Origin of the sequence: Solibacillus sp. FSL W7-1464 (genome assembly GCF_038004425.1) — a bacterium.
Lineage (GTDB): Bacteria > Bacillota > Bacilli > Bacillales_A > Planococcaceae > Solibacillus.
Map to the genome: position 1 here is coordinate 1,090,070 of NZ_JBBORC010000001.1, position 57,671 is coordinate 1,147,740.

At 38.4% G+C, this 57,671-nt stretch carries 47 protein-coding genes (1 of these 47 cut by a window edge); 46 read left to right on the forward strand and 1 reads right to left on the reverse strand.

All coding sequences use genetic code 11. From position 1 onward, the window contains the following. The 46 genes from MKZ25_RS05185 to MKZ25_RS05410 form a co-directional block, all read left to right on the forward strand. Positions 1–155, forward strand: the 3' end of a protein-coding gene (locus MKZ25_RS05185; RefSeq protein WP_340800517.1) for a dipicolinate synthase subunit B. Its footprint begins 436 nt before the window's first position; the window shows 155 of its 591 coding nt (coding positions 437–591); its start codon lies beyond the left edge, outside the window; its stop codon occupies positions 153–155. Between the two features lie 84 nt (positions 156–239). Continuing rightward, complete coding sequence (locus MKZ25_RS05190) at positions 240–1,280, forward strand: aspartate-semialdehyde dehydrogenase (RefSeq protein WP_340800519.1); 1,041 nt, start codon at positions 240–242, stop codon at positions 1,278–1,280. Between the two features lie 17 nt (positions 1,281–1,297). Beyond that, entirely contained in the window at positions 1,298–2,209 is a 912-nt protein-coding gene (gene dapA, locus MKZ25_RS05195; protein WP_340800520.1) for a 4-hydroxy-tetrahydrodipicolinate synthase, read from the forward strand. Between the two features lie 284 nt (positions 2,210–2,493). Continuing rightward, positions 2,494–4,161 (forward strand): ribonuclease J, encoded by a 1,668-nt coding sequence (locus MKZ25_RS05200; protein ID WP_340800521.1) that lies wholly within the window; start codon positions 2,494–2,496, stop codon positions 4,159–4,161. Between the two features lie 337 nt (positions 4,162–4,498). Next, positions 4,499–6,790 carry an FtsK/SpoIIIE family DNA translocase gene (locus MKZ25_RS05205; RefSeq protein ID WP_340800522.1) on the forward strand — a complete coding sequence of 764 codons (2,292 nt, stop codon included), beginning with the start codon at positions 4,499–4,501 and terminating at the stop codon, positions 6,788–6,790. 199 nt (positions 6,791–6,989) lie between these two features. Continuing rightward, on the forward strand, positions 6,990–7,718 hold the full coding sequence (locus MKZ25_RS05210; RefSeq protein WP_014824455.1) for a GntR family transcriptional regulator: 729 nt from the start codon (positions 6,990–6,992) through the stop codon (positions 7,716–7,718). A 61-nt stretch (positions 7,719–7,779) separates the two neighbouring features. After that, positions 7,780–8,889: a BMP family lipoprotein gene (locus MKZ25_RS05215; protein WP_340800523.1), complete on the forward strand. Its 1,110-nt coding sequence runs from the start codon at positions 7,780–7,782 to the stop codon at positions 8,887–8,889. A 263-nt stretch (positions 8,890–9,152) separates the two neighbouring features. Continuing rightward, entirely contained in the window at positions 9,153–10,694 is a 1,542-nt protein-coding gene (locus tag MKZ25_RS05220) for an ABC transporter ATP-binding protein (protein WP_340800524.1), read from the forward strand. Further along, a complete protein-coding gene (locus MKZ25_RS05225) occupies positions 10,694–11,743 on the forward strand; it encodes an ABC transporter permease (protein WP_340800525.1) in 1,050 nt (349 codons plus the stop codon). Before MKZ25_RS05220 ends, MKZ25_RS05225 begins: the two co-directional genes overlap by 1 nt. Position 11,744: 1 nt before the next feature. Then, positions 11,745–12,704: an ABC transporter permease gene (locus MKZ25_RS05230; protein ID WP_340800526.1), complete on the forward strand. Its 960-nt coding sequence runs from the start codon at positions 11,745–11,747 to the stop codon at positions 12,702–12,704. A gap of 654 nt (positions 12,705–13,358) precedes the next feature. Continuing rightward, a complete protein-coding gene (gene yfmF / locus MKZ25_RS05235) occupies positions 13,359–14,621 on the forward strand; it encodes an EF-P 5-aminopentanol modification-associated protein YfmF (RefSeq protein WP_340800527.1) in 1,263 nt (420 codons plus the stop codon). A 3-nt stretch (positions 14,622–14,624) separates the two neighbouring features. Continuing rightward, entirely contained in the window at positions 14,625–15,929 is a 1,305-nt protein-coding gene (gene yfmH / locus MKZ25_RS05240) for an EF-P 5-aminopentanol modification-associated protein YfmH (protein ID WP_340800528.1), read from the forward strand. Continuing rightward, a complete protein-coding gene (gene ymfI / locus MKZ25_RS05245) occupies positions 15,926–16,654 on the forward strand; it encodes an elongation factor P 5-aminopentanone reductase (protein WP_340800529.1) in 729 nt (242 codons plus the stop codon). The genes yfmH and ymfI overlap by 4 nt, the downstream gene beginning before the upstream one ends. 47 nt (positions 16,655–16,701) lie before the next feature. After that, on the forward strand, positions 16,702–16,959 hold the full coding sequence (locus MKZ25_RS05250) for a DUF3243 domain-containing protein (protein ID WP_340800530.1): 258 nt from the start codon (positions 16,702–16,704) through the stop codon (positions 16,957–16,959). A gap of 279 nt (positions 16,960–17,238) precedes the next feature. Next, positions 17,239–18,027: a DUF3388 domain-containing protein gene (locus MKZ25_RS05255; RefSeq protein ID WP_340800531.1), complete on the forward strand. Its 789-nt coding sequence runs from the start codon at positions 17,239–17,241 to the stop codon at positions 18,025–18,027. A 52-nt stretch (positions 18,028–18,079) separates the two neighbouring features. Further along, the gene (locus MKZ25_RS05260; RefSeq protein ID WP_340800532.1) at positions 18,080–18,994 is read left to right on the forward strand and encodes a helix-turn-helix domain-containing protein; all 915 of its coding nucleotides are present in this window, start codon (positions 18,080–18,082) and stop codon (positions 18,992–18,994) included. Positions 18,995–19,040: 46 nt separating this feature from the next. Then, complete coding sequence (gene pgsA / locus MKZ25_RS05265; protein ID WP_340800533.1) at positions 19,041–19,619, forward strand: CDP-diacylglycerol--glycerol-3-phosphate 3-phosphatidyltransferase; 579 nt, start codon at positions 19,041–19,043, stop codon at positions 19,617–19,619. Between the two features lie 299 nt (positions 19,620–19,918). Continuing rightward, positions 19,919–21,178 (forward strand): competence/damage-inducible protein A, encoded by a 1,260-nt coding sequence (locus MKZ25_RS05270; RefSeq protein ID WP_340800534.1) that lies wholly within the window; start codon positions 19,919–19,921, stop codon positions 21,176–21,178. A gap of 166 nt (positions 21,179–21,344) precedes the next feature. Beyond that, on the forward strand, positions 21,345–22,415 hold the full coding sequence (gene recA / locus MKZ25_RS05275; RefSeq protein ID WP_340800535.1) for a recombinase RecA: 1,071 nt from the start codon (positions 21,345–21,347) through the stop codon (positions 22,413–22,415). Positions 22,416–22,489: 74 nt separating this feature from the next. Then, complete coding sequence (locus tag MKZ25_RS05280) at positions 22,490–22,753, forward strand: hypothetical protein (protein ID WP_340800536.1); 264 nt, start codon at positions 22,490–22,492, stop codon at positions 22,751–22,753. Between the two features lie 798 nt (positions 22,754–23,551). Next, positions 23,552–25,105, forward strand: coding sequence for a ribonuclease Y (gene rny, locus MKZ25_RS05285; protein WP_340800537.1), 1,554 nt, complete (start codon positions 23,552–23,554; stop codon positions 25,103–25,105). A 412-nt stretch (positions 25,106–25,517) separates the two neighbouring features. Beyond that, positions 25,518–26,729 (forward strand): S-layer homology domain-containing protein, encoded by a 1,212-nt coding sequence (locus tag MKZ25_RS05290; protein WP_340800538.1) that lies wholly within the window; start codon positions 25,518–25,520, stop codon positions 26,727–26,729. Between the two features lie 148 nt (positions 26,730–26,877). After that, entirely contained in the window at positions 26,878–27,708 is an 831-nt protein-coding gene (locus tag MKZ25_RS05295) for a hypothetical protein (protein ID WP_340800539.1), read from the forward strand. Between the two features lie 180 nt (positions 27,709–27,888). After that, positions 27,889–28,644 carry a YveK family protein gene (locus MKZ25_RS05300; RefSeq protein WP_340800540.1) on the forward strand — a complete coding sequence of 252 codons (756 nt, stop codon included), beginning with the start codon at positions 27,889–27,891 and terminating at the stop codon, positions 28,642–28,644. A gap of 13 nt (positions 28,645–28,657) precedes the next feature. After that, positions 28,658–29,371, forward strand: coding sequence for a CpsD/CapB family tyrosine-protein kinase (locus tag MKZ25_RS05305; protein WP_340800542.1), 714 nt, complete (start codon positions 28,658–28,660; stop codon positions 29,369–29,371). Positions 29,372–29,416: 45 nt separating this feature from the next. Then, complete coding sequence (locus tag MKZ25_RS05310; RefSeq protein WP_340800543.1) at positions 29,417–30,181, forward strand: tyrosine-protein phosphatase; 765 nt, start codon at positions 29,417–29,419, stop codon at positions 30,179–30,181. 31 nt (positions 30,182–30,212) lie between these two features. Beyond that, positions 30,213–32,057: a polysaccharide biosynthesis protein gene (locus MKZ25_RS05315; RefSeq protein WP_340800544.1), complete on the forward strand. Its 1,845-nt coding sequence runs from the start codon at positions 30,213–30,215 to the stop codon at positions 32,055–32,057. Positions 32,058–32,112: 55 nt separating this feature from the next. Then, positions 32,113–32,994: a UTP--glucose-1-phosphate uridylyltransferase GalU gene (galU, locus tag MKZ25_RS05320; RefSeq protein WP_340800546.1), complete on the forward strand. Its 882-nt coding sequence runs from the start codon at positions 32,113–32,115 to the stop codon at positions 32,992–32,994. A 1,027-nt stretch (positions 32,995–34,021) separates the two neighbouring features. After that, positions 34,022–34,651, forward strand: coding sequence for a sugar transferase (locus MKZ25_RS05325; protein ID WP_340800547.1), 630 nt, complete (start codon positions 34,022–34,024; stop codon positions 34,649–34,651). Continuing rightward, positions 34,648–35,523: an NAD-dependent epimerase/dehydratase family protein gene (locus tag MKZ25_RS05330; RefSeq protein ID WP_340800549.1), complete on the forward strand. Its 876-nt coding sequence runs from the start codon at positions 34,648–34,650 to the stop codon at positions 35,521–35,523. The genes MKZ25_RS05325 and MKZ25_RS05330 overlap by 4 nt, the downstream gene beginning before the upstream one ends. After that, positions 35,516–36,289 carry a glycosyltransferase family 2 protein gene (locus MKZ25_RS05335; RefSeq protein WP_340800550.1) on the forward strand — a complete coding sequence of 258 codons (774 nt, stop codon included), beginning with the start codon at positions 35,516–35,518 and terminating at the stop codon, positions 36,287–36,289. The genes MKZ25_RS05330 and MKZ25_RS05335 overlap by 8 nt, the downstream gene beginning before the upstream one ends. A gap of 29 nt (positions 36,290–36,318) precedes the next feature. Next, positions 36,319–37,230 (forward strand): alpha-1,2-fucosyltransferase, encoded by a 912-nt coding sequence (locus tag MKZ25_RS05340; protein WP_340800551.1) that lies wholly within the window; start codon positions 36,319–36,321, stop codon positions 37,228–37,230. A gap of 26 nt (positions 37,231–37,256) precedes the next feature. Next, on the forward strand, positions 37,257–38,114 hold the full coding sequence (locus MKZ25_RS05345; RefSeq protein ID WP_340800552.1) for a glycosyltransferase: 858 nt from the start codon (positions 37,257–37,259) through the stop codon (positions 38,112–38,114). 165 nt (positions 38,115–38,279) lie between these two features. Beyond that, positions 38,280–39,539 carry an O-antigen polymerase gene (locus MKZ25_RS05350; RefSeq protein ID WP_340800553.1) on the forward strand — a complete coding sequence of 420 codons (1,260 nt, stop codon included), beginning with the start codon at positions 38,280–38,282 and terminating at the stop codon, positions 39,537–39,539. Positions 39,540–40,268: 729 nt separating this feature from the next. Continuing rightward, complete coding sequence (gene istA, locus MKZ25_RS05355; RefSeq protein ID WP_340800555.1) at positions 40,269–41,798, forward strand: IS21 family transposase; 1,530 nt, start codon at positions 40,269–40,271, stop codon at positions 41,796–41,798. Position 41,799: 1 nt separating this feature from the next. Next, positions 41,800–42,573: an IS21-like element helper ATPase IstB gene (gene istB, locus MKZ25_RS05360; protein ID WP_340800556.1), complete on the forward strand. Its 774-nt coding sequence runs from the start codon at positions 41,800–41,802 to the stop codon at positions 42,571–42,573. A 794-nt stretch (positions 42,574–43,367) separates the two neighbouring features. After that, positions 43,368–44,429, forward strand: a complete 1,062-nt coding sequence (locus tag MKZ25_RS05365) for a hypothetical protein (RefSeq protein WP_340800557.1) — start codon at positions 43,368–43,370, stop codon at positions 44,427–44,429. Position 44,430: 1 nt separating this feature from the next. After that, positions 44,431–45,309 carry a glucose-1-phosphate thymidylyltransferase RfbA gene (gene rfbA / locus MKZ25_RS05370; protein ID WP_340800558.1) on the forward strand — a complete coding sequence of 293 codons (879 nt, stop codon included), beginning with the start codon at positions 44,431–44,433 and terminating at the stop codon, positions 45,307–45,309. A 20-nt stretch (positions 45,310–45,329) separates the two neighbouring features. Further along, a complete protein-coding gene (gene rfbC, locus MKZ25_RS05375) occupies positions 45,330–45,890 on the forward strand; it encodes a dTDP-4-dehydrorhamnose 3,5-epimerase (RefSeq protein ID WP_340800559.1) in 561 nt (186 codons plus the stop codon). Positions 45,891–45,894: 4 nt separating this feature from the next. Next, positions 45,895–46,752 carry a dTDP-4-dehydrorhamnose reductase gene (rfbD, locus tag MKZ25_RS05380; protein ID WP_340800560.1) on the forward strand — a complete coding sequence of 286 codons (858 nt, stop codon included), beginning with the start codon at positions 45,895–45,897 and terminating at the stop codon, positions 46,750–46,752. After that, positions 46,753–47,772: a dTDP-glucose 4,6-dehydratase gene (gene rfbB, locus MKZ25_RS05385; RefSeq protein ID WP_340800562.1), complete on the forward strand. Its 1,020-nt coding sequence runs from the start codon at positions 46,753–46,755 to the stop codon at positions 47,770–47,772. It abuts the gene before it with no gap. A 16-nt stretch (positions 47,773–47,788) separates the two neighbouring features. Beyond that, complete coding sequence (locus tag MKZ25_RS05390) at positions 47,789–49,096, forward strand: lipopolysaccharide biosynthesis protein (protein WP_340800563.1); 1,308 nt, start codon at positions 47,789–47,791, stop codon at positions 49,094–49,096. 72 nt (positions 49,097–49,168) lie between these two features. Beyond that, positions 49,169–50,935: an asparagine synthase-related protein gene (locus tag MKZ25_RS05395; RefSeq protein ID WP_340800564.1), complete on the forward strand. Its 1,767-nt coding sequence runs from the start codon at positions 49,169–49,171 to the stop codon at positions 50,933–50,935. A gap of 63 nt (positions 50,936–50,998) precedes the next feature. Further along, the gene (locus tag MKZ25_RS05400) at positions 50,999–52,165 is read left to right on the forward strand and encodes a nucleotide sugar dehydrogenase (protein ID WP_340800565.1); all 1,167 of its coding nucleotides are present in this window, start codon (positions 50,999–51,001) and stop codon (positions 52,163–52,165) included. A gap of 517 nt (positions 52,166–52,682) precedes the next feature. Beyond that, the gene (locus MKZ25_RS05405; RefSeq protein WP_340800567.1) at positions 52,683–53,975 is read left to right on the forward strand and encodes a glucose-6-phosphate isomerase; all 1,293 of its coding nucleotides are present in this window, start codon (positions 52,683–52,685) and stop codon (positions 53,973–53,975) included. Continuing rightward, positions 53,972–55,651, forward strand: a complete 1,680-nt coding sequence (locus MKZ25_RS05410) for a phospho-sugar mutase (RefSeq protein WP_340800568.1) — start codon at positions 53,972–53,974, stop codon at positions 55,649–55,651. The genes MKZ25_RS05405 and MKZ25_RS05410 overlap by 4 nt, the downstream gene beginning before the upstream one ends. 288 nt (positions 55,652–55,939) lie before the next feature. Here MKZ25_RS05410 and MKZ25_RS05415 read toward each other — a convergent pair whose 3' ends face one another. After that, entirely contained in the window at positions 55,940–57,628 is a 1,689-nt protein-coding gene (locus MKZ25_RS05415) for an O-antigen ligase family protein (protein ID WP_340800570.1), read from the reverse strand. Between the last annotated feature and the right edge of the window lie 43 nt (positions 57,629–57,671).

The window sequence follows — 57,671 nt, forward strand, 5'->3', positions numbered from 1 at the left end:
CGAAAAACATTTTCTTCATTCCGTTCGGTCAGGATGATCCAATTAAAAAACCGACGTCGCTCATAGCGGATTTCACAAAAATGCTCGATACTGTAGCATATACGCTCGCTCATAAAAAACAGATTCAGCCGATATTTATACAATATTTTAAATAATCAAATTATCTTACACAATTCAAATAATATATGATACAATATCCAACATTATATACATACCGATATTTTTAGGAGAGATGAGACATGACAAAGAAATTGAATGTTGCCGTAGTTGGGGCAACAGGAGCTGTAGGTTCAAAAATGATGGAGAAGCTGATTGAGCGCAAATTTCCAATTGCATCGATCAAGTTTTTAGCTTCTGCTCGTTCAGCAGGAAAACAAATCCAATTTAATGGTGAAAACTATACGATAGAAGAAGCGAAACCGGAAAGCTTTGAAGGTATCGATCTGGCGTTATTTTCAGCAGGCGGCTCTGTATCAGAAGCACTGGCACCTGAAGCAGCAAAGCGTGGAGCGATTGTTATTGATAACACAAGTCATTTCCGTATGGATCCAGAGGTACCGCTTGTTGTACCGGAAGTAAATCGCCATGCACTAAAAACAATTCCAAAAGGGATTATCGCAAATCCAAACTGTTCGACAATTCAAATGGTTGCAGCATTACAGCCAATCCGTGAAAAGTTCGGTCTAACAAAAGTTGTCGTATCAACATATCAAGCGGTATCCGGTTCTGGTGTGGCAGCAATTGAAGAACTGCGTGAGCAAAGTGCACAGTGGGATGCAGGGAAAAACGTTGAAGCGAAAGTGTTACCGGTAAAATCAGATAAAAAACATTATCCGATCGCACGTAATGTCATTCCGCAAATCGATAAATTTACGGACAATGGCTTTACATATGAAGAAATGAAAATGATCAACGAAACGAAGAAAATTATGGGTGCACCCGAGCTGAAAGTCGCTGCAACATGTGTACGTGTTCCAGTCGTTTCAGGCCACTCAGAATCGGTTTATATTGAACTGGAGCAAGAAGCAACAGTACAGCAGATTTTTGACGCTTTAAAGGATGCACCAGGTATCGTTCTGCAAGATGACATTCGCGAACAGCTTTACCCGATGCCGATTTTTGCGGAAAACGAAGAACCGACATATGTTGGACGTATTCGCCAAGATTTAGACAACAAAAAAGGATTCCACTTATGGATTGTGTCAGATAATTTATTAAAAGGGGCTGCACTCAACTCTATTCAAATTGCAGAAGCTATGCTAGAGGATCACTTACTATAAGGGGAGGATTATCAGTTATGGATTTCGGACGTATTGGTACAGCGATGATTACGCCGTTTAAAAAAGACGGTACGATTAATTATCCTGAGTTAGAACGTATCATTAATCATTTAATTGAAAATGGTACGGATTCAATTATTGCTTGTGGAACAACTTCGGAAAACCCGACAATGTCAACTGAGGAAAAAATCGAGGTCGTGCGTTTTACAGTAGAAAAAGTGGCAGGACGCATACCTGTTATTGCCGGTACAGGGGATAACGAAACAGCTTACTCGATTATGATGACTCATAAAGCCGAAGAAAATGGGGCAAACGGGATCATGCTCGTAACGCCATATTACAATAAGCCAAATCAGCGCGGCATGTATGCCCACTTTAGTACGATTGCAAAAGAAACGAAACTTCCAGTCATGCTGTATAATGTCCCGGGCCGTACAGGTGCCAATATTTTAGCGGAAACAACGATTGCAATCAGCAAAGATGTACCGAATATTACATGCATTAAAGAAGCAAGCGGTAACCTGGATCAGATGGGTGACATTATCGAAAACGTCGATCCGGATTTCCATGTGTACTCAGGGGATGACGGGTTAACATTGCCACTGCTTGCAATCGGCGGACGCGGTATTATTTCTGTCGCTTCACATGTAGTAGGGAAAGATATGCAGCAAATGGTTCGTGCATTTGAAGAAGGCCGTCATCAGGAAGCGGCACAAATCCACCGCGCATTACTGCCGCTCGTTCGTGCGTTATTTGCACAGCCGAACCCGTCGCCAATTAAATACGCGATGACAAAATTAGGCTTCGATACGCTTGATGTACGGATGCCGATGATGGAAATGCTACCGGAAGAAAAGGCAGCATTTGATGAAATTTGGGATACGTATCAGGAAAAAGCAAAAAGTTTCCGCACATTACAAGTGAATTAACACATAAACAGTCACACCTTCCGATGAGAAGCGGGTGACTGTTTTTTTATTTTTAGTCAGTTTGAGGAATATAGCGGATGAAGTGAGGGTTAATGGTCAGCAACTGAGGATTATCCAAAAAAAACGAGGATTAAAGTTTCGACATTCTGTAAAACGGTTGCGATTTTAATTTGCCCGGCGCTACGTGAAAAAAGAAAATCACTTTTTTATTTGTACTAACGTCATTCTCACCGTATAATGAACTTTAAGTGGTTGCTGTTCGGAACAATTTAGGAGGAAATAAAGTGACAAAATCAAAAAATGAACTTATCCGTGTCATTCCATTAGGTGGAGTTGGCGAAATCGGAAAATCAATGTATGTAATAGAAATCGATGAAGAGCTTTTCGTAGTAGACAGTGGGCTCATGTTCCCAGAGACCGAAATGCTTGGAATTGATATCGTCATTCCAGATATCACGTATTTAGAGGAAAATAAAGAGCGCGTAAAAGGTATTTTCCTGACTCATGGACATGAAGATGCAATTGGATCGATTGCGTATGTATTAAAGAAAATTAAAGCACCGGTATATGGTTCAAAGTTAACGATCGCTTTGGCGAAGGAGCATTTGAAAGAATTACCTGCACCTTACCAAGTGAAGTTTTTTGAAGTATCGAGCAATAGTCGCATGAACTTCAATTCTACGTATGTGACATTCTTCCATACAACACATAGTATTCCAGATTCATTAGGAATCGTTTTCCATACTTCTGAAGGGGCAATCGTTCACACAGGCGAATTCAAATTTGACCAGTCGGCAACAGGCAAGTTCAAGCCGGATTTGGCTAAAATGGCAATGCTTGGTGAAGAAGGGGTATTCATGCTTTTATCAGAATCAATGGAAGCGGAGCGCCCAGGCTATACAACAAGTGAAGCAGTGATTGCGGAAGAATTGCAAAAAACGTTCCATTCGGCACCAGGTCGAATTATTGTAGCATTATATGCATCAAACTTTATTCGTATTCAGCAAGTGTTCAGACAAGCTGCTGCATCACACCGTAAAGTTGCGGTCGTTGGGAAATCCCTGGAGAAAATGGTCGATATCGGTGTTAACCTAGGCTATTTGGAAATCGATGAAACAACACTTGTACCAGTAAACGAAATTCATAAATACCACGATGATGAAATTATTATTATGGCAACGGGCAACAAAGGTGAACCACTTGATGCACTGGATAAAATTGTGCGTAAACATCACCGTGACATTAAAATCAGAAATACAGATACAGTCCTAATTACATTCACACCATCACCAAGCATGGAAGTGCAAATGTACAACACGATGAACCAACTGGCAAAAGCGGGCGCAAATGTCATGACTTCGAACAAGAAAGTCCATGTTTCCGGCCACGGCAGCGCGGAAGATCTAAAGCTGATGCTGAACTTTATGAAGCCGAAATACTTCATCCCTGTTCAAGGTGAGTACCGCATGCTAATCGCACACTCGAAACTTGCACAACAGGTAGGTTTGCAAAAATCTCAAATTTTCATTGCAGATAAAGGCGATATTGTCGAATACAAAAACGGCAAAGTGCGTATGACAGGACGTGTACAGGCAGGGAATGTACTAATCGACGGAATCGGTGTAGGCGATGTAGGCAATATCGTTTTACGCGACCGTAAACTGCTTTCCCAAGACGGTATTTTCATTGTTGTTGTAACATTGAACCGTGCACAGAAGAAAATCGCGTCAGGTCCCGAAATTTTATCGCGCGGTTTCGTATATGTGCGCGAGTCGGAACAGTTAATGGAAGAGTCTGCTGAAATCGCACGCGAAGTGATCGAGAAATATGTTGGTAAAGAAACGTTCGAATGGACAAACATTAAGCAAGAAATTCGCGACACATTAAATCAATATTTATTCCAAAAGACAAAACGTCGTCCAATGATTATTCCGATCATTATGGAATACTAATTAACATTGGAATGAAGGGGAGGCAACTATATCCCCCCATATCTAATAATCAAAAAGGGTTTTCTTACATTAAGCGTGAGAAAGCCCTTTTTCCAACTAAAATTCCGGAGTGGAGACGTGCCTTGCTTCCATAATTAGAGAAGGCTGGATTAATACGGTAAAAACTGAACTTTATTTTAAAAAAAACTGATTTTTCGGTACATAGCGGTAAAAGTAATTCCAAATTCAGCACAAACTAAGTCAATCGATTCAAGTACGCATCACTAATAACCGGAAGCCTATTCAGCAACTTTGGCGTCTAACATTAAGGAACAATTTTTAAGTAGGTGAACAAAGATTGGATAAAAAGAAAAGTACTAAGACAAAAGCAAAAACAAAGCCGACGCTAAAGCCAAAAACAAAAGAGGAGCTCCATCCGCTCGCATATGAAATTATCGGACTGCTGCTCATCGCACTGGCCATTATCGAATTTCTGGAGTTCGGACTTGTTGGCAGAATGCTCCATTCAGTCGCGATGTTTTTCTTCGGCAATCTGCATTTTATCATCCCGCTACTCTGCTTTTTAGTAGCTGGGATGCTCATGGTCAAACGCCGGGGTGTCGCATTTAATACCCGTGTCGTATATGGCGTGCTGTTTGTCGGGGCAAGCCTGACAATTTTCAGCCATAGCCTGTTAATCGAACAAATGCATGCAGCGAACACCCTGTTGTCCAATTCGGTATTAAAGGAAACATGGAGAATTCTTATCAGTACTGATGGAATAGTAAACCGCAGCAATGCGCTCGGCGGCGGGATGATCGGCGGATTATTATTCAGTCTGTTCCATGTTTTATTCGACGCATCCGGTGCAAAAATCGCCGCCTTTGTATTATTGGCAATCGGGATTATTTTAATTACCGGAAAAGCGCTCGTACCAATATTAGTGGAGAAAGCCCCTACACTTAGGGGAAAGTTCAAAAGAACGAATCGCAGCAAAAGAAGTAAGTCAAAACCTGAACCTCAGCAGAAGCAGCGTCGTTCTAAAACCGAACCGATGATAGAAGAGGAAGCGGCTGATTTGGAAGACCTGATTATTACAACTGCAACGCCGACACATCATGAACCGATCATTTCGAATTTTGTGGAGCAAGTGAAACAGGAACAGCAAAAAGGTATCGAAATCGAAGTTGAGGAAAAAATAAGTGAGCCGATCATGGCCGTAACATCTGAAACGGACCAAACCTATATTTTGCCGTCCATGCAGCAACTGAACCCACCACCAGAACATGATCAGAGCGGCGAATATTCGGTCATTCAAACAAATGCAAAAAAACTGGAACAAACATTTTTAAGCTTTGGTGTAAAAGCGAAAGTGACACAAGTTCATTTAGGTCCTGCAGTTACTAAATATGAAGTAATGCCGGATACAGGGGTAAAAGTTAGTAAAATTGTCAGCCTTCAAGATGACTTGGCACTGGCCCTTGCAGCAAAAGATATTCGTATTGAAGCCCCTATCCCAGGGAAGTCGGCTGTCGGGATTGAAGTACCGAACAGTGAAGTGGCGGTCGTAACGTTACGTGAAGTACTTGAAGCAAATGAGCAGGTGAAAGTCGGAGCCAAACTGCTCGTGAGTTTGGGACGTGATGTAACAGGCCAGGCAATTGCGGCAGAGTTGAACAAAATGCCCCACTTATTAGTCGCCGGTTCGACAGGCAGCGGTAAAAGTGTGTGTATCAATGGCATTATTGTGTCACTATTAATGCGCGCAAAACCGAGTGAAGTAAAAATGATGATGATCGATCCAAAAATGGTGGAGCTAAGTGTGTATAACGGCATCCCGCATTTACTGGCACCGGTTGTAACAGATCCACGTAAGGCGGCTCAGGCGCTGCAAAAAGTAGTGTCGGAAATGGAACGGCGCTATGATCTGTTTTCGCATTCCGGTACAAGGAATATTGAAGGATATAACGAATATATCGATATAAGCAATGAAGGTGCAACGGAAAAACAGCCGAACCTTCCGTACATTGTCGTAATTGTCGACGAGTTGGCGGATCTGATGATGGTTGCTTCAAGTGAAGTGGAAGATGCGATTACACGTCTTGCCCAAATGGCGCGTGCTGCAGGGATTCACCTGATTATCGCAACGCAAAGACCGTCTGTTGATGTTATTACCGGCATCATCAAAGCAAATATTCCATCCCGTATTGCATTTGCTGTCTCATCTGCCGTCGATTCCCGCACGATTCTGGATATGGGCGGGGCTGAGCGATTACTTGGACGGGGCGATATGCTATATTTACCGGCAGGGGCATCCAAACCAGTCCGTGTGCAAGGGGCATTTGTAAGTGATCATGAAGTGGAAAGAATTATTAACAGTGTCATTGAGCAGCAAAAAGCACAATATGAGGAAGCGATGATCCCGACCGATGAACCGATCGTTGATGTGATGGATGAAACGGACGACTTGTATGATGAAGCCGTGCAGCTTGTACTGGAAATGCAGACAGCTTCCGTATCATTACTGCAGCGCCGATTTAGAATCGGATATTCCCGTGCAGCCCGGATTGTTGATCAGATGGAACAAAGAGGGATTGTCGGACCACCCGAAGGAAGCAAACCGCGTCAAGTACTAGGAAATAGATACTAGAAACCCTTGACATTATCGGACTTTTCGGAATATATTCTTTTCTATAAGTTTTGAAATAAATTCGCTGATTTTTCACATTAACATGACACATTTAAAGAAATATGTTTTCTTTTTTCATTTAAAGTGTTATATTATTCACGAATTAGTAGGAATGTTGTACATCAGATGTCTGATCTCTATGTTATGGTGGTGATACTAATTGACAATTAAAGCAGATCATCGTCATTTATACTTACAAGTTATTGATCGTTTGAAGTCAGATATAGATAAAGGGACATATCGTGAGAACGAAAAATTACCCTCAGAGTTCGAACTTTCAAAAACATTAGGTGTAAGTCGTGCAACGCTTCGTGAAGCACTGCGACTTTTGGAAGAAGAAAACATTATTGTCCGTCGTCATGGTGTGGGTACATTCGTCAATCCAAAGCCGGTCTTTACGTCAGGCATTGAACATTTATCGAGTGTATCATCTATGATTGAAAATGCTGGTATGAATCCGGGCACAATCTTCATCAGTGCGAAGGAAGAAAAAGCCACGGAAGATGATGTGGAACGTTTCCAAGCTGACATTGATGACAATGTTATCACGATTGAACGTGTAAGAACGGCCGATAACGAACCGGTCGTCTACTGTGTAGACAAAGTGCCGGCAAATCTATTGCCAAAAGAATTTATAAGTAATCAAAATGTTTCGATTTTCTCGGCTTTAGAGCAAACCGGATCCATCCGTGTCGCATATGCAGTGACATATATCGATCCTGTAGGCTTCCACGATGAAGTATCACCGATATTGAAATGTGGGCCGGAAACAGCATTGCTTGTATTAAAGCAACTTCACTATGATGAAAATGATCGTGTTGTTCTTTATTCAAAAAATTATTTCAGAGCTGACAAATTCAGCTTCCATGTAGTACGTAAACGGGTGTAGAACAATAATTTCTATTATTTAATTCCTGCTAATATCAATTACCTTTGAGGGGGACTCATTAATGAAAAAGCGTAAATTTGGTTTATTAATTTCTTCTGTAGTAGCAACTGGTGCAATTTTGGCGGCATGCGGAACTGACGAAGAGTCAACTGATTCAAAAGACACTTCAAACAATGATTCTAATTCTGGTTCTGAAACAAGCACTGACACAGGTTCTGGCGATTTCTCGATCGCAATGGTTACAGACGTTGGTGGCGTAGACGACAAATCATTCAACCAATCAGCTTGGGAAGGTGTTCAAAAGTTCGGTGCTGACAATGGCTTATCTAAAGGTAACGGTGGTTTTGATTACTTACAATCACAATCAGATGCTGACTACAACACAAACTTAAACAACTTATTACGTCGTGACTTCGATTTAGTATTCGGTGTTGGTTTCATGATGGGTGATGCAATTGAAGAAATCGCTAATGACAATCCAGATGCACAGTTAGCATTAATCGATGCTGAAGTTGCAGCTGACAACGTAGCGAATATCCTGTTCAAAGAGCAAGAAGGTGCTTTCTTAGCGGGTGTTGTTGCAGCTTCAATGTCTGAATCAGGCAAAATCGGTTTCGTAGGCGGTACAGATATCCCAGTAATCAACCGTTTCCACGCTGGTTTCATCGAAGGTGCAAAAGCTGTTAACCCGGATATCGAAATCCAAGTGAACTACACAGGCGTATTCGATGATGCATCTAAAGGTAAAATTGCTGCGAACTCAATGTACTCTTCTGGCGTAGATATTATTTTCCACGCTGCTGGTGGTACTGGTAACGGTGTATTCTCGGAAGCTAAAGAGCGTAAAGCAAAAGATCCGGACGCTAACGTATGGGTAATCGGTGTTGACGCTGACCAGTATGCAGAAGGTCAAGTGGACGACTCTACAAACATCACATTAACTTCTATGTTAAAAGGTGTTAACAACGCAGTAGTGGATATCGCTACTAAAGCGAAAAACGGCGAGTTCCCGGGCGGTACAACAACAGTTTACGGTTTAGCTGAAGACGGTGTTGGCTTAGCGGATTCTCGTGGTGCAATTCCTCAAGAAGTATTAGATAAAGTGGAAGAATATAAAGAGAAAATTGCTTCTGGCGAAATTACAGTTTCAGAAGAAAAACCTAAAGAGTAATAATAATTCTTAATGGAGTAATCATCATAGGGGAATTATTCCCTATGATGATTTTCTAATGTACAGGTTAATTTTTAATATTCAGTAAATTTAGTATTGAGAGAAATGTAAGCGTTATATTTACATTAAATTGTAAAGTAATGGAAGAATCTAGTGTAGAATTCTTCTGAAAAATTAATAGATGAAAGATTTTACCAAAAATCTTTCATGTGTTAATTTTATAAAAATAATTTTTAGATAAATAGCCTAAGGGAGTGAGTCTAGTGGAATATGTGATTGAAATGCTTGGAATCCGAAAAGAGTTCGGTAATTTCGTAGCAAACAATAATATCACCCTCCAGTTAAAAAAAGGCGAAATTCATGCACTACTAGGGGAAAACGGTGCAGGTAAATCGACTTTAATGAATGTACTTTTCGGTCTTTATCAACCAGAAGCCGGAGACATCAAAGTACGCGGGGAATCAGTAAAAATTACAGACCCGAACAAAGCGAATGATTTAGGAATCGGAATGGTGCACCAGCACTTTATGCTCGTGGAAAACTTTACGGTTACTGAAAATATCATTTTAGGAAGCGAACCTACTAAACTGGGTGCCATCAACATTAAAGATGCTGCAAAAGATATTGCTGCATTATCGAAGAAATACAACTTGGATGTGGATCCATATGCGAAAATTGAAGATATTTCTGTCGGAATGCAACAACGTGTAGAAATTTTAAAAACGTTATACCGAGGTGCGGAAATCCTTATTTTTGACGAGCCGACTGCATCATTAACACCGCAGGAAATTACGGAATTGATGGCGATTTTAAAACTTCTGATTAAAGAAGGCAAGTCGATTATCATCATTACGCATAAGCTGAAAGAAATTATGGAAGTATCCGACCGTGTAACGATTATCCGTAAAGGTGAAGGGGTTGGAACAGTCGTAACGAATGAAACAAACCCGGACCAGCTTGCGGAATTAATGGTAGGCCGACAAGTAGAATTCAAAACAGAAAAAGGGGAAGCAAACCCTACTGAAGAAATCTTCAAAATCGAAAACCTGGTTGTAACGGATTACCGGGATGTCGAAAAAGTAAAAGGGCTGAATTTATCGATTCGCCGTGGTGAAATCGTTGGTATTGCGGGGATTGACGGAAATGGTCAGTCAGAATTGATCGAGGCCATTACAGGACTGCGCAAAATTAAGAGCGGTAAAGTAACTTTAGGCGGCAAAGATATTACAGGTTTAAAACCGCGTGAAATTACGGAAACAGGGGTAGGCCATATTCCTCAGGACCGTCACAAACACGGACTTGTTCTGGATTTCCCGATTGGGCATAATATCGCACTGCAAACTTACTATAAATCGCCAATTTCAAAAGGCGTAATTATGGACTATAAAAAAATTAACGAAAAAGCACGTCAAATCATTAAAGAGTATGATGTTCGTTCAGGTCAAGGCGAAATGACGCCTGCACGTGCGCTTTCAGGCGGTAACCAGCAGAAGGCGATCATCGGACGTGAAGTCGACCGTGATCCGGATCTGCTCATCGCAGCACTTCCTACTCGCGGATTGGACGTAGGGGCAATTGAATTTATCCACTCTCGTTTAATCGAACAACGTGATAAAGGAAAAGCCGTATTACTGATTTCGTTTGAATTGGATGAAGTAATGAACGTATCCGACCGCATTGCCGTTATTTATGATGGAACAATCGTCGATACGGTTTATCCGAAAGAAACATCTGAGCAAGAACTGGGCTTATTAATGGCCGGTGAAAAACGTAAAGCAAAGGCAGTTAAGGAGGGGAACGAATAATGTCAAATCGAGTTGTGAATCTGCTCGTTCCACTCATTTCGGTAGTTTTAGGATTACTCGTCGGCGGAATCATCATGGTTGTCAGCGGCTATGATGCAATCGATGGCTATACTGCATTATGGAATGGTATTTTCGGAGATTCTTATTCTATCGGGAATACGATTCGTCAAATTACACCGTATATTTTAGCCGGTCTTGCAGTAGCGTTTGCGTTCCGTACGGGACTGTTCAACATCGGTGTTGAAGGTCAGCTGTTAATGGGCTGGCTTGCAGCGGCATATGTCGGGTATGCAATTGAAGGATTACCACGTGTGATCCACTTGCCATTAGCATTACTGGCGGCTGCGGCAGCAGGTGCATTCTGGGCATTTATCGTCGGTTTCCTGAAAGCAAAACTGCAAGTACATGAAGTAATCGCTTCGATCATGTTAAACTACACAGCATTATATTTAACAAATGCTGCGATCAAATCATTATCGGACGGCGGATTCAAAACGCCGACAGTTTTAGAGTCAGCGACATTACGTAATCAGTGGTTACGTGAAATTACGGATAATTCAAGTCTTCACTTAGGGATTATCGTGGCACTGATCATGGTTGTTGTCATGTGGTTCATTTTAGAGAAAACAACGCGCGGCTATGAGTTGAAAGCAGTAGGGTTCAACAAAAACGCTGCTGAATATGCGGGTATGAACGTAAACCGCAACATCATTCTGGCGATGACAATTTCCGGTGTATTCGCCGGTCTTGGCGGTGCGATGGAAGCATTGGGAACATATCAGAACGCATCGATTAAAGCTGCGGCTTCCGGTATCGGATTCGACGGGATTGCCGTTGCCTTACTAGGTGCAAACAATCCGATCGGTGTATTCTTCGGAGCTTCATTATTCGGTTCCCTGAAATACGGTTCATTAAACATGCCGAACGAAGCAGGTATTCCGGAAGAAATCGTATCGATCATCATTGCAGTAATTATTTTATTCGTAGCTTCAGGCTATATTTTACGTGTTGGTTTACAGAAATTCGGAAAGAAAAAGGAGGGCAAGTAACATGAGCTTTTTAGAAGTGTTATACTTTATCGTCCCTTCTGCCCTTTTATACGCAACACCGCTTATTTTAACAGGTATCGGGGCTCTATTCTCGGAGCGTGCAGGGGTAATTGGTCTTGGTGTTGAAGGGTTAATGATCGTCGGTGCATTTACAGGTATTTATATCAACCTGGAATACTATGATGACTTTGGAAGAAATGTAATCTGGCTTGCATTACTGGCTTCATTGCTGGCAGGAGCAATTTTCTCGCTGATTATTGCAATTGCTGCCGTAACATTCCGTGCAGACCAAACGGTAACGGGTGTTGCTCTGAACATGCTTGCTGCAGCCATCACGGTTTTCCTGGTAAAACTGATTTACGGTAAAGGTCAAACAGATATGGTTCAAGCACCATTACAACGTTTTGAAATACCATATTTAGCCGATATACCGTTTTTAGGACCACTGCTGTTCCATAACGTGTATTCAACAACAATCATTGCATTCATCGTGGCAATCGGTGCATGGTTCGTGCTCTACAAAATGCCATTCGGCCTGCGTATCCGCTCGGTCGGGGAACACCCGATGGCAGCAGATACAATGGGGATCAACGTAGCAAAAATGCGTTATATCGGCGTTATGATCTCAGGGGCTTTAGCAGGTGTCGGTGGTGCATCATTAGCGATGACATCATCAAGTGACTTCTCTGCATCAACAGTAGCCGGACAAGGATTCATCGCCATTGCCGCAATGATCTTCGGTAAATGGCATCCAATCGGTACATTAGGTGCTGCACTATTCTTCGGTTTGGCGCAAACATTAAGTATCGGTGGCGGGAACATCCCATACATTCAGGAAATCCCACCAGTCATTCTGCAAGTTCTGCCATATGTCCTGACAATCCTGGCATTAGCAGGCTTCGTAGGAAAAGCAGTAGCACCAAAAGCATCAGGCGTCCCATACATCAAAGGAAAACGCTAATAATAGAACCGTCTGTACAAAGTCAATTTGTGCAGGCGGTTTTTGTTTTAAAAAATTGGAGTGAATAAAGTACACGCTTCAGGCCCGTTTCGCATCGTCCATAGGCTAAAATGGAAACTACTCTATTAGGTATTCTTGAAAAGTAGTAAGTAAAGCGTAAACTTTGAATTTAAAGGAAATAAAATTTCAGCATACCTTGCCTCGAATTAAATAAGAAGCCAAAACTTTATCCTAATACTGAGTTGTGCGGAGTGGAGGGGCCGACTCCTTGGGGATTAAGCGTGCGCGGAAAATCCACTTGATGTTTGCCGCCGTAGAGGCATACATAAAGTTAGTTGGAGCCACGCCCCCAGGAATAAAGGAACGAATGCTAAGAGCGTCACATCGTGTGACAACGCATTCGTGACCAACATCGTGTTGGCCTCCCGGAACGCAGCACAACGGACCCCATTAAAAAACGCAAAATGCGTCTAGAAATTTTATTAGAAAATTAATTTTTTTATTTTTCAACACCTGCACACTTTCTATTCATAAATGTTACGAATTAGGGAACACTTAGTACGGATAATAACTTTGCACAAATTGAGGCAACACATGTATAGTAGAGAAGAAGCATTTATATTTATATTCACGAGGTAGTCAGGAGGAGTTTTTTTGTTTTTAACAACAGAAATCGCGAAAGGTGTTTCGCTTCATATACGACAAACCGCCCAATTCAAAACGGTGAACTTTTCGGTCAAATGGAGAGCACCATTAAATGAAGAAACAGCGGCACAGCGTACAGTATTATCGAATGTCCTACAGCACAGCAACGAAAAATTTCCAACATCGGCAAGTTATCGAAGCTATTTAGATGACCTGTTCGGCACAGTATTGTATTTTGACACAGCAAAGCGCGGTCAGGAGCATACCGTACTCTTGAATGTCGAAACAGTAAACGACCAGTATTTATCGCATGGCAATGTATTAAATGAAGTAATCGACCTGATCCAGGAAGCGATCTTCAAACCGAACTACGAAAACGGTGTGTTTAAAGAATCGATCGTCAACCGTGAAAAAGAAATGGTCATCCAACGAATCCAGTCGATTTTTGATGACAAATCACGCTACGCTCAAAAACGTTTAACGGAAATCCTCCGTCCAAACAGCGCAGCATCATTTTCTGCAAACGGAAATATCGAAGCCGTAAAAGCAATTACACCACAATCATTGACAAAAACATATGAAGATATGCTAGCAAATGATGTCATTGATATTTATGTTGTCGGCGATATTAATGTTGAAGAAATGACGCAAAAGCTAAAAGCAGCGTTCCCGTTTGCTGACCGCAATGCGCTACAAAAGACACAAGAAGATACAACTCCTGCAAACGTTGAACCGTACACGAAAGAAACGCAGGAAATGAAACAAGGGAAACTGCATATCGGCTACTCGACACCTGTACGATTCGGCGATGAAGACTTCCCGAAAATGCAAATTTTCAACGGGATCTTTGGCGGGTATGCCCATTCAAAATTGTTTATGAATGTCCGTGAAAAAGAAAGTTTGGCTTATTATGCATCAAGCTCTTACTCTTCACAATATGGATTACTGTTTGTCGTGTCAGGTATTGAACCGGCAAATGAAGAAAAGGCACGCCAATTAATTGCAGAACAGTTAAAAGTGATGCAAAATGGGGAAATTACCGATTTGGAATTGGCGCAAACGAAGGCGATGCTTATTAACCAGTTAAAAGAAGCATTGGATTCACCTCGTGGCCAAATTGAAATTTTTGACCAATACAAAGCATTAGACGAACCGTTTACTATGGATACGTGGACAGCACGCTGGCAATCCGTGTCAAAAGAAGATGTGCAGAAAGTGGCACAGGATATTAAATTAGAAGCAACGTATTTCTTATGCGGTAAGGGGGAGTAATCCATGGAAACAATTGAATTCCAGCAACTAGATGAAACATTATATTACAAGCAGCTAAACAATGGATTAGACGTTTACATTTTGCCGAAAAAAGGCTTTTCAAAAACATTCGTAACTTTCACAACAAAGTATGGTTCGATTGACCGTACATTCGTACCGATCGGAGAAACAGAGCCGGTTACTGTACCGGACGGGATTGCCCACTTTTTAGAGCATAAAATGTTCGAAAAGGAAGACGGGGATGTATTCCAAAAGTTCAGTGAAGTCGGCGCGCAGGCGAATGCCTTCACATCATTTACCCGCACAGCTTACCTGTTCTCTGCAACAGACCATATTTATAAAAGTACGGAAACATTACTCAATTTCGTACAGGAGCCGTACTTCACGGAAGAAACGGTAAATAAAGAAAAAGGCATTATCGGACAGGAAATTACGATGTACGATGATCAGCCGGACTGGCGTCTATATTTTGGCGCGATCGAAAACATGTACCATAACCACCCGGTGAAAATTGATATTGCCGGCACGATCGATTCAATCGACGGAATTACTGCCGAGCATTTATATACTTGCTACAACACATTCTACCACCCGTCAAACATGCTGATGTTCGTCATCGGTGCAGTAGACCCTGTTGAGATGATGGCATTTATAGAAGACAACCAAAACAAAAAAACATTCCAGGAGCCGACAGACTTAAAACGCTTGTTTGATGAAGAACCAACAAATGTGGCGGAAAAAGAGCGCGTGCTTCATATGGATGTTCAAAAGCCAAAAGTGTATGTCGGATTAAAGGCGAAGCAAGTGGATTTTAGCGGCGAAGAAATGCTGAAGCATGAGCTTGCTGTACAAATCGGTGTTGAGTGTTTATTCGGCCGCGCGTCTTCGTTCTATACAGATGTGTATGAAAACGGCTTGATCGATGAATCTTACGGCTATGATTTCTCTTTGGAATACGGCTATGGTTTCGGATTGATCGGTTCAGATTCTGAACAGCCCGAGCAGCTTGCCAAACTGATTAAAGAGAAGATGGCACAATCAGAACGTGAAAAGCTATTTACAACAGAAGATGTAGAACGTATTAAACGCAAAAAAATCGGGTTCTTCCTGCGTGCCCTGAATTCAATCGAATTTATCGCCAACCAGTTTACACGCTACAAATTCAACGATATGAACCTATTCGATGTTGTACCGGTACTGGAGACAATTACAGTCGAAGATATCGAAAAAGCATTTGAAACGATTCAAGGTGAAGAGCAACAAACGGTATTTACAATCATGCCGGTTAGCGGGCGCTATCAAAAATGAAGAAATTTGCATTAGTTTGCGGTGCATCCGGAGCGATTGGGCAGGCAATTTGCCAGCAATTAGCACAGGATGGATGGTCACTCTATCTGCATTATCATACTGGGCATACTGTCATTGACAGTATGCTTCAGGCGTTTTCGGAAAACTTTCCGGATCAGGAGTTTATTCCGGTAAAAGCAGATTTCAGCAGCGATACCGGGGCGGAGCAAATTGCCGCCCAAATTTATTCATTGCAGGCGATCGTCTTTGCGAACGGCCATGCATTTTATGATTTACTGGAAAATACGCCAGCAGAGGAAATGACTAAACTTTGGCACGTTCATGTACAAAATCCGATGCGGACGACGGCCCTGCTTGCAGGCAAATTACGAGCAAACAAAGTCAGCTATGTCCTTGTCATCGGTTCGATCTGGGGTGATGTCGGGGCAGCGGGCGAAGTAGCGTACTCAGCTGTAAAAGGTGCTCAGCACAGCTTCGTGAAAGCCTACTCGCAGGAAGCGGCGTATAGCGGTATTCGCGTTAATGCAATTGCACCCGGAATCATCAATACGAAGATGAATGCAAAGTTTGATGCCAGTGAACGAGAAATGATCGAAAGCCAAATTCCGTTGCAATCATTTGGGGAAGCGCTTGATATTGCAAATATGGCAGCTTTTTATTTGAGCGGCCGCGCCGATTATGTAACAGGACAAATAATTCGTGTTAATGGTGGCTGGTACATATAATTTCCCGATATCCGCACATACTATCTGTGCGAGAGGAGGGAAAGCACATGGGAATTTTACAAAACTGGGAACAATGGACAAGCTTCTTAGGTAAACAAGTATCTGATGCAAAAGAAAGCGGCATGCCTAATAAAATGATTGAGAAAGCCGCAGTTCAGATCGGTGAGTATCTTGCGAAGAACGTTGACCCCCAAAACGAACAAGAGCGTGTATTATCGGATTTATGGTCTGTTGCCGAAAAGGACGAAAAGCAAGCGATTGCAAGCTGCATTATGAAGCTCGTTCAACATAAGGCTACACACTAATTGGTTTTACGAAAAAATGTCACTCACAGTATCAGTGAGCGGCATTTTTTTCGGTATACATAGAGGAAATTTACTTGTATGATTTTCTAATAGTTCCAATCTTCAACCTGTAAATGCACGATTGTCCAACAATGATGCTTCTAGAACATGTTTTTTCAAAAATTATTTCAAGAAAACTAACAAAAACGTGGCTTTCTAACTTTTCAATAGGTAGAAAATCCGCTATGATGGAACTTGTAAGAAATAAATACGTTTCTATTATGAGGGGACAGATACGAAATGGGCGAATGGTATTTTGAATATGAAATTCAAGTGAATCGACCAGGTTTATTAGGAGATATTGCATCGCTGTTAGGAATGCTTCGCGTTAATATTGTCTCGATTAACGGTGTGGATGAGGAGCATCGAGGAATGCTGTTATCTACAGAAAACGAAGAATCTATCCAGCGTTTTATTTCAATCGTCTCAACAATGGAAAATATCAACGTAACAAGATTTCGTGAGCCAAAACTGCGTGATCGATTGGCTGTTCGGCATGGACATTATATCCCCAAAGATGCGGATGAAAAAAACACATTCCGGTTCGTACGTGACGAATTAGGAATTTTAGTTGATTTTATGGCCGAATTATTCAAAAAGGAAGGGTCTAAATTAATTGGAATCCGTGGAATGCCGCGAGTTGGAAAAACAGAGTCGATCGTTGCCGCAAGTGTTTGTGCGAATAAAAAATGGATTTTCATTTCTTCTACTATGATTAAACAAACCGTCCGCAATGCGTTGATGGGCGATGAGTTTAATGGGAATAATATTTTTATATTGGATGGTGCCGTGACACGTCGCTCGACGGATGAACGCCACCAGCAGTTAGTTCGGGAAATCATGGGTATGCCGACGATAAAAGTCATTGAGCATCCAGATCTGTTCGTACAGCATTCATCATATAAAATAGAAGATTTTGACTATATTATCGAATTGCGCCATGAGCCGGATGAAGAAATAACATATGAAATTATCGAGAAGAATAATATGTTATCGAGTACAGACCATTTTGGCGGGTTTGGTTTTTAGTGAATAAGAGGGTACATGATGTGCCAACTTTATTTGAATATATTAAAAGTAGGTGTTTTTTTTGACGGAACTAGGAGCTCGCTTGAAGGAAGCGAGATTAGCTAGAGGCTATAGTTTAGATGATTTGCAAAATATCACAAAAATCCAGAAACGTTATTTAATAGGAATCGAAGAAGGCAACTATACGATTATGCCTGGTTCTTTCTATGTACGTGCCTTCATTAAGCAGTATGCCGAAGCAGTTGGTTTAGATGCGGATGAAGTATTGACTGAATATCGTAAAGACATTCCGGAAATGCAAAAAGAAGAGGTCGCACAATCGTTCACGCAAAGTCCGAGTCGCCGTAATATGAAAGCGACATCGAACAATAAAATGATGGAAGCAATGCCGAAATTGATCGTTGCATTGTTTGCGATTGTCATTATTGTCGTGATTACAACGCTATACTTCCAAAAAACGGACAATGTACCGGATGCAGTAGAAGATAACAAGCCGATTGAATACGAACAAAATCCGAATTCAGCACCAGCAAAACCTGTTGAAGACAACGAAGAAGACACAGACGCAGACGCTGAAGAAGACACTGAAGAAAATGTGGTGCCTGAAGAACCTGTCACGGAAGAGCCTGAAGCAGTTCAAACGATCAGTGAAGGTGTTGTACAAGGTGAAGATTCAACATTTGAAGTATCAGGAACAGACAGCTTAAAAGTTCGTGTTGTAGTATCAGGTGATACATGGGTTGGCATTCGTAACGAAAACCGCAATGAGCAAGTGCCGGCACGTGTCTACAAAGCAGGCGAAGTTGTCGAACATGATTCAACTGCAAATGGTTATGCACGTATTCGCTTAGGAAACTCAAAAGTGGCAAAAGTTTACGTGAATGATGTAGAATTAACATACGCACAAGATCTCGTTTCGCAAAACGTGATTTTAAAGTTAGTAAATGAAGAACAACAAGGAGAGTAGTCATCTTTAAAGATGGCTCTTTTCTTTCGATGAAAGGTGTTAGCAAATGAACATTCCAAATAAGATTACAGTCTCGCGCATTTTATTAATCCCACTATTTGTGATTGTAATGATGTTTGATTTCGGTTGGGGGAATATGACGCTGTTTGGCGCGGAAATGCAAGTGAACTATTTTGTCGGGGCACTTATTTTTATTTTCGCATCTGCAACGGACTGGGTAGACGGCTACTATGCCCGCAAATATAATTTAGTGACGAACTTAGGGAAGTTTCTGGACCCGCTTGCAGACAAGCTGCTCGTTTCTGCTGCCTTTATTTTACTGGTGGAAATCGACCTGGCACCTGCATGGATTGTCATTATCATTATTTCGCGTGAGTTCGCGGTGACGGGACTGCGACTGATTTTAGCAGGACAAGGGGAAGTCGTAGCGGCAAACCAGCTTGGTAAAATTAAAACGTGGGCCCAAATCGTAGCGATTTCTGCATTGATTTTACACAATACGATTTTTACATTGGTTGGCATACCTTTTGATACGATTATGCTTTATGTAGCATTGTTCTTTACAGTATGGTCAGGATGGGATTATTTCTATCTGAACCGTCGTGCACTGTTGGATTCAAAATAAATAAAATTTCTAAAACTAGGTTAGAATTTCTTTTAGGATAGGTAATAGTAATAAGTATCCGTAAAAGATAGAACAAGACTCGTGAAGGCGAGGAATGTTTTTCTAATCTAGTTTTTTTTACAGCCGTTATTTTAGCAAATGCTGTAAAAAAAGCCTCTGGCAGATGGCAAAGATTTTTTAAAGGAAAGGAAGTCAGCCTAAAAAAGTCGCGTCGTGCGGCAACCGCTGACTGACCCGTATCCTGTGGGCCTGCAATTTTGCCGAGGCGATATTGATATGATATTTAGGGGGTTTTAGGAATGAATGCAGAAATTATAGCGGTAGGATCGGAGTTATTATTAGGGCAAATCGCCAACACGAACGCGAAATTTATTTCGAGCCAGCTTTCGGAACTTGGCATCAATGTTTATTATCATACAGTTGTGGGAGATAACGAGGCGCGGCTTTTAGAGGCGATCAAAGTTGCGGAACAGCGCGCAGATCTTATTATCTTCTCGGGTGGTTTAGGTCCGACAAAGGATGATTTGACGAAGGAAGCGATTGCGAAACATTTGAATCGTACGCTAGTGTTCGACGAAACGGCGCTGTTTGCAATTGAGGAGTTTTTCTCGAAGCAAAGACGTCCAATGACGGAAAACAACCGGAAACAGGCGCTCGTGCTGGATGGCTGTGATGTATTGCTGAATCAGCACGGTATGGCACCGGGTATGTTTTTAAAGGAAAATGACCGCATTTATATTTTGCTTCCGGGTCCGCCGAAAGAACTCGAGCCGATGTTCCAATATGAAACAAAGCCAAAACTGGCGGCACTTCTCCATGACGGCGGTGTCATTTTATCGCATGTGCTACGCTTTTACGGCATTGGTGAAGCAGATCTGGAAACCCGCATACAGAACATTTTGGATGAACAGACAAATCCAACAGTAGCACCGCTAGCCTCAGACGGTGAAGTAACATTGCGCATTACGGCAAAAGCGCAAAACGAACCACAGGCATTTCGTCTTATTGAATTGAAGAAACGTGAAATACTCGATATAGTCGGGGAATACTATTACGGGGTAAATGACGAGTCATTAGGCTTCAAACTTGTGCAAATGCTTCTGGAAAATGAATTGACGGTTTCCGCTGCCGAAAGTTTAACGGCCGGTCTGTTCCAGTCTGAGCTGGCAGAAGTGCCGGGTGTCGGGTCCGCATTAATCGGCGGTGTCGTAACCTATACGAAAGAAGCGAAAATCAAACACCTCGGTATTTCCGAAGAACTGCTGGATGAATACGGAATCGTCAGCAGTGAATGTGCTGCGGCAATGGCGACACAAGTCCGTGAAAAGTTCGGTACGGATATCGGTGTCGGGCTGACGGGTGCAGCAGGACCGGGCGATCATGACGGACAGCCAGCAGGATCGATCTGGGTTGGGATTAAGATCGGTGAAACAGAGCCGCTCACATACAGACTGCAATTATCCGGTTCAAGAAATACAAACCGGATCCGCGCGGTGAAGTTTACGTTCAGCTATTTAATGAGGGAACTGGCGAATCAAGGGTACAAAAAATTGATTTAGTTGTCGGTTTGTTTTGAAAAAGACGATTTGGTCCGCTGTTTAAGGGCATTCAGGAACATTCAAAGAAAAAGCGAAAATATGTTCGCTTTTTTCTTGAATGTTATCTCATTAGCAAGTATAATAGAGACATAAGTTAAATAAAGCTTTTTCTTAAGGAGGAAATAGTTTGAGCGATCGTAAAGCAGCATTAGATATGGCGTTAAAACAAATAGAAAAACAATTCGGTAAAGGTTCTGTCATGAAGTTGGGTGAAAACTCGAACAACAAAATCGATACAACTTCATCAGGCTCTATCGCAATAGATGCAGCACTAGGTATAGGCGGATACCCGCGCGGACGTATTGTAGAAGTTTACGGACCGGAATCATCTGGTAAAACAACTGTTACATTACATGCCATCGCGGAAATTCAGGCTAACGGCGGTACAGCAGCATTTATCGATGCTGAGCACGCACTTGACCCGGTATACGCACAAAAACTGGGCGTTAACATTGACGAATTATTATTATCACAGCCGGATACAGGTGAACAAGCACTTGAAATCGCGGAAGCATTAGTGCGTTCTGGCGCGATCGATATTATCGTAATCGACTCTGTAGCAGCATTAGTGCCAAAAGCAGAGATCGAAGGCGAAATGGGTGACTCGCACATGGGTCTCCAAGCGCGTTTAATGTCTCAGGCATTACGTAAATTATCGGGTGTCATCAACAAATCGAATACGCTTGCTATTTTCATCAACCAAGTTCGTGAAAAAATCGGTGTTATGTTCGGTAACCCGGAAACAACAACAGGTGGACGTGCCCTTAAATTCTACTCTTCTATCCGTTTAGAAGTACGTCGCGGTGAAGCGATCAAGCAAGGTACAGAAATTATCGGTAACAAAACAAAAATCAAAGTCGTAAAAAATAAAGTAGCACCACCATTCCGTACAGCGGAAGTTGATATTATGTACGGTGAAGGGATTTCAAAAGAAGGCGAAATCGTCGACATCGGTGCAGAACTGGACATCATCCAAAAAAGCGGTTCCTGGTATTCTTACAACAGTGAGCGAATCGGCCAAGGTCGCGAAAATGTAAAACAATTCTTCAAAGAAAACCCTGCAATGAAAGAAGAAGTAACGGAAAAAATCCGTCAACACTTCGGTATCGGCGAACTCGGCTACACAATCGGCGCCAACGATACAACAGATGAAGAAGAACTGGACGAACTAGAATTATTCGAAAACGAAAAAGAATAATAGTGCAGACCCAAGCGAAGAATTTTGCTTGGGTTTTTGTTTTGGATTGGGGAGACTTGCAGGGGAGGGCGGTTTTGTGGCTTTGGTTAGATGGATGGGAGCGGGATTTGATTGATGGGATAGCGGGGTGTGCTGTACCTGGGGATTTTATTAGAACAACTATGGGGTTTATTAGAACAACTGCGGGGGATATTAGAAGATTAGGAGCGGTTATTAGAAAATGTTTGTGCTGTTGCAGATTTTGGATAGCGTTGCGTGCGGAAAGTGGCGAGAAAATGCTGCCGGGAATTTTTATTAGAACAAATTTTGGTATATTAAAAAATCTGCCTGGATATTAGAAGATCAGAAGAGGATATTCGAAAATCGGGAACACTTATTAGAAGAAGTGCCCGATATATTAGAAGATCGGACATTTATTAGAACAAATAAAAATATATTAGAACTTTTCAAGATATATTAGAACTTCCGGCCGCCAAGTGGGCACTGGAATTTGCCGGAACTTTTATTAGAACATCTATGGAGTTTATTAGAAGAACTCTGAGTGATATTAGAAGATTTGAAGCATTTATTAGAAAACATTTGTGCCAATGCTGATTTTGAATAGTGTTGCGTGCGGAAAGTGGCGAGAAAATGCTGCCGGGAATTTTTATTAGAACAAATTTTGGTATATTAGAAAATCTCGCCTGGATATTGGAAGATCAGAAGAGGATATTTGAAAATCGGGAACACTTATTAGAAGAAGCGCCTGATATATTAGAAGACTGAACATTTATTAGAACAAATAAAAATATATTAGAACTTTTCAAGATCTATTAGAACTTCCAGCCGCCTCGGCCACCCCGCCTGCCGCATCTCCTGAAACTTCCAGCCACCCCGCTGGCCGCACTGAAGCCAAGCCCGCCCATCAAATTCAGGAAACCCAACAATATACAAAACCCATCTCCACCCAACCCCCACCCCAAAATATAAAAACCCCTTAAACCATGGCTATTCTTGACATACCTTATTTTGAACTATACAATTAAAATGTATAATTTCTAAATTTTGAAATGAATAGGCGGTATGTTTGAACAATTCAGATATATTATGCCGACTAAAAGAACATCAGACATATATAGGCATAGGAGGGAAACGATATGGAAATGATACTCCCTGCTTTGCTAGGATTCGCTGTCGGTGTCGCTGTTATCTATTTCTACATGAAAAACGTGAATGAATCAAAAGTGACTGGTGCAAAGCATGTTGCCGAACAAATCGTGGAAGACGCGAAACGTGAAGCGGATGCACTTAAAAAGGAAGCACTGCTTGAAGCAAAGGATGAAACTCACAAATTTCGAACTGAAGCGGAAAATGACATTCGTGACCGTCGTGGAGAGCTTCAGAAACAAGAGAACCGTTTATTGCAAAGAGAAGAAAACCTTGACCGCAAAGATGATACTCTGAACAAAAGAGAGATAAGCCTGGAGCGTAAGGAAGAAGCTCTGGCTAGCAGACAACAGCATATTGAACAGATGGAAAGCAAAGTAGAACAACTTGTTGCAAGTCAAAAAACTGAGCTTGAGCGCATTGCAGCACTGACTCGTGAAGAAGCGAAAGAGGTCATCTTGAAGGAAGTTGAAAACGAACTTTCTACAGATATCGCTGTAATGACAAAAGAATCGGAAATGCGTGCAAAAGAAGAATCAGACAAAAAGGCTCGAGAAATTTTATCACTTGCATTACAACGCTTTGCAGCTGACCATGTTGCAGAAACAACAGTGTCCGTTGTAAATCTGCCGAATGATGAGATGAAAGGCCGTATTATCGGTCGTGAAGGTCGTAACATCCGTACGTTAGAGACGCTTACAGGTATCGATCTGATTATCGATGATACACCTGAAGCCGTAATTTTATCCGGCTTTGATCCGATCCGCCGTGAAACAGCTCGTCTTGCATTGGAAAAACTAGTTCAAGATGGTCGTATTCACCCGGCACGTATCGAGGAAATGGTTGAAAAATCCCGCCGTGAAGTGGACGAGCAAATCCGCGAAACAGGTGAACAAACAACATTTGAAGTAGGTATCCATAACCTGCATCCGGACTTGATGAAAATCCTTGGTCGTATGAAGTATCGTACAAGCTATGGTCAAAATGTATTGAAACACTCAATCGAAGTAGCCCACTTATCAGGACTGCTTGCTGCTGAACTGGGCGAAGATGTAACATTAGCGCGTCGTGCAGGTTTACTGCATGATATCGGTAAAGCGATCGACCATGAAGTCGAAGGAAGCCACGTTGAAATCGGTGTGGAACTGGCAACGAAGTATAAAGAACACCCAGTTGTGATTAACTCGATTGCTTCCCACCACGGAGATACAGAAGCAACTTCAGTCATTGCCGTACTTGTAGCAGCAGCCGATGCATTATCAGCAGCCCGCCCAGGTGCCCGCAGTGAAACATTGGAAAACTATATTCGCCGCCTTGAAAAGCTGGAAGAAATCTCTGAAAGTTATGACGGCGTTGAAAAATCATTTGCGATCCAAGCAGGTCGTGAAGTACGAATTATCGTACAACCAGAAAAAATCGATGATCTGGCATCACATCGTTTAGCGCGAGATATCCGCAAACGCATTGAAGAAGAACTCGATTATCCGGGTCACATCAAAGTTACCGTTATTCGTGAAACACGTTCGGTGGAGTATGCGAAATAAGTAACTTATCAACAATCGAAAATCCGTACATTTAGGATAGAATAAAAGACATCCATTTCTCTCTAAGAGGGAAGTGGATGTTTTTTTGATGATTTTTCTTCCAATGAATGGCCGGAACCTACAAAAAGACAATTTCCAATTCCATGCTTTACTTGAGCGACTCCAAATAGGTACTGAGACACTTTTCGTGATATGAAATTTTCTCGGAAATAGTAATTTATAATTACGAAGTTTCATCATATCCTTGAAAATTAATGTTTTTTAGACAAAATCAAAATAGATTCTCAAAATAGCTTGAAGTAATATTTTTAACGTAATAATAATTTTTGAAAGAAAGTTGTGCAAATATTTCCACCTTTGAAATCCCTATGATATAATCTCGTTATCTTGAAAAATATTAGGAGGTTCTGACATGAAAAAACAATCATACAAAAAAATGTTCAATGTAGCCCTAACTACTACCTTAGCAACCGGTGCAGTCGTAGCATTAGCGCCGCAAGCAGAAGCAGCAATCAGCTTTACAGATGTTAAAGAATCGAATGTGCACTATGCAGACATTATGAATTTGGCAGAGCGTGGAATTATCCGAGGTTATGGAGACGGTACTTTCCGTCCTGGCATTTCTATTAATCGTGGTCATGCAGCTCATATTATTGCAGAAATTATGGACCTGGATACGAACAATGTTTCAAATCCGAACTACACTGATATTACTACGAACCACGCAAACTACGGTGCAATTGCGGCATTGGCAAAAGCAGGCATCATCCACGGTTTTGAAGACGGTTCATACCGTCCGGACGATAAGCTGACTCGTGGTCAAATGGCGAAAATCATTGCGAAAGCGTTCAATTTAAACCCGAACAGCGATCAACTTCCATTCAAAGATGTAGAACGCTCGATTTACAAAGACCATATCATTGCATTATATGAAAACAATGTAACAAACGGTATGACAGCAATGTACTTTGGCGAAAAATCATTCGTAACACGCGGCCAGTTATCATCATTCGTTGTTCGTGCAGAAAGAGCGGTAGAGCCGACACCAGCGCCGACTCCGACACCAACGCCAGAACCGACACCAACGCCAACACCAACGCCAACACCAACACCAGAGCCGACACCAACGCCAACACCGACACCAACACCAGATCCTGGCATCCCACCGGTGATCGATAAAACTGCTTTTGAAAATGCTTTAATTCAGAAGTTAGATGCATTGGATCAGACAGGTATTGTGAATGTTGCAGCAACAGCTGATGCTGTAACGATCACTGCGGATTCGAACATTACGAAAGAGCAATTGGCAGGAATTTCGGATGATGTTCTTAATAGCTTCACAGGTTTAGGCACAACAGCAATCGTATCTTCAGTAACAATGAATAATGTCAACTACAGCAAAAATTCTTCTCTTGCCGATTTAACGGCCATTGCTGAAAATTTAGCTAAAGAACTTAAAATTTCTTCCGATGATATTACTGAGATTAAAGCATTGACTGGCGAAGAAAACATTTGGTCAGTTTTAGCTGATCCGGCTCCAAATAGCTACAAAGGTACAATTACTTTAAACTATGTTGATGGTACTTCTAAAAATATTGCTATTGAATTAAAGAAAGCTCAATAATATAATTAACACATTCCCTAGAGCGAATAGTTCTAGGGAATTTCATTGAGAAGCATAATTTGATGAATATGGAAAAACTGGAGCAATGCGGTATCATAATTGTTAGAAAACAGGTTAGACAAAAAAACTGCAAAGGAGCTTACAACTGATGAAAAAGCTGAAGTATATATTACTAGCTCTGGCAGTGATTGTGTTAGGGATTGGCGGCTATATTGTATACGAATTAAAGTTTAAGACTTATGACACAGCAGATCCGGAAGTAGATGCCTTAACTGAAGAAACGTACAATGTAGAATTGCCGGACGGAACGGTTATTGTAGTCGACAAAGATGGAAATATCGTTGAAGACAACACAGCCGATTCTGATGAAAACGACACGACGACTGCCACAGCAAATACTTCAAGTGCGGATGAAACGAATGTTGATTCTACAAAAGGTAGCGGCGAAGCGACTGAAGCCGGGACTGACAATGGTGGAAGCGGGTCTTCAAGTTCAAATGCCGGACAAACCGGGGCGACTGAAAATTCAAACTCAGGTACAAACCCAAGTACAAACCCAGGTTCAGGTTCGAATGGAAATCCGAAACCGAGCACAGGGTCAGGCACAAACAAGCCAACTGAAAAAGTAACAGTTGCTTCGATTAAAAAGCAATACGAAGGTACATTTAAAAGTCTTGAAAACCAGTCTCGCGCACGTATGAATTCACTGATCAGTCAGGCGGCGAACGAGTACAAAACGAAAAAGAGTAATGGTGAATCGATCAGTTACGGCTATTTCTATAACAAATATATGGGTGCTGCAAAAAGTATCGAATCCGCTACAGACTCAACGGTGAATGTAGTTGTCGGTCTTGTTGAAAAAGATCTGCAAAAAAATGGTTTCGATAAATCTTATGCCCAAAGCTTTGCGGAAGAGTATGATGCAATGAAAGAATCTCTACGGGCTGATTTGATGGATAAAGCACTTAGTTTTCGATAACCTATAAGGTTTGCAGTGCGCACAGGCATTCTGCAAACCTTTTATTCTGAAGTTTACAGGCGGAAAATTACCAGATTTATGTGACAATATTTCAAATTCCCTAAACATATGGAAATACTGTGTAATATTAGGCTCGATTCATGTATAATGTTAGTAGTTTAATTAAAGGAGCGTACACTTTTGGAAGAAACAATCAGCTTACAAGACATATTCAAGACATTAAAAAAGCGGGCTGCTCTTATTCTATCACTTACTGTTGTAGCAGTAATCATCGCAGCAATCGTCAGCTTTTTCGTACTGACACCGATTTACCAGGCAAATACACAAGTATTGGTCAACCAAAAAAAAGAAGATGTCACACAACAAATGACATCCCAAGATATACAGTCAAACCTGCAATTGATAAATACATACAACGAGATTATCAAAAGTCCCGCGATTTTATCGATCGTTTCGGAAAACCTGGACTTGCCGCTGACTCCGACACAGCTCGCTTCGAAAATTACAGTATCTAATGCGAACAACTCGCAAGTACTGAATATCAGTGTGCAGGATGAAAATTACAATGTAGCAGCGGATATGGCAAATCAAGTTGTAGAAGTATTTAAAGAAGAAGTACCAAAATTGATGAATGTTGATAATGTCAATATCCTATCACCGGCTCAATATTCGGACAACCCGACACCGATCAAACCGAATAAAATGCTGAATATGGCCATTGCACTTGTCATCGGTCTGATGATTGGCGTAGGACTAGCCTTTTTACTGGAGTACTTGGATACAACAGTGAAAACCGAATTGGATGTAGAAGAGATTATCGGATTGCCGATTATCGGCGTCGTAAGTCCTATCAAGCAGGAAGAGATGCAAAAGAGCCCTGCACACAGCAAAGCAGGCAGACAGCGCATCCAGCAGAAAATAAGTCAAGAAAGTTGAGCGTGGGACCGTAATGTTCAAAAAATTCAAACGAAAAAAAATGCAACCAGCGACACTTGCCAGAAAACTGATTACCGCATCAAACCCGAAATCGATTGTTTCCGAACAATTTAAAACAATCCGCACGAATATCAACTTTTCGATGCCGGATAAAGATATACAGACAATCGTGCTCACTTCCTCGACACCAGGGGAAGGGAAATCGACCAATTCATCAAACATTGCTGTTGTATATGCACAGGCAGGAAAAAAAGTATTGCTGGTGGACAGTGATATGCGAAAACCGACAGCGCACCATACGTTCGGCATCAAAAATGTCAACGGGTTATCTACGGTATTGATCCGTCAGCATACGATTGAAGAAGTGGTAAACAAAACCGATATCGAAGGGCTTTCTCTCATTACAAGCGGTCCGATTCCGCCAAACCCGGCGGAGCTGCTCGCATCCAAAACGATGGATCAATTTATTGAAACAGCAAAAGAAACGTATGACCTCATTATTTTCGATGCACCGCCAGTACTATCTGTAACCGATGCACAAATTTTATCGAATAAGTGTGAAGGGACATTGCTGATCATCAATAGTGGTGTAGCCGAAAAGGAAAATGTCATCAAGGCGAAAGAAATGCTGCTCGTATCAAAAGCAAATATTATCGGTGCGGTTTTAAACAACTATAAAATCGATAAAGACCATTACTATTATCAATATTACGGGGCTGTCGAGTAAAAGACCCAGCCCCTCGAAACTAACATCCAGAAGAGGGGCAATACCATGATAGACATACACAGCCATATATTATTCGGTGTCGACGACGGACCCGGGGATTTACATGAAACACTGGAGATGCTTCAAAAAGCAGTAGACGAAGGCATTACAGAAATCATTTCAACTTCACACAGTTTTCATCCGCAATACAATGTTACGGCTAAACAAGTAACCGAGCAGATGGCTGTTTTACAGGAACAGCTGCAGCTTCATGACATTCCATTGAAACTTCATGCAGGTCAGGAAGTCCGTTTAGTAGAAAACGTTGTCGCATTAGTAGAGGCAAAGGAAGCTTTGACTCTCGCTAACTCCGATTATCTGCTGCTTGAACTTCCATCCAGCACAATACCGAAATACACAAAAGACTTGATCATCGCCCTTCAAAGAAAGGGCATTACACCGATTATTGCACATCCCGAACGAAATAAAGCAATCGCCGAACGACCACGCAAGCTGGAAGAGCTCGTGAGGGAAGGAGCCATGGCGCAAATTACCGCAGGGAGCCTTGCCGGGCATTTCGGGAAAAATATTCAAAAACTGTCACTCGATTTAGTGAAAGCCAATTTGGTCCATACGTATGGTTCAGATGTTCATAACTTGACAACTCGCCCCTATCTATTTGACGCAGGGCTTACATATTTGGAAAAAAAGAAACAATTAGATGCAGTGGATATGCTTTTGGAAAATAACGCGAGAATCATAGAAAATAAGAATTTTATCTTATATGAACCCCAGGAAGTAAGTTCTAAAAAATGGTGGTCTATTTTCTGAAAAAATAGCATATAGAAAGGTTATGGGAATTATGAACTATCGAAGTAGATATGCAGTATTTTTTATACTCGATTCGATCATTGTATTAACTGCAATATATATTAGTTACTGGCTGCTGCATCCGACAATTGATCTGTATACGAACAAAACATTGTTTATCAGTGCGCTTACGTTATTGTTCGCACACCATATTGTGGCGAATATTTATAAGCTTTACAGTCGGATGTGGTCCGTCGCATCGGTTAAAGAACTCCTCATTATCGGATTTGCGGTAACCATTTCCGTAGTGATGGCGATGATTATGCAACAAGCGATTAACGGGGACATTTATTTCCGCGTACTGTTGATCACATGGCTGCTCCATATTATTATGATCGGAGGCTCCCGCTTTTTATTAAGGCTTTTACATGAAAAAAGAAAAATAAAATTTGAAGGTGAAGCCATCCGCGTATTAATCGTCGGTGCCGGTCAGGCAGGAACGATTCTGGCACGCAATATTAGCCGCAATGAATATACGGAATATGAGATTGTCGGCTACGTAGACGATGATCCGAATAAAAAGTATTTAACACTGGTGGATTATCGTGTCCTCGGCACGACAAGTGAAATAGAAAAAATTGTTGAAAAAAAAGGTGTCCAAGAAATTATACTAGCTGTCCCGTCTCTACCGAAAAGTGAAATGAAAGCATTATTCGAGCGCTGTTCGACTACAAGCGCAAACGTTAAAATAATGCCGAAAATTGAAGACGTACTGACAGGCAAAGTGACGGTAAACGATATGCAGGAAGTGAATATCGAAGACCTGCTCGGCCGTGATGAAGTAAAGCTTGATATGCTGGCAATCTCTGAAGGGATTACCGATAAAGTAATCTTAGTAACAGGTGCAGGCGGTTCAATCGGATCGGAAATTTGCCGGCAGGTGATGAAATTCCAGCCGAAAAAATTGTTGTTACTCGGTCACGGTGAAAATTCGATTTACTTGATCCATATGGAGCTGACGGAACAATATAAAGATTTGGATATTGAAATACTTCCGGTTATTGCAGATGTACAAGACCGCGAGCGCATTTTTGATGTGATTCAAACATATAAACCGGATGCGATTTATCATGCGGCAGCACATAAGCATGTACCGCTCATGGAGGCGAATCCATTAGAAGCGGTAAAAAATAATGTATTCGGTACTAAAAATGTTGCAGATGCAGCCCATGCTGCTGGTGTCGACCGCTTCGTACTGGTGTCAACAGATAAAGCCGTTAACCCTCCAAATGTGATGGGCTCGACAAAAAGAATTGCGGAAATGGTCGTTCAAAATTTGGCTACAAAAAGTAAGACGACATTTGCGGCAGTAAGGTTCGGTAATGTGTTAGGATCTCGTGGTTCAGTAGTCCCACGCTTTAAAGCACAAATTGCTGCAGGCGGACCGGTTACTGTAACCCATCCGGAAATGACGCGTTATTTCATGACAATACCTGAAGCAAGCCGACTTGTATTACAGGCAGGGGCACTGGCACGTGGTGGGGAAGTATTTGTCTTAGATATGGGTGAACCGGTATACATTACCGATTTAGCGAAAAATTTGATTCGTTTATCCGGTTTTAAAGAAGATGAAATCGGTATCGAATATTCAGGTATACGACCAGGTGAGAAAATGTATGAGGAACTGCTTAGTCCGGATGAAATACAGGAAGAGCATGTATATCCGAAAATTCATGTCGGGAAAGCGAACTGTATGACAACAACTCAGCTGGAAATGTTTTTAGAAGAACTTGAACATCACGAAAATCCAAGATTAAAAGAAAAAGTTATTGCTGTAGCAAATGGGCGTTGGGAAGTTATTGCAAGTTTACACGCAGATGTCGCGGCAACAGAATAAGTTATATCCTAGTTAGAACATAGTTTATATTTGTATTCGGAAAGGGTGTCTATAAATGAAAAAAGTAAAAAAAGCAATCATACCAGCAGCAGGACTTGGAACACGCTTCTTACCAGCGACAAAAGCAATGCCGAAAGAAATGTTGCCAATTGTTGATAGGCCTACTATTGAATATATTGTTGAAGAGGCAATTGCATCAGGTATTGAAGATATTATTATCGTTACAGGTAAAGGTAAACGCGCGATTGAAGATCATTTTGACCGTAACTTTGAATTGGAAGAAAATCTAATAAGCAAAGGCAAATTGGACATTCTGGAAAAAATCAATCAATCTTCAAAAGTAGAGATTCATTATATCCGTCAGAAAGAACCTAAAGGATTGGGACATGCCGTATGGTGTGCCCGAAACTTTATTGGTGACGAGCCTTTTGCTGTTCTGTTAGGTGACGATATTGTGCGTGCCGAAGAACCGTGTACAAAACAATTAATAAACCAATACAATACAACAGGTTCATCGGTAATCGGTGTTCAGACAGTTTCTGATGAAGAAACACAACGTTACGGAATTATTGATCCGATTTCTTCAGAAGGCAGATGCTATGAAGTAAGCAATTTTGTAGAAAAACCAGCTTTAGGTACTGCGCCATCTAACTTGGCTATTATGGGTCGCTATGTTTTAACGCCAGAAATTTTTTCGTTTTTAGAAACGCAAGAGACTGGTGCAGGCGGCGAAATCCAGCTGACGGATGCCATTCAAAAACTGAATGAAAGTCAAAAGGTATATGCTTATGATTTTGAAGGTGTGCGCTATGATGTTGGAGAAAAGTTAGGGTTTATTACAACAACGATTGAGTTTGCTTTGCAGAATGAAGAAATTCGGTCTGATTTATTAGTATATCTGGAAGAAATAGTAAAAAAGGGCAATGTAAATAGTTAAGTTATTGCTGTCAGGTGAAGTCTAGATACATCTATTAATAGAAGGTACTCGGTTATGCTGTGGGTGGCGTGTCATGCGTCACTTTAGATGCTTTTTGTTATCAGGGGTATGAGGATGGGTTAGATGCCTAAATTTCATCTAAAGGAAAGGGTGTTGGAATTAGTAAGTAGGATGCAATTGAGTAATACAAGAGGCTGTAGTTATTAGTATTTCTTCCAGTAATTATGATCCTAGTTTTATTTATTGGAATTGCTCTTCTGATATTTAGAAAGAGATAAGCTATTAATTTGTTAATTTATTAAACGAATCGGTTAGAAGTTCGGCAGTATTATGAAATGGAGCTTGTAATGGAAGGTGTTAAGTCTCTTAGATGCTTAAGGGATTAGGGATTTAATGGATTAAACGGTGAAATATATTGCCCTGTTTGTATGTCTACATATTTAAGAAGAAGTTGTTTTGTACTACCCATAGTCATGAAGATGTAATTAACAACAATCTAGGTGCTAAAGTACCTTAGTTATGAGGGCAGTCTTTCAGTAATAAGGAGCAAAATAATAAAGATTTTATTCTTCTTTTGATGTATTATAACTGATATTATTAAAAGTAGTTATCAAATACGGACAATACAAGTTTGTTAATCAATAGGTATAACAGTTTTTTTGATAGAAGATAAGACATTAGAATGGAAGACAAGAATATAGAATGGAAGACAAGAATATAGAATGGTGTTAAGGAGTTAAGTATCGTTGTTAGATTGAACGCTAGAAACCGAAACCTTGTGGAATAAGGGGTAAGGCGTTTTAGTGAAGATTATAGATGATTCATTAAAATATAATAGGAAGAATCCTAGAGAATAGTGATTAAACTTTGAATATCTATTTAGTATTTAAGTGTTGGATTGAATAGATATTTCAGAAGTGACTATTAGAATTAGGTAGCAATTTTAGTGGTTTAATAGTTGGTTAGAAGTAAATTATCTAACTAAGTCCTAATCTACTAAAGAATAAATTTTAAGGAGTGTAGCTGGATGTATATGAAGGTTAAAAGAGTGATAGACATTACTCTTTCTTTAACAGGATTAATCGTGTTGTCACCCATTTTTTTAATTCTAATAATTGCTATTAAGATGGATTCAAGAGGTCCCATTTTGTTTAAGCAAAAACGTGTAGGAATTAACAAAACTCATTTTTACATATTGAAATTCCGTACTATGAAAATAGATACACCTAAAGACACTCCAACTCACTTATTAGATAATCCAGAACAGTATATCACAAATGTAGGGAAATTTTTGAGGAAAACTTCACTTGATGAGCTTCCACAGATTTGGAATATTTTTATGGGAATGATGAGTATAATTGGGCCTAGACCAGCACTATGGAATCAGTATGATCTTATTGCTGAACGAGATAAGTATGCTGCTAATGATGTACCACCTGGGTTGACAGGTTGGGCACAGATTAATGGTAGAGATGAGCTTCCTATTGAAGTTAAGGCCAAGTTAGATGGTGAGTATGTTAAAAATATTAGTCTCTGGATGGATATTAAGTGCTTCTTTGGGACAATCGTAAGTGTCGTGAAGAGTGATGGTGTAGTTGAAGGTGGGACTGGAGTGAAGAAGGAAGTTGTTAGTAGCAAGGAGAGTATTTCTAAATGAAAAAAATACTGTTGACCGGAAAAAATAGCTATGTTGGGATGAGTTTTCAAAAGTGGCTTGGAAATTACTCTGATAGATATTCAATAGATTCAATTAGTTTAAGAGGCAATTCTTGGAGAGAAAAAAACTTCTCTGAGTATGATGCCGTGGTTCATGTCGCTGGAATTGCACATGTCTCATCGGATCCTAAAATGGAAGATTTATATTATAAAATAAACCGTGATCTGACAATAGAGACTGCTGAAAAGGCAAAAGCAGAAGGTGTAAAGCAGTTTATTTTTATGAGCAGTATCATAGTATATGGGGATAGTACTAGTGGTATAAAAGTTATAAATAAAAATACATTACCAACACCCAGTAACTTTTATGGAAGTAGTAAATTACAGGCTGAAGAGGGAATTAAACTTTTAGAAAATGATAATTTTAAAATTGTTATTATTAGGCCTCCAATGATTTATGGAAGGAATTCTAAAGGAAACTATCAAAAGTTAGTAAAAGCTGCTAAAAAGCTACCTATATTTCCAAAAATTGAAAATCAGCGAAGTATGCTTCATATAGATAATCTCTGTGAGTTTTTGAAGTTAATGATTGATAATGATGAGAGTGGATTATTTTTCCCACAAAATAGAGAATACGTTAATACAAGTGAAATGGTTAAATTAATAGCTAAGTTACATGGAAGGGAAATTAAACTAACTAAGATATTTAATCCTGTATTAAAGGTTTTAGGGGTGAAGATGGGAATTATAAATAAGGTATTTGGTAATTTAGTATATGAGAGAACTATGAGCAATTATAAAGATAATTACCGAATTAGAGATTTAAAAAAGTCATTAGAGTTGTCAGAGTTGGGGAGTGACAGTAATGAATAATGTACATGTACAAGACAAATTTGAAAATCTAGTTTCCATAATAATGCCAGCATTTAATTGTGGGAATTTTATTGGTATTACTCTTGATTCTGTATTAGCACAAACATATCAAAGTTGGGAAGTCATAGTGATTGATGATTGTTCTACAGACAATACTCAGGAAATAGTGAAGTTATATATGACTAAGGATAACAGGATTAAATATCACAAATTAGATAAAAACTCAGGTGCTGCTGTGGCAAGAAATAAAGCTATTGATTTAGCACAAGGTAAATATATGGCTTTTCTTGATAGTGACGATGTTTGGTTTCCTGAAAAGCTAACAAAACAAATTAGCTTTATGGAAGAGTATGAATGTAATTTTACTTGTACTAGCTATACTAAGATTGATGAAGAAGGGAACTATCTTAACCGTACTATTAAAGCCCACAGCAAAAGTGATTATAATGGGATTTTAAAGACTTGTCCTGGGAACTCAACAGTTATTTATAACGCTACAAATTTAGGGAAATTTAAAATTCCTAATATAATAAAGAGAAATGATTACGTTATGTGGCTACAAGTTATAAAAAAAGAAAAATACTTGTATGGTATTGAGGAACCATTAAGTAGTCACCGGATTAGGACAAACGCAATTTCTAGTAACAAGTTAAGTCTAATAGGCTACCATTGGAAAGTTTACCGTCAAATTGAACAATTATCTTTAATAAAGTCAAGTTATTTAATTATTTATTGGATTATAGCAACTGTTTTCAAATTGAGGTAAATGGGTCGTCTGTATTATGGAGGTAATATATGATTATAGTGAAAATTATAGGTGGTCTAGGTAATCAAATGTTTCAGGTAGCTTTTGCCAAAATGCTAGCATTAGAATTAGGTGATGAAGTTTATTTGGATGTGTCGGCTTATAAAAGATATAAGATTAGAAATTATTCGCTTTCTAATTTAAACATTAGTAGTTCAATTAAATATGTAGAGGACGCAAAGCTATCTAAAGTTGAAGAATTATATTTAAAATCTTGTCAAAATGCATATCACATATATCAAAAGATTGTAAAGGAAACTACAAATATTGATAAATTTGGTGAGATACCCTTTAAGTATTTATCGAAAAGGGGGTTTTATTATAATTTTGATAGATACTATTATGATTTTTCTTTAAATAATACAAGATTAAAAAATATTTATGGTTACTTTCAAAGTGAAAAGTATTTTAAAAAATATAGGAACATAGTCCATGAAGAATTAAAAGTAAAAACACCACTAACTACTAGAGAACAATTAATCCTTGATGAAATTGAGTCTAGTAATGCAGTAGGAGTAAGTATGAGACTTGGTGACGATTATATTAATTCTCCGACCTTAAATGTTTGTAAAGAGGATTACTATTACAGAGGGATGGATTATATTTATAGTAAAAACAAAGATGCAGTATTTTATATATTTAGCGATTCTATAGACCGAGTAAAACAACAATTTAAATTTAAGTATCCAGTTCGATATATTGATGGATTTAAGGATTATGAAAGTCTAAGACTAATGTATTCATGTAAACATTTTGTTATATCAAATAGTTCATTTTCATGGTGGGGTGCCTATTTAGCTGAGAATAAGAATAAGATAATTGTAGCACCGAATAAGTGGTACAATAACACGAAAGAGAAACCTGATATATATTTTAATGAAATGACTCTATTAGAGGTGTAATTTCATACGAAGTGAGGTTAAAGAAAATGAGATTTTGTTGCGGAGTAACTTTATTTTATCCCACTGAAAATGAATTGGAATCAATTGTAAAATATAAAGGCGTTTTTGAACGAGTATATATTTTTGACAATACAGAAGGTGTAGATTGTAAAAAAGTTGAGAACTATTTTACAGGAAAGAATGGTTTTACATATTTATCAAACCAACAAAATGATGGATTGTCTGTGGCTTTTAATGTGATGTGTCAGAGAGCAATTGAAGAAGGTTTTGATTATATATGTTTATTTGATCAAGACAGCTTTATATCTGATAAGGATTTATCAAAAATGATAAACTTTATCGGAAGTGACAAATCAAGTAAAGTGGGAATATACGTTCCGGAGATTGTATATAACCATTTAGATGAAAGTAAGGCTTTTCCTGATACGAATGTTAATTTTATTGAAGTTGATTGGGCTATTTCGTCTGGAAGTTTTATAAACTTATATATATATAGGAAGACTCAGGGATTTGATGAAAATTATTTTATAGACCGGTTAGATTTTGACTATTGTAATACAATTCGAATACTTGGTTTTAACATTATTAGATTCAAAAATGCTATCTTGTACCAAAGTTTAGGGGAGAAGAAAAGAGTTTTATTCAGTAACGTGTCACAACATAATGCTCTTAGACATTACTATATATTTAGAAATAGGATGTACTTCTATCTTAAGAAAAATAACTTTAGTTTATATAGAGTGCTAAAACTAAGTTTAATGTCAATAAATCATTTACTAAAGATTCTAGTTTTAGAAGATCAAAAGAAAAATAAAATTAGTATGGTGGTGGTTGGTAGCAAGGACTTCTTTTATGGGAAGATGGGGAAATATAGTAAAAAATAAATAAGTAACTAACTATTAACTTAAAGGACTGAATAATATATCTAATTTATAATTTATAGCAATGTATCTTATATTCTGGTTTAAGATTTTTCCGAGTGTTATATTGTTGTAATACTGAAATATTTATATGGTTCTTTGAGGCAAACAACTAAAGGAGTAAATTACGTGGCTTTATTGTTATCATTCATGTGTATCTTAATACTGATTCTAGGAATCATTACCGAAAAAAGCTTTTTAAATCCCTTAGTGTTGTTTAGTGTATTGTGGGCATTTATTCTTTTTTTGGCTCAATTCGAACTCTATGGGCTAACTGGAATATCAAGCTATGCCTTTTTAATAGTTTTTATAGGGATAATATCTTTCTTTGTCGGTTACTATTCATTTAGATTAATTGGTAAAAATAGCAAAGGAATGATAGTGAAGTTTGAGCTCATAGAAGTGACTCGTGAATTAAATATAATTTTTAATATTTTGTTAATAATATCTTTTATTGTATTGTTAATCACTTCTAGTACTTCTCTAACATTATTATTACAAGGATATACTTTACATGATATACGATACGTTGTGGGGATGGATAGATTTAGTTCAGGAGTTATTAATATATTATATTCGTATGTTGCAAAACCATTCACAATATTGTTAATACCTATTTCAGCTTATTACTTTTTTAAGGAACAAAGGAACACTAAGTATTTGTTATTAGCGTTCATTCTTATAACAATGAACGTTATAACAGATGGCGGTAGATTTATTGTATTATATATAATAATTAATTATACGATTGCATTCTTTATGCTTAAGAAGCCAAAAGAATATAAATTTAAGATCAAGAGAAATATCTCATTTTATCTCTTAGTCTTATTTAGTTTTTCTTTTATTATATATATAACAGTTGCAAGAGAAGTTTCTATTTCAGAAACAGCCTATGTATACTTAGTAGGAGCACTACCTCACTTAAGTTATAGATTAGAAGTATTTGGTGATTTGAATTATTCTTATACTTACGGGTTTTCATCATTACTAGGAATTATTCGTCCTTTTTTTGTTGTTTTACAAAGTATAGGATTCTCATTTCCAGAATTAGCTAATTACGCTGAGGGATTAACTATGGCAATTGAGGATGCAGTATTGATAGGTGATGGAGTAAGGTTTAATGCATTTACCACATTGTTTTATAACTTTTATATGGATTTAGGGATTTTAGGAGTGGTTATGGGCTCGTTTTTGTACGGCCTATTCTCAAGCTTTAGCTATTATAAGATACTAAATAAAATGAATCTAGTAAACTTTTCGATATATTTATTAATAATGCAGTCTTTATTGACTTCTATGGTTCGATTTCAATTCTCAAAATTCTCCTTTGCACTGTGTTTCATCTATTTAATGATAATAACAATTAGAGTAAAGAGAAATCGTAGATAGGTAAAACATTATAATTAATTAGGTTGTCTTAAAGACCCCCCTCTCGTAAAATGTTCAATCAAGCTAAACAGTTGAATTGGCAATTGAATGGAAAAATGTAATATGCGAAGGCGTTAGCGAATGATTTACAAAAAAAAGAAAAGGTACTGGCCGCCGAACCGCAAATATTTTCTCATTCTGTAAAATAACTATTTGAAGAAGAACGAATAGAGGTATTAATAGTTATGAAGCAATATGAATAGGAGTATTTACCAATGCAAATTGTCTCAAAGTTAGCTGATTGTGAAATGTACATGGCTTCTGAATCAACATTATACTGAGTATTACGCGAAGAATAGATACAAAATCTCCGTGCTAATGTCCACCAAAAAGTCATCTGGCGGTCGCACCCAATCAAATTTGAACCTGGGATATTAAGGGACTAGTAGAACCTGAGTAAGGCATATTTTATCGCAAATTTATCAGCTGCGAAGTTTAGGAAACTAAAGAAGCTAAATATGCAGAACAGCTGATAAAAAAACGGTGTGAATGAAAAAATTCAAGGTGCACTACTCGTTCCTCATTCAGAAAATAACAGCTGTAAACGCTAAACTAGAGTTAACAGTTTTCCACAAATAGAAATCAACAGAATTCCCCAAATAAGATTAAACAGTTATCCAAAAACTATCATTCTTTCAATATACTTATATTAAGTTTATTGAAGGTGAGGAATTAGGAGTGAACAGGTTTATGAATTATATAGAGATCCACCGATTATATAAAGAGGGATTCTCAAAAAGTGCAATTGCAAAAAAGTTAAATATATCAAGAAATACAGTCATAGATTATTTGAATATGACGACTGAGGAATTTGAAGAGTTCATAAGTTCCTTACGGACTAGGGAGAAAAAATTGGATCAGTTTCATGATGAAATACTTGAATGGTTACGTGAACATCCTGATTTATCAGGAGCACAGGTTTATGATTGGTTGGAGGAGAAATTCAACTTTAAAGAGGTCGCTGAAAATACCGTTCGGAATTACTTAAATGAATTAAGAGATCGTTATCATATCCCGAAAGTTTTGACTCAACGTACATATGCCACTGTTCCAGAACTACCAATGGGAAAACAAATACAGGTAGACTTTGGTCAAACAGTGGTAAAGGATAAAGATGGTCATAATAAGCGTTTGTACTTCATTGCTTTTATACTTTCTCATTCAAGGTATAAATATGCGGAGTGGTTAGATCGTCCGTTTCGTACAGCTGATGTCATTCGAATGCATGAGAGTGCTTTCCATTATTTCGGGGGAATTTCTGAAGAAATTGTTTATGATCAGGATGCGTTATTAGCAGTAAGTGAAAATGCAGGTGATTTAATTATGACATCGGAATTTACCAAATACCATCAAACACGGCAATTTAATATATATCTTTGTAGAAAAAGCGACCCGGAGTCGAAAGGAAAAATCGAACAAGTCGTTAAGTTTATCAAAAATAACTTCAGTAAACATCGTGTATTTGGTAACATCACAGATTGGAATCAATCTTGTCATGCCTGGCTCAAACGAACAGGAAACTATAAGGTACATCATAATACGAAAAAGAGACCTTCTGAAGTGCACGCCCTCGAAAAGCAACACTTAAAGAAAGTCTCTGGTACCTATATTTTCGAGAATATTCTCGCTTCTAGTATAACAAGAAGTATACAAAAGGACAATGTCATTCGTTTTGGCGGAAATCGATATAGTGTACCAAAAGGTACATTCAGAGGAGATGCGCCTAATATTGCATATGTTCAAGAAGATGATGGTTGGTTAATTATTCGATTAAAGCAAACTGGCTCAATATTAGCAAAACATAAAATTTCTAGTGAACGAGGTCGTGTTATTTCTGACCCTTCCCATCGAGAATACGGAACATCTAAACGAGAATTATTAATCAAACAAATCGAAGATGTATTTTTAGATAAAGAAAATATTCAGTGGTTAATACATCAATTAAAAGAGCGATACCCTCGACATTTAACTGATCAATTAAAAGTACTTGAACAAGCAATAAAGGTTTACCCTAATCATTGTGATCAGGCATTAGAAGAGGTGAAAAAACTCAATATGACAAGTGCGAATGATTTTCGGGATATTGCCAACTCTCTATCTATACAGAGCCAAAAAGGCTCTCCTTCGGCTATTGAACTGAATCAGAAATATAAGGATTTGATTGCGCCAGAACGATCTGAAGATATTTATTTAAAAGTCTTAGCTGGAGGTAGAGATTAATATGACCCATCCTTTCGAATTATTACAAGACAAATGTCGCACCCTACGTCTGGCTGAGACAGCAAAAGAGTTGCCGAATCTAATGCGAGCAGCGGAATCAAAGAATTGGACTTATCATGAATTGATTCACGAAATCTTGAGTTACGAATTGAACTGTAGAGAGAAAAAGAATAATGAGAGATTAATGAAGTGGGCTGAGTTTCCAGAGAAGTTAACTTTTGAAGAATATAACTTGAATGAACAATCAGCAATAGGAGAAAAACAACTTAATGTTCTAAAAGAATTGAATTGGGTTGAAGAATATTTCACATTAATTATGATGGGCCCAACTGGAGCTGGTAAAACGCATTTGTCGATCGCTTTAGGAATACACGCCGTGGAGAAAGGATACCAAGTATCCTTTATCTCCATGAGCCAACTCATGTATGTTTTAAAAACAAAAGAATATACCAACAAGTCGAAAACTCGTTACAAGCGGATTATTACATCTGATTTGATTATCATTGATGACGTGATGTACATGACATACGAAGCTCAGGAAGCTAACTTATTCTTTCAATTTATCTATGATTTATATGATAAAGCTGCATTTATATTGACATCAAACAAAGGTCCAGGAGAATGGGGGAAGTTTTTAGGAGACCCAACATTAACAACCGCTATTTTGGATCGCTTACTTCATCGAAGTGAGATTATCACATTTGACAAAGAGGCAGATAGTATTCGAATGAAATATAGAAAGGCTTTATTCCAACATCAAACTGTTGAAACTTAATTGGTGAAAACTGTTGAAACTTACTTGTGAAAAACTGTTTAATTCTACTTGACGGTTACACAGCCAGCTAAAAGTCTCCGCTTTCTAAGGTTTCCTAAAGAAAGTTGATATTCAAAGCACGTATTCAAGACCACGTGTCAGCAATGATAATCACTCTTCATATGCGATGTTGTGTGACATTGAAATACCGTCCTGATTCCAAACGAAAAGGGTTTAAGTTAGTAGAGTAAGCAGTTACTTGGGTATGAAAATTTATCCACTGGTACAACGAAATTCATTTACATAGCACTTTGAAATTTGTGAAGCAAGTGCAGTGCATTTTGGTAAACATATAGAAATTTTAGAGTGAAAAAGAAGCGTATGAAGTTGGGCGGGACAAACACGCAATTTGTCTGCTGAGCAGCAAGTGACTCTTATCCGATAAAAGATGATCGCTCAAGAAGAATAAAACATCCCCATTATCTTATAAATATGTAGTGAAAGAAGTTTTACTTTCATTACTCATTAACAGGCCAACAAATGCAAAAAGATAAATTCGAATGAATTGGGGATTTTAATGAACTAAATGTAAATATAGTAGAGAAATAAAATAGCTTGATCTACAACTATATTGTCAAAAACCGATGATGAAAATGAATTATTTTAAATCCTTTGGTTGTTATCACAATCAGTAATTAAATATATAGGGTGTAATCAACCATGGTGGTAAAGTATGAGAAAATAATGTGTCTGATGATATATCCAGGCATGTCAAAAGTGGTAGAAAACTGAAACTTCATCGGAGGGAGATAGTTATGATAAATAATGATACGGTTATATATGTGCTAGTTCCTAGAAACGTTGTTACTGGTGGAACTGAAAGCCTCCATCAACTTGCATATGAGTTGAAAAAATTACATTCAAAAGTATTTATCCATTATATTAATTCTCAAGAATTAACTATACCTATAAAGTTTGAAAAGTATAAAATTCCAATTTCAAAGGAGATTGTAGATAGCGAGGAAAATTTGCTTATTGTACCGGAGACAAATACCGAATATTTGAATAAGGTGAAAGTAATCCAAAAATGTATTTGGTGGCTTTCTTTAGATTACTATATTCGACAGTTGCCGAGAAATGCAACATATTATTTTTGTAAGAAACATAAATTACCGTTGTATCTAACACCATTAGTAACACAGTTACTGCGAATTGCAGGTAAATTAAAAACAAATATATATTCTTTTAACGATTATAATAGACCGGTTTTTCATTTATATAACTGCGAATATGTAAGGGGATTTTTAGAAGGGCAAGGTGTTAGCGATGAAAATATGATGTATTTATGTGGACCAATTGGTGATGAATATTTTGAACGGAAAATAGAAAAAAAACATAATATCGTTGCATATAACCCTGCTAAAGGGTTTGAGGTTACTAAACAAATTATAGAAAAGGTCGATAGAAAGGGATTAAATTTAAATTTTATTCCAATCAAAAATTTAGATACACAAGGAGTAATTAAACTTTTGTCTGAAGCAAAGCTCTATATAGACTTTGGCTATTTTCCAGGACCCGAACGAATTCCTCGTGAAGCTGTGACTTTAAATACTAATATAATCACTTCGTTAAGTGGAAGTGCAAAAAATGATGTAGATGTCCCAATACCTGGAGAGTATAAGTTTGATTTGAATAAATTGGAGATAAATATTGATAATATAGTTGATAAAATGTGTGAATTGATATTTGAGTATGATATACATCTTTCCAAATTTGATAATTATCGTAAAAAGGTAATTGATCAGAAGGAAATTTTTTATACTAATTTAAAGGCTTTTTACAAGAAAATAGAAATCAATCAGAAGGTAGGAGATTAAAGTGAAAGGCATAATTTTAGCAGGTGGTAGTGGGACTCGATTATATCCTTTAACTATGGTTACAAGTAAACAATTATTACCAATTTATGACAAACCAATGATTTTTTACCCATTATCAACTTTAATGCTTGCAGGGATTAGAGATATATTAATTATATCAACACCAGAAGATACTCAGCGCTTCGCATCCTTATTAGGTAACGGCTCGCAATTTGGGATAAATCTTGAGTATAAAGTTCAGCCGAGCCCTGATGGACTAGCTCAGGCTTTCTTAATAGGAGAGGAGTTTATTGGTAACGATTCTGTTGCGATGGTATTAGGAGATAACATTTACTATGGCAGTGGTATGAGAAAAATATTACAACGTGCAGCAAATAAAGCTAGTGGTGCAACTGTATTTGGATATCATGTGCAAGATCCGAAGCGCTTTGGAGTAGTAGAATTTGATCGGAATGGCAAGGTAATTAGTGTTGAAGAAAAGCCTGAAATACCTAAATCTAATTATGCAATTACTGGGTTATATTTTTATGACAACCGTGTTATTGATATTGCTAAAAATGTCCAACCATCTGCACGTGGTGAACTTGAAATCACCTCTATAAATGAAGCTTATTTAACTTTGGGTGAATTGGAAGTAGAACTATTAGGTCGAGGCTTTACTTGGTTGGATACAGGTACACATCAGAGTTTAGTAGAAGCAACTAATTTCGTAAAGACAGTGGAAGAACATCAGGGAATTAAGATTGCTGCACCCGAAGAAATTGCTTACATTAATGGTTGGATTACGAAGGAACAACTAAGGGAATGCGGAGAAAAACTTAGTAAAACCGGATATGGACAATATTTAATGAGAGTAGCTAATGGACAAGTTCAATATTAATTGAAAGAAGTGAAATAGAAATGAAGTTTACTAAAACTAATTTAGAGGGTGTAATTATCATTGAACCAGCTATATTTGGTGATCATCGTGGCTGGTTTATGGAAACTTATAATGACGCTAATTTTTTTGAGGCTGGAATTAATATAAATTTTGTTCAAGATAATCAATCATTCTCAGCTAATAAAGGTACGCTAAGAGGATTACATTATCAATTAAACCCTAAAGCACAATCGAAATTGGTACGTTGCGCTAGAGGGGCAATTTATGATGTTGCTGTAGATATTCGTAAAGGTAGTCCTACTTTTGCCAAGTGGTTTGGAATTGAATTAACTGCAGAAAATAAAAAGCAATTATTAATTCCAAAAGGATTCGCCCATGGTTTCATGACCTTAACGGAAGATGTAGAAGTTCAATATAAAGTGGACGAGCTGTATTCTCCAGAATATGACAAAGGTATTCTTTGGAACGATCCTGAAATTGGAATAGAATGGCCTATGGATATCAAACCTATCTTATCTGTAAAAGATGAAAAGGCCCCTTTATTATTGAATGCGGAGAAAAACTTCAACTTTGGAGAGTAATGTTATGAAGGTATTGGTTACAGGATATACAGGTCAACTTGGACATGATGTAGTTCAATATGGAGTGAAACTCGGATTAAACATGGTAGGGATAGGATCAAAAGACTTAGATATAACAAATCAATCCAAAGTTCTTGATTATGTAAAAAAAATTAATCCAGAAGCAATAATTCACTGCGCTGCTTATACGGCAGTTGATAAAGCGGAAGATAATAAGGATATGTGCTGGGAAGTGAATGTTGAAGGAACAAAAAATCTAGCTCTAGCTGCAAAGGACATTAATGCAAAGTTTATTTATATAAGTACTGACTATGTGTTTAATGGCGAAGGAGAAACTCCATTTAAGGAAAAGGACAAACCAAATCCAGTTGGTTATTATGGATTGACAAAATATGAAGGAGAAAAGTTAGTAAAGCAATTATTAAATAAATGGTTTATTGTACGTATTTCATGGGTTTTTGGGATAAACGGAAATAATTTTGTGAAAACAATGTTAAGATTAGCAGAATCCCAGACGGAATTAAATGTGGTTGGCGACCAGATTGGTTCTCCCACTTATACATTTGATTTAGCACATTTATTAATAGATATGGTTCAAAGCGAGAAGTATGGAACTTATCATTGTTCTAATGAAGGTTTCTGTAGCTGGGCTGAATTTGCAAAGGAAATTTTCAGTCAAGCTAATGTTGGGGTTAAAGTAAATCCTATTTCCACTGAAGAGTATCCAACTCGAGTAGTACGGCCTAAGAACTCAAGGATGTCCAAACAAAAGCTCGTAGAAAATGGTTTTACTCCATTATCAAATTGGCAAGATGCTGTTAAGAGATATTTAAGAGAATTAATTAATACAGAGGTGAAATAGATGACTAAGAAGAAAATCCTTGTAACTGGTGGTGCAGGATTCATTGGTGGTAATTTTGTACAGTACATGGTTAAAAAGTATCCTAACTATGATATTTATAATTTAGACTTATTAACATATGCAGGAGATTTAACTAAACATCGTGATATTGAAACAAATGAAAACTATTATTTTATAAAAGGAGATATTTCCGACCGCGAAAAAATTATTCAACTTTTTGAAAAGGAAAAATTTGATTATGTAGTCCATTTTGCTGCAGAAAGTCACGTAGATCGTTCAATAACAAATCCGGGAATATTTGTTCATACAAATATTATAGGAACTCAAGTATTATTGGATGCAGCAAAACAAGTGGGTGTTATTAAATTCATACACGTATCCACGGATGAGGTATATGGAGAATTGGATTTTGATCCTAATACATTTTTTACTGAAGAAACTCCATTACAACCAAATAGCCCTTATAGTGCAAGCAAAGCTTCTTCTGACTTATTAGTTCGAGCTTATTATGAAACATATGGTTTACCTGTAAATATTACCCGTTGTTCTAACAACTATGGACCCTATCATTTCCCTGAAAAGTTGATTCCTTTAACAATTTCTCGGGTATTGAACGAACAAAAGATTCCCGTGTATGGTGATGGCAAAAACATACGTGATTGGTTACACGTACTTGATCACTGTGCTGCTATTGACTTAGTTATGCACGAAGGAATAAAAGGTGAGATCTATAATGTTGGTGGGCATAATGAACGTACTAATTTAGAAGTTGTCAAAACAATTATTAGTACACTAGGAAAATCCGAAGATTTAATTGAGTTTGTAACAGATCGTTTAGGACATGATAAACGTTATGCAATTGATCCAACTAAATTAGAAAACTTAGGTTGGAAACCAACCTATACATTTGAAACTGGAATTGCTCAAACAATTCAATGGTATCTTGATAATAAAGAATGGTGGGAGCAAATTATTAGTGGTGAATACCGTAATTACTTTGAAAATCAATACAATATATGAAGCCTAGGAGTTTGAAATGAAAGGTAAAATAGCAAAACAAAATAAACAGCCGTTTATACGAAATGTAATAATATTGGTTACCGGGACTGCTGCAGCACAAGTGATTACAATGTTGCTCTCTCCTATTATTACACGTTTATATGGTCCTGAAAGCTATGGAGTTATGGGGACATTTATGGCTATTATTGGTCTATTTACACCAATTGCAGCATTAACATATCCAACGGCAATTGTTTTACCTAAAAGCGATAGAGAAGCAAAAGGAATTGTTAAATTATCTATATATATAACAATTTTAATGTTTATATTTTCCTCTGTTATTTTACTTATATTTAATAAATCCATTATTGAATTATTTAAGATTGAATCTGTGTCGTCTTACTTATTTTTAATTCCTGTTGCTATCCTTTTCGGGGGATTATTAGAAACAATTGAACAATGGCTAATCCGAACAAAACAATTCCGGATTTCTGCTAAAATATCTATAATTCAAGCATTGCTTATTCAAGGCGGAAAAGCAGGCATCGGTTTAATTCATCCAGTTGCAATAGTCCTTATTATATTCTCTGCTATACAAAGTGGAGTAAAGGCTTTTCTTATGCTTTTATTTTCTAAAAATACAGAGGGGAAAATTTCATTAAATTTTTTAAATAGCAGGCAATCTTTAAAAACTCTTTCGAAGCAATATAAGGATTTTCCAATATACCGTGCACCACAAGTATTTTTAAATGCTACTTCACAAAGTTTACCGATCTTATTGTTAACAACTTTCTTTGGACCTGTAGCAGCAGGTTTTTATACACTTGGCAGAACAGTTTTGAATATTCCAGCAACATTAATTGGAAAGTCGGTAGGCGACGTATTTTATCCAAGAATTTCTCAAGCAGCTAATGAAGGAGAAAATTTAACCATCTTAATAAAAAAGGCCACACTATCACTTGTAGTTGTTGGAATTATCCCGTATGGTATTGTAATAATATTTGGTCCCGAGCTTTTTAACTTTGTATTCGGACAAGAATGGACAATTGCTGGAGAATATGCAAGGTGGATTGCTATATGGGTTTTCTTCATGTTTATTAACCAGCCGAGTATTCGTGCCTTGCCAGTTATAAATGCTCAATCTTTTCATTTGAAATATTCTGTATTAACGTTAATAATTCGAGTGTTAACTCTCGCAATTGGGTATTTTGTATTTTCAAGTGATATAGCTGCTATTGCCTTACTCGGATTATCCGCTGCGTTATTAAATCTTATATTAATTTTAATTACAATACAGTTAAGTAAAAAATTTGATCGACAACGAAAAAATCTTAACGTAATCTAACTTTTTTCTTTTAAATACTTCAATCTACTAGAAACAGAAAATAAAGCACATGAACATGGATGGCGATAAAAAATGAGTGATTTTATATATTCAAAAAAGAAAATAGAAAATGGAATATTGTCCAAGGAAATACAGAAAATATATCAGGATGATAAACCATCAGTTCAAGAATTCCATGGCGAATGGGGCTCGCTAGCTGTTAGTGATAATATATACAATGGATTTCAACTTTATGAAACAGATGATTATATATTAGTAGTTATAGGTGGGCCGTTATTGTGTTTCTTGGATAAGCAGTTTTTAGAAGATAATCATACATCTGAGGGCACAAAGCAAATTTATGAAAGAATTATGAAAGGGTTAATGGCTTGGGATCAGGACTTAAGCGGACCATTTGCAATCCTGATTATAAATAAAAAAACATCAAAGGTTGAATGTATTACTGACTTAATGTCATTTATACCAGTGTACTCCTTATGTGATTCTGGAAACATATTACTTTCAACTCATGTGGATGCTTTAGCAAGAGCTTCAGGTCAGCAATATAATATTGATTTTGTTTCAGAAGCAGACTTTATTCTTCATGGTGTAGTAACTTATCCATATACAATTTATAAAAATATTAGACAAATTGCACCAGCATCCAAGCACTTAATCGTTGCTAATAATACTGATATATTTACTGGAAATTATTGGATTCCAAGAGAAAAAGAGAAGTATAACTCAATTGATCAAGCAGCTTATGATTTAAGACAGGCTTTACAAAACTATGTCAATAACATTGCTGGTAGTATGACTAAAATAGGACAATTTATTAGTGGTGGGGAAGATTCACGTATACTCTCAGGACTGCTACCTAAAGATAGTACTAGAGATGCCTTTATATTCTTAGATAATATGAATCGTGAAGGAAAAGTAGCAAAAAAAGCTGCTCAATCTTACGGGGCAAACTTTAAAGTTGAATTACGAAGTAAATCTCATTATATAGATATACTCCCAGTTTGTCATCATCTAGTTGGTAGTGGCGCTCAATATCATCATGTGCATACCTTTGGCTTTCATAAAAAGTGCATGTTAAATGAGTATCCAGCAGTTTTTGGAGGATTATTTGCTGATGCTTTATTAAAGGGGGCACGTATTAAAAAAATTCGCAGTTCAATAAGATTTCCTTTTTTACCTCAAATAAAGAACTCAAATTATTCAGCGGCCGCCCCTGTAAATAGCGGCATTTTTAATAAAGAGGTTTTGTCACAATTAAATAATCGTCGTCAAGACCACCTGAACTATGTTAGCAGTTTTCGAAATAATTCTGCTGATGAATGGTTTGAACTCTGGCCGAGTTCTATGAATATGAGCATACCCAATATTTATGGTAATAGAAGATTATTTAGAAGCTATGAACCATTTATGTCAAAAGACGTTATTAAAATAAGTGCTAGTATTCCACAGAGGTGGAAACTTAATAGAAGATTATTCCGTCTTGCAGCAAAACCTCTATTAAAACAAACCAAATGGTTACTACATGGAGAAGGTAGATTGCCATACTTTCCATGGTACTTCAATATGTTTGTGCAATTTTTGTTTTGGTCTTATTATCAGATAGGAAAAAGAATAGGATTAATTAAAGGGAATCAAGGACCATGGGGGGAATGGAATAAAGTTATCAAGAGCACGTCATGGGAAAGGGCTATGGACAATTATTCTGATGGTATTAAGAGAATAGAAAAAGTACTAAATGAGAAAAATGTAAGAAAATTATTTAATGATACTGATTTAAATCAAATGCAGCAAATAAATTTAATGCAGGTTATATATAGTTTAAGTAAAAAAAGCCTCTAAATATATTAGCTAATTAAAGATTTTATAATAAAAAATTAAAATACCAAATTGAAGGTGTTAAAAATGAAAATAACAATTGCAGGAACAGGCTATGTAGGATTGTCAAATGCGATATTATTAGCACAACATAATGAAGTCGTTGCTTTTGATATTATTCAAGAGAAAGTTGATATGATTAATAAAAGAAAATCTCCTATCATTGATAAAGAGATTGAAGAATATTTAGCAACAAAGGAATTAAAGTTAACTGCAACAACAGATAAATATATGGCTTATAAAGACGCCGAATATGTCATTATTTCTACACCAACGAATTATGATCCAGAAAAAAACTATTTTAATACTAGAACTGTTGAAGCCATTATTGCCAATGTATTATCTATTAATCCAGATGCGATTATGGTTATCAAATCAACGGTCCCAGTTGGTTATACAGAGAAGATAAGAATGAAATTTAAAACAGAAAATATTATATTCTCACCTGAATTTTTAAGGGAAGGAAAGGCTTTGTATGATAACCTATACCCTTCACGTGTAATCGTTGGTGAACAGTCTGAGAGAGCTAAAGTATTTGCTGAATTATTAGTTCAAGGAGCTATAAAGGAAGATATTCCTCTATTATTTACTAATTCAACAGAAGCAGAAGCTATTAAACTATTTGCTAACACTTACCTTGCGATGAGAGTCGCCTTTTTTAATGAGCTTGATTCCTATGCTGAGGTAAGAGGATTAAACAGTAAGCAAATTATTGATGGAGTTGGTTTGGACCCACGGATTGGGAATCATTATAATAATCCTTCTTTCGGTTATGGTGGTTATTGCCTACCAAAAGATACAAAACAGCTATTGTCAAATTTTGAAGAAGTTCCCAATAATATAATGACAGCTATTGTTGATGCAAATAAAACAAGAAAAGACCATGTTTCCGATATGATTATTAAGAAGAATCCTAAGGTTGTTGGTATCTATAGGCTTACGATGAAAATGGACTCAGATAACTTTAGACAATCGGCTATTCAAGGTGTGATGAAGCGGATTAAAGCTAAGGGTATTGAAGTTGTTGTATATGAGCCAGAACTTCATGAAGAAACATTTTATAATTCAAGAGTAATTAATGATTTAGAAGAGTTTAAGAGAGTTTCAGATGTAGTAGTTGCTAATCGATTGACTGATGATTTACGTGAGGTAGGAGACAAGGTATATACAAGAGATTTGTTTAGTAGAGACTAATAAATTCCCCGTTGTGCCAATGGCTTAGCGTGCTTATTATTAAGTGTTAAATAGCGCCCACCTGTTTTCAAGTGGACGCTATTGTTATTCTCTCATTGTAGTTCGTTTAGGTATGAGGCAGTTGGACGGGATTTCATTTGAACCAAGGCATCAATGTATCTAGTTACTTCCTTTTTTTAAAAAGCTCTTTTATGAGAAATCGATCATATTTTTTCGAGTGAGTTAATGATAAGCGATTATCATGCGATACCACGAGGACAATTCAAATCAAAATCGCTGTGCACCAATTTACTATTTGCCAGAATGAAAATAAAGAAGGGGTAATTTACCGGCTTTGTGTTAGGTTTTAAAGTTCAATTTATATAGTTATAAAAAAGTGAGAAATGCATTTAATGGTTCTAACAGGATTGTGAGATTTCCTAGTAAGCGAGTACTTTTTAACGTATAATAGATTGAATTGGTGGAGAATAGATAATTCATATAACAGGTACCAACAAAATTGAATGGAGGAATTTTATTGCAGTTACAGTTATTAAAAACGCATATCTTAAACTATGATTTAACAAACATTGACTGGCAGCACTATACAAGAAAAGTGGAAGTACTTCATGATTATTTGCATCGTGATAATCATAATACAACGGGTTGGATGCATTCGCCGCTTGAAGATCAGTCAGAATTGTTTGGGCGTATTCATGAAGTTGCTACAGAGATAAAGTTGAAAGCAGATATCCTTATCGTTGTAGGTATTGGCGGATCTTATCTTGGTGCGCGTGCTGTGCAAAATGCGTTAACTCCCCATTTTATCGAACGGAAATCTGGTATTGAAGTAGTATATGTCGGTCAAAATATGAGCGGTGCATATGTACAGGGTTTAATTGATTATATAAAAGATAAGCGTGTCTATGTCAATGTCATATCAAAATCAGGTGGAACGATGGAGCCTGCATTAGCCTTCCGTGTATTTCGTCAATATATGGAGGACAAATACGGTGTTGAAGCGACAAATCGTATTATCGTAACGACTGATGCAGAGACAGGGTTACTGCGTGAGATTGCGTCTAATTCAGGTTACCGTCAGTTTGAAATCCCTTCAAATGTCGGAGGACGTTACTCAGTATTGACGCCTGTTGGATTACTACCGCTTGCTGTTGCTGGCATTGATATTGACACCTTAATGAACGGTGCCAAATCAGCTGCAACGGAGTTTTCAGCGTCTCACTTAGAGAACAATGAGGCATATCGCTATGCCGTATTACGACATGCATTGCATACGCAAGGCTATAAAGTAGAGTTGCTTGCATCTTTTGAACCTGCCCTAAAACGTTTCCATGAATGGTGGATGCAGCTTTTTGGCGAAAGTGAAGGGAAACAGGCGAAAGGTCTTTTCCCGACATCGGCGAATTTCTCGACTGATTTACATTCAATCGGTCAATTTATTCAGGAAGGCAGTCCGATATTATTTGAGACATTGCTTCACTTTAAAGAGATCAGTGTCGATTATAAAGTACCTTTTGATGAACGTGATGAAGATGGATTAAACTATTTAGCTGGTCGTACATTTAATGAAATTAATGCAGTTTCCAAAGAAGGGACAGCGCTTGCCCATTCGGAAGGCGGCGTGCCTGTTATTCAGCTGGAACTTGATAAATTAGACGAGTACCATCTTGGCTATTTAATTTTCTTCTTTATGAAAGCGTGTGCGATGAGTGCACTTTTACTGGAAGTCAATCCGTTTGACCAGCCGGGTGTTGAAGCCTATAAGAAAAAAATAATGGAATTGCTAAAGCAGGAAAAGGTGAAAAAATGATTACAGTTAAAACTCAGCTTGAACAATGGGCATCAGCTAAATTACCTGAATACTTAAAAAATGAATTGGATGAAATTCGTACAGATGAACGATTAGTAGAAGATCATTTCTATCAAAATGTAAAATTCGGTACGGGTGGCATGCGTGGTGTGCTAGGTGTTGGAACGAATCGTATGAATATTTATACTGTGCGCCGTGCAGCGGCAGGGCTTGCGCAGTATGTATGTGAAGGCGGTGAAGAAGCGAAGACAAGAGGTGTTGTCATTGCGTATGATACACGTCACTTTTCGAAAGAGTTCGCTGTTGAAACGGCTAAAGTATTAGGGGCTTACGGAGTCCACAGCTATGTGTTCAGTGAATCACGTCCTACCCCAGAGCTTTCGTTTGCAGTAAGGTATTTATATGCCTATGCGGGGGTTGTCATTACGGCAAGCCATAATCCGAAACAGTACAACGGTTTTAAAGTATACGGTGCGGACGGTGCGCAGCTTGTACCTGCAGGAGCAGATACGATTGTTTCTTATATGGAAAAAATTGAAGATATTTTTGCGATTGAAACAGTGGAATTTGAACAGTACGGTCAATATATTTTAGAAAAGATAGATCAGGCCTATCAGTCCAGTCTGCTTCAGTTAAAAGAACAGCCTGTGAAAAGCAATATGAAACTTGTTTACACACCGCTTCACGGGGCCGGGTTAGTACCTGTATGTGAAGGGTTAAAAGCATTTGGCTTTGGTGAAGTACATGTCGTTGAAGCACAAGCTATTCAAGATGGTGCGTTTCCGACTGTTCCTTATCCAAATCCGGAAGAAGCAGCAGCATTCGAAATGGCAATGGAATTAGGTCATCAAGTAGGTGCAGATTTACTGCTTGCAACTGATCCGGATGCAGACCGTCTAGGTGTAGCAGTTCGAAACGGTCAATCGTATGAACTTTTAACGGGTAACCAGTTAGGGGCTTTACTGTTAAACTATATTTTACAAACAAAGCAAAGTAACGGGACCCTTCCTGAAAATGGAGTAATGATTAAAACAATTGTTACATCGGAATTAGGTGCGAAGATTGCTGTTCATTACGGTGTCGAGACCGTTAATACGTTAACAGGCTTCAAATACATTGCTGAAAAAATCGCTGAATATGAACAGTCAGGTGCTTTTAAATATTTATTCGGCTATGAGGAAAGCTACGGCTATTTGATCGAATCGTTTGTACGCGATAAAGACGCGGTGCAAGTGGCGTTAAAAGTAGCGGAAATGGCAAGCTTCTACGAGTCGAAAGGCAAAACATTGCTTGATGCCTTAGAAGATGTGTACAAGCAGTTTGGCTATTACAAAGAAGCACTCATTTCCAAAGTATTCGAAGGTAAATCAGGGCAGGAGGAAATGGCCGCACTGTTAGATGTGGTTCGCCAAAATCCGCCAGTTGAAATTGCGGGCAAAAAAGTTGTTTTATACGAAGATTATTTAACAGCGATAGCAACTGCGATTACAGGTGACAAGCTGCCGATCGATTTACCGAAAGAAAATGTACTGAAATTTATACTGGAAGACGAATCATGGATCGCCATCCGCCCATCAGGAACCGAGCCGAAATGTAAATACTATTTTGGGGTAGCAGGGGAAAGTGGTAGTCAAGCTTCAGAACGGTTGGAACAATTAAAGTTGTATTTTGTGTAGAGAACTGCAAGTACCGGGTGCACAAATAATTACAATAAAAATTATCCGAGAATAAAAACTAAAATTCGACAAAACTAGCCTTTGCCAACTGATTGGATTTATTCTATGATGTGAATATGTGGTCTAAATAGTAGAATTTGGGCAACTACATATTGTGACGAGTGGCTATATTGAGATTTAGTAACTTGTTCTAACACAAAGAGGAGCCATGCAGAGAGAATTAATCTCCTGCATGGCTCTTTTTTTATAGCACCTCAGAAATGTACTTTAACATCTCCTCAAACGCTATCATTCACCATTCCCCTCAAAGTCGAAGCGGTCATACTTCCGCGCCAGTTCATAATGATCGAATGCCTTTTGCGGTTGTTCCTGTTCCAGCAATTGACCTAAATAAAAATGAATGCGTGCATGATGCGGCTCATATTTCAAAATTGTTTCATAAGTTTTGACCGGATCTGCGAATTGGGCCAATGCTTCGTAATAGCGCGTTGCAAACTGGTTTTTATCCAGCGCTTCCGCTAAAAAGGCCGGTTGCCGCGTCTGTTCATAGTGAGCGAATGCATTTTCTGCCTGCAGCCATGTTGTTGCGCCTAAAGCTACGACTACCGCCATTATTGATGTGCCAATTACGCCAGGAATTCGGACGCTTTTTATGAAAATACTTTCACCCATTCCTTCGTATATAAACAGCAATAACAGGATGATCGAGATGCTGTAGGACAGGGTGAAATCAATGCAGCCATGGGCGAGCAAAACGATGATTGGCGGGAGCAGGGCTTTGTTTTTTTGCCATACTTTCCACAAGGCAGCACCTACTAGGAAAAGCATCAGCAAGAAACCGAATATGCCCGTTTCCAGTAAATGCTGTTCATAAAACATGTGCAGATCATTGGCGATATAGGGGGCTGACTGATATTCATGCATCGCAAATTGCCATGCTTCGCCGCCTGCGCCTAACATCCAGTAGTCTTGAATGGCTTGCCAAGCATCTTTCATATAAATAAACCGGTCCGCTAATGTTGCCACTGACAACCGCTGCTGGATTGAAGAAGGAATAAACGGTAATTGGAGCAGAACAAGCAGGCCCAGTCCTGCAACGATCACCCCTCCGCCAATGAAGACTTTCGGAAACGACCTGTCCCACTTTTTATTGTATTTCTCAATAATAAATGCACATAGAAACAGTAGGATCATGACGGAAAGTGCCGCAATCTGCATAGAAGGAATGAAAGAGAACAGGACATAGCCTATAAACCCGCTGCAACTAATATAAAGCAGCAAAAGTAAATAGCGTACATGTTGCTCTACCATGAATAAAGCAGCCAAAACAGCTAGCAGAACAACAAGCAATGCGCCGCGTGATTCCGTCATCCAAATTATCCAGGCTAATCCCGTCATGACCAATAGATTTACGTATCGCCAGGGCTGTTCCTGCAAATAGCTATGTACATGATACAGCAGTAATGCACCCGCAATCGCAGCAGTGGCATTGGCATACTGCAGCATGCCGTTTAGTCGCATCCCGCTGGCCGATAAATGATCATCTAAAAATAACAGGCTGCCGTCCACCTTGATCATCCCCATCAAAAGAGCAAGATGAAGGAAAACAAAAACACTGCTAAACAGCAGCATCCATTGTCGTGCATGGTGAATATAGGCAACCGGAACCCACATAAACAGGAGTGCATATGTGAGCCATTCAAGTATTTTCAATAAGCTTTGTTCAACCGATAATGTATTCCAAAGTGTCCACCCATAGCTGACGGCAATGAAGAAACAGCCGATCGACAGCCAGTTGAGGGGAGGGAGTCCACTTTTTGTGAGTAGACGATAAATGATGCTTCCTGAAAGTAAGAGGGCCACACCGATTGCGACGGGGATGAGCTGCTGGGCGCTATAGGCCCCGTGTATGAACAGCAAAACAGCCAATAGCGCAAGTACTTCCCATCCTTTAAAATAAGTAGCGTGTTTATTCATGCTGGAACCTCTTTGTCGTATTTTCTTAAATGATAACATGTCG

What these genes read in the sequence shown, in the direction of transcription:
- MKZ25_RS05190 (WP_340800519.1), top strand. Translation starts at nt 240, where the DNA reads ATGACAAAGAAATTGAATGTTGCCGTAGTTGGGGCAACAGGAGCTGTA.
- dapA (WP_340800520.1), top strand. Translation starts at nt 1,298, where the DNA reads ATGGATTTCGGACGTATTGGTACAGCGATGATTACGCCGTTTAAAAAA.
- MKZ25_RS05215 (WP_340800523.1), top strand. Translation starts at nt 7,780, where the DNA reads ATGAAAAAGCGTAAATTTGGTTTATTAATTTCTTCTGTAGTAGCAACT.
- MKZ25_RS05225 (WP_340800525.1), top strand. Translation starts at nt 10,694, where the DNA reads ATGTCAAATCGAGTTGTGAATCTGCTCGTTCCACTCATTTCGGTAGTT.
- MKZ25_RS05230 (WP_340800526.1), top strand. Translation starts at nt 11,745, where the DNA reads ATGAGCTTTTTAGAAGTGTTATACTTTATCGTCCCTTCTGCCCTTTTA.
- yfmH (WP_340800528.1), top strand. Translation starts at nt 14,625, where the DNA reads ATGGAAACAATTGAATTCCAGCAACTAGATGAAACATTATATTACAAG.
- ymfI (WP_340800529.1), top strand. Translation starts at nt 15,926, where the DNA reads ATGAAGAAATTTGCATTAGTTTGCGGTGCATCCGGAGCGATTGGGCAG.
- MKZ25_RS05250 (WP_340800530.1), top strand. Translation starts at nt 16,702, where the DNA reads ATGGGAATTTTACAAAACTGGGAACAATGGACAAGCTTCTTAGGTAAA.
- MKZ25_RS05255 (WP_340800531.1), top strand. Translation starts at nt 17,239, where the DNA reads ATGGGCGAATGGTATTTTGAATATGAAATTCAAGTGAATCGACCAGGT.
- pgsA (WP_340800533.1), top strand. Translation starts at nt 19,041, where the DNA reads ATGAACATTCCAAATAAGATTACAGTCTCGCGCATTTTATTAATCCCA.
- MKZ25_RS05270 (WP_340800534.1), top strand. Translation starts at nt 19,919, where the DNA reads ATGAATGCAGAAATTATAGCGGTAGGATCGGAGTTATTATTAGGGCAA.
- rny (WP_340800537.1), top strand. Translation starts at nt 23,552, where the DNA reads ATGGAAATGATACTCCCTGCTTTGCTAGGATTCGCTGTCGGTGTCGCT.
- MKZ25_RS05290 (WP_340800538.1), top strand. Translation starts at nt 25,518, where the DNA reads ATGAAAAAACAATCATACAAAAAAATGTTCAATGTAGCCCTAACTACT.
- MKZ25_RS05295 (WP_340800539.1), top strand. Translation starts at nt 26,878, where the DNA reads ATGAAAAAGCTGAAGTATATATTACTAGCTCTGGCAGTGATTGTGTTA.
- MKZ25_RS05305 (WP_340800542.1), top strand. Translation starts at nt 28,658, where the DNA reads ATGTTCAAAAAATTCAAACGAAAAAAAATGCAACCAGCGACACTTGCC.
- MKZ25_RS05310 (WP_340800543.1), top strand. Translation starts at nt 29,417, where the DNA reads ATGATAGACATACACAGCCATATATTATTCGGTGTCGACGACGGACCC.
- MKZ25_RS05315 (WP_340800544.1), top strand. Translation starts at nt 30,213, where the DNA reads ATGAACTATCGAAGTAGATATGCAGTATTTTTTATACTCGATTCGATC.
- galU (WP_340800546.1), top strand. Translation starts at nt 32,113, where the DNA reads ATGAAAAAAGTAAAAAAAGCAATCATACCAGCAGCAGGACTTGGAACA.
- MKZ25_RS05325 (WP_340800547.1), top strand. Translation starts at nt 34,022, where the DNA reads ATGTATATGAAGGTTAAAAGAGTGATAGACATTACTCTTTCTTTAACA.
- MKZ25_RS05330 (WP_340800549.1), top strand. Translation starts at nt 34,648, where the DNA reads ATGAAAAAAATACTGTTGACCGGAAAAAATAGCTATGTTGGGATGAGT.
- MKZ25_RS05335 (WP_340800550.1), top strand. Translation starts at nt 35,516, where the DNA reads ATGAATAATGTACATGTACAAGACAAATTTGAAAATCTAGTTTCCATA.
- MKZ25_RS05340 (WP_340800551.1), top strand. Translation starts at nt 36,319, where the DNA reads ATGATTATAGTGAAAATTATAGGTGGTCTAGGTAATCAAATGTTTCAG.
- MKZ25_RS05345 (WP_340800552.1), top strand. Translation starts at nt 37,257, where the DNA reads ATGAGATTTTGTTGCGGAGTAACTTTATTTTATCCCACTGAAAATGAA.
- istA (WP_340800555.1), top strand. Translation starts at nt 40,269, where the DNA reads ATGAATTATATAGAGATCCACCGATTATATAAAGAGGGATTCTCAAAA.
- istB (WP_340800556.1), top strand. Translation starts at nt 41,800, where the DNA reads ATGACCCATCCTTTCGAATTATTACAAGACAAATGTCGCACCCTACGT.
- MKZ25_RS05365 (WP_340800557.1), top strand. Translation starts at nt 43,368, where the DNA reads ATGATAAATAATGATACGGTTATATATGTGCTAGTTCCTAGAAACGTT.
- rfbC (WP_340800559.1), top strand. Translation starts at nt 45,330, where the DNA reads ATGAAGTTTACTAAAACTAATTTAGAGGGTGTAATTATCATTGAACCA.
- rfbD (WP_340800560.1), top strand. Translation starts at nt 45,895, where the DNA reads ATGAAGGTATTGGTTACAGGATATACAGGTCAACTTGGACATGATGTA.
- rfbB (WP_340800562.1), top strand. Translation starts at nt 46,753, where the DNA reads ATGACTAAGAAGAAAATCCTTGTAACTGGTGGTGCAGGATTCATTGGT.
- MKZ25_RS05390 (WP_340800563.1), top strand. Translation starts at nt 47,789, where the DNA reads ATGAAAGGTAAAATAGCAAAACAAAATAAACAGCCGTTTATACGAAAT.
- MKZ25_RS05395 (WP_340800564.1), top strand. Translation starts at nt 49,169, where the DNA reads ATGAGTGATTTTATATATTCAAAAAAGAAAATAGAAAATGGAATATTG.
- MKZ25_RS05400 (WP_340800565.1), top strand. Translation starts at nt 50,999, where the DNA reads ATGAAAATAACAATTGCAGGAACAGGCTATGTAGGATTGTCAAATGCG.
- MKZ25_RS05410 (WP_340800568.1), top strand. Translation starts at nt 53,972, where the DNA reads ATGATTACAGTTAAAACTCAGCTTGAACAATGGGCATCAGCTAAATTA.
- MKZ25_RS05415 (WP_340800570.1), bottom strand. Translation starts at nt 57,628, where the DNA reads ATGAATAAACACGCTACTTATTTTAAAGGATGGGAAGTACTTGCGCTA.